45 protein-coding genes and 1 tRNA gene (2 of these 46 only partly in view) are annotated in these 57,671 nt (G+C 71.8%); 25 read left to right on the forward strand and 21 right to left on the reverse strand.

Going from position 1 to position 57,671, the window contains the following annotated elements:
- The 4 genes from JK359_RS08800 to JK359_RS08815 form a co-directional block, all read left to right on the forward strand.
- A protein-coding gene (locus JK359_RS08800; RefSeq protein WP_201833644.1) for an ABC-F family ATP-binding cassette domain-containing protein crosses the window boundary here: on the forward strand, positions 1-137 show its 3' portion. Its footprint begins 1,672 nt before the window's first position; the window shows 137 of its 1,809 coding nt (coding positions 1,673-1,809); its start codon lies off the left edge, out of view; its stop codon occupies positions 135-137.
- A gap of 235 nt (positions 138-372) precedes the next feature.
- Entirely contained in the window at positions 373-2,211 is a 1,839-nt protein-coding gene (locus tag JK359_RS08805; protein ID WP_201833646.1) for an outer membrane protein assembly factor BamB family protein, read from the forward strand.
- 115 nt (positions 2,212-2,326) lie between these two features.
- The gene (locus tag JK359_RS08810) at positions 2,327-4,081 is read left to right on the forward strand and encodes an outer membrane protein assembly factor BamB family protein (protein WP_201833648.1); all 1,755 of its coding nucleotides are present in this window, start codon (positions 2,327-2,329) and stop codon (positions 4,079-4,081) included.
- Between the two features lie 174 nt (positions 4,082-4,255).
- Positions 4,256-4,945, forward strand: a complete 690-nt coding sequence (locus JK359_RS08815; RefSeq protein ID WP_201833650.1) for a helix-turn-helix transcriptional regulator — start codon at positions 4,256-4,258, stop codon at positions 4,943-4,945.
- A 289-nt stretch (positions 4,946-5,234) separates the two neighbouring features.
- On the opposite strand, the gene JK359_RS08820 is transcribed toward JK359_RS08815, so the two are convergent.
- Complete coding sequence (locus tag JK359_RS08820; RefSeq protein WP_201833652.1) at positions 5,235-5,570, reverse strand: hypothetical protein; 336 nt, start codon at positions 5,568-5,570, stop codon at positions 5,235-5,237.
- 21 nt (positions 5,571-5,591) lie between these two features.
- Positions 5,592-7,283, reverse strand: coding sequence for a sodium:solute symporter family protein (locus tag JK359_RS08825; protein WP_201833654.1), 1,692 nt, complete (start codon positions 7,281-7,283; stop codon positions 5,592-5,594).
- Positions 7,284-7,462: 179 nt separating this feature from the next.
- On the opposite strand from JK359_RS08825, the gene JK359_RS08830 reads away from it, so the two are divergent.
- The 3 genes from JK359_RS08830 to galK are packed head-to-tail and all read left to right on the forward strand — an operon-like array spanning position 7,463 to position 10,709.
- Positions 7,463-8,596, forward strand: coding sequence for a galactose-1-phosphate uridylyltransferase (locus JK359_RS08830; RefSeq protein WP_201833656.1), 1,134 nt, complete (start codon positions 7,463-7,465; stop codon positions 8,594-8,596).
- On the forward strand, positions 8,593-9,555 hold the full coding sequence (gene galE / locus JK359_RS08835) for a UDP-glucose 4-epimerase GalE (protein WP_201833657.1): 963 nt from the start codon (positions 8,593-8,595) through the stop codon (positions 9,553-9,555). The genes JK359_RS08830 and galE overlap by 4 nt, the downstream gene beginning before the upstream one ends.
- The gene (gene galK, locus JK359_RS08840) at positions 9,555-10,709 is read left to right on the forward strand and encodes a galactokinase (RefSeq protein ID WP_201833659.1); all 1,155 of its coding nucleotides are present in this window, start codon (positions 9,555-9,557) and stop codon (positions 10,707-10,709) included. The genes galE and galK overlap by 1 nt, the downstream gene beginning before the upstream one ends.
- A 45-nt stretch (positions 10,710-10,754) precedes the next feature.
- Here the strand turns inward: galK and JK359_RS08845 are convergent, their stop codons facing one another.
- Complete coding sequence (locus tag JK359_RS08845; RefSeq protein WP_201833661.1) at positions 10,755-11,198, reverse strand: GNAT family N-acetyltransferase; 444 nt, start codon at positions 11,196-11,198, stop codon at positions 10,755-10,757.
- Between the two features lie 321 nt (positions 11,199-11,519).
- Between JK359_RS08845 and JK359_RS08850 the strand changes: the two genes are divergently transcribed.
- The gene (locus JK359_RS08850; RefSeq protein ID WP_201833663.1) at positions 11,520-12,287 is read left to right on the forward strand and encodes a LuxR C-terminal-related transcriptional regulator; all 768 of its coding nucleotides are present in this window, start codon (positions 11,520-11,522) and stop codon (positions 12,285-12,287) included.
- On the opposite strand, the gene tamR is transcribed toward JK359_RS08850, so the two are convergent.
- Positions 12,246-12,743 (reverse strand): MarR family transcriptional regulator TamR, encoded by a 498-nt coding sequence (gene tamR / locus JK359_RS08855; protein WP_201833665.1) that lies wholly within the window; start codon positions 12,741-12,743, stop codon positions 12,246-12,248. The two genes, JK359_RS08850 and tamR, sit on opposite strands and share 42 nt — an antisense overlap.
- 104 nt (positions 12,744-12,847) lie before the next feature.
- Between tamR and JK359_RS08860 the strand changes: the two genes are divergently transcribed.
- Positions 12,848-13,660 carry a trans-aconitate 2-methyltransferase gene (locus tag JK359_RS08860; protein WP_201833667.1) on the forward strand — a complete coding sequence of 271 codons (813 nt, stop codon included), beginning with the start codon at positions 12,848-12,850 and terminating at the stop codon, positions 13,658-13,660.
- Positions 13,661-13,800: 140 nt separating this feature from the next.
- On the opposite strand, the gene JK359_RS08865 is transcribed toward JK359_RS08860, so the two are convergent.
- Together JK359_RS08865 and JK359_RS08870 are read right to left on the reverse strand one after the other, a co-directional pair.
- Positions 13,801-14,475, reverse strand: coding sequence for a TetR/AcrR family transcriptional regulator (locus JK359_RS08865; protein ID WP_201833669.1), 675 nt, complete (start codon positions 14,473-14,475; stop codon positions 13,801-13,803).
- Positions 14,472-15,479 carry an acyl-CoA desaturase gene (locus tag JK359_RS08870; protein WP_201833671.1) on the reverse strand — a complete coding sequence of 336 codons (1,008 nt, stop codon included), beginning with the start codon at positions 15,477-15,479 and terminating at the stop codon, positions 14,472-14,474. Before JK359_RS08870 ends, JK359_RS08865 begins: the two co-directional genes overlap by 4 nt.
- Positions 15,480-15,779: 300 nt before the next feature.
- On the opposite strand from JK359_RS08870, the gene ppc reads away from it, so the two are divergent.
- A complete protein-coding gene (gene ppc / locus JK359_RS08875) occupies positions 15,780-18,512 on the forward strand; it encodes a phosphoenolpyruvate carboxylase (protein WP_201833673.1) in 2,733 nt (910 codons plus the stop codon).
- Between the two features lie 72 nt (positions 18,513-18,584).
- On the opposite strand, the gene JK359_RS08880 is transcribed toward ppc, so the two are convergent.
- The 7 genes from JK359_RS08880 to JK359_RS08910 all read right to left on the reverse strand — a co-directional run bounded on the left by JK359_RS08880 (position 18,585) and on the right by JK359_RS08910 (position 24,288).
- Positions 18,585-19,091, reverse strand: a complete 507-nt coding sequence (locus JK359_RS08880) for a hypothetical protein (RefSeq protein WP_201833675.1) — start codon at positions 19,089-19,091, stop codon at positions 18,585-18,587.
- A 52-nt stretch (positions 19,092-19,143) separates the two neighbouring features.
- Positions 19,144-19,746 carry an aminoacyl-tRNA hydrolase gene (pth, locus tag JK359_RS08885; RefSeq protein ID WP_201833677.1) on the reverse strand — a complete coding sequence of 201 codons (603 nt, stop codon included), beginning with the start codon at positions 19,744-19,746 and terminating at the stop codon, positions 19,144-19,146.
- A gap of 75 nt (positions 19,747-19,821) precedes the next feature.
- Positions 19,822-20,415, reverse strand: coding sequence for a 50S ribosomal protein L25/general stress protein Ctc (locus JK359_RS08890; protein WP_201833679.1), 594 nt, complete (start codon positions 20,413-20,415; stop codon positions 19,822-19,824).
- A 207-nt stretch (positions 20,416-20,622) separates the two neighbouring features.
- On the reverse strand, positions 20,623-21,603 hold the full coding sequence (locus JK359_RS08895) for a ribose-phosphate diphosphokinase (RefSeq protein ID WP_201820965.1): 981 nt from the start codon (positions 21,601-21,603) through the stop codon (positions 20,623-20,625).
- Between the two features lie 154 nt (positions 21,604-21,757).
- Complete coding sequence (gene glmU, locus JK359_RS08900; protein ID WP_201833681.1) at positions 21,758-23,206, reverse strand: bifunctional UDP-N-acetylglucosamine diphosphorylase/glucosamine-1-phosphate N-acetyltransferase GlmU; 1,449 nt, start codon at positions 23,204-23,206, stop codon at positions 21,758-21,760.
- A 131-nt stretch (positions 23,207-23,337) separates the two neighbouring features.
- Positions 23,338-23,413: transfer RNA gene (locus JK359_RS08905), tRNA-Gln, on the reverse strand.
- A gap of 14 nt (positions 23,414-23,427) precedes the next feature.
- The gene (locus JK359_RS08910; protein ID WP_201833683.1) at positions 23,428-24,288 is read right to left on the reverse strand and encodes a hypothetical protein; all 861 of its coding nucleotides are present in this window, start codon (positions 24,286-24,288) and stop codon (positions 23,428-23,430) included.
- Between the two features lie 166 nt (positions 24,289-24,454).
- Between JK359_RS08910 and JK359_RS08915 the strand changes: the two genes are divergently transcribed.
- The gene (locus JK359_RS08915) at positions 24,455-25,768 is read left to right on the forward strand and encodes a sensor histidine kinase (protein WP_201833685.1); all 1,314 of its coding nucleotides are present in this window, start codon (positions 24,455-24,457) and stop codon (positions 25,766-25,768) included.
- 153 nt (positions 25,769-25,921) lie between these two features.
- Here the strand turns inward: JK359_RS08915 and JK359_RS08920 are convergent, their stop codons facing one another.
- Positions 25,922-26,416 carry an SUKH-3 domain-containing protein gene (locus JK359_RS08920; RefSeq protein ID WP_201833687.1) on the reverse strand — a complete coding sequence of 165 codons (495 nt, stop codon included), beginning with the start codon at positions 26,414-26,416 and terminating at the stop codon, positions 25,922-25,924.
- A 106-nt stretch (positions 26,417-26,522) separates the two neighbouring features.
- On the reverse strand, positions 26,523-27,038 hold the full coding sequence (locus tag JK359_RS08925) for a YwqJ-related putative deaminase (RefSeq protein ID WP_201833689.1): 516 nt from the start codon (positions 27,036-27,038) through the stop codon (positions 26,523-26,525).
- Between the two features lie 262 nt (positions 27,039-27,300).
- Between JK359_RS08925 and JK359_RS08930 the strand changes: the two genes are divergently transcribed.
- The 3 genes from JK359_RS08930 to JK359_RS08940 all read left to right on the forward strand — a co-directional run bounded on the left by JK359_RS08930 (position 27,301) and on the right by JK359_RS08940 (position 32,946).
- Positions 27,301-28,341 (forward strand): SMI1/KNR4 family protein, encoded by a 1,041-nt coding sequence (locus JK359_RS08930; RefSeq protein ID WP_201833691.1) that lies wholly within the window; start codon positions 27,301-27,303, stop codon positions 28,339-28,341.
- A 10-nt stretch (positions 28,342-28,351) separates the two neighbouring features.
- A complete protein-coding gene (locus JK359_RS08935) occupies positions 28,352-31,753 on the forward strand; it encodes an SUKH-4 family immunity protein (protein ID WP_201833693.1) in 3,402 nt (1,133 codons plus the stop codon).
- A 305-nt stretch (positions 31,754-32,058) separates the two neighbouring features.
- Positions 32,059-32,946: a coiled-coil domain-containing protein gene (locus JK359_RS08940; protein ID WP_307788018.1), complete on the forward strand. Its 888-nt coding sequence runs from the start codon at positions 32,059-32,061 to the stop codon at positions 32,944-32,946.
- 28 nt (positions 32,947-32,974) lie between these two features.
- On the opposite strand, the gene JK359_RS08945 is transcribed toward JK359_RS08940, so the two are convergent.
- Together JK359_RS08945 and JK359_RS08950 are read right to left on the reverse strand one after the other, a co-directional pair.
- Complete coding sequence (locus JK359_RS08945) at positions 32,975-34,621, reverse strand: sodium/solute symporter (RefSeq protein WP_201833695.1); 1,647 nt, start codon at positions 34,619-34,621, stop codon at positions 32,975-32,977.
- Positions 34,618-35,103, reverse strand: coding sequence for a DUF485 domain-containing protein (locus tag JK359_RS08950; RefSeq protein WP_201833698.1), 486 nt, complete (start codon positions 35,101-35,103; stop codon positions 34,618-34,620). Before JK359_RS08950 ends, JK359_RS08945 begins: the two co-directional genes overlap by 4 nt.
- Positions 35,104-35,754: 651 nt before the next feature.
- Between JK359_RS08950 and JK359_RS08955 the strand changes: the two genes are divergently transcribed.
- Positions 35,755-37,125, forward strand: coding sequence for an alpha/beta hydrolase family protein (locus JK359_RS08955; RefSeq protein ID WP_201833700.1), 1,371 nt, complete (start codon positions 35,755-35,757; stop codon positions 37,123-37,125).
- A gap of 60 nt (positions 37,126-37,185) precedes the next feature.
- On the opposite strand, the gene JK359_RS08960 is transcribed toward JK359_RS08955, so the two are convergent.
- Positions 37,186-38,682 carry an MFS transporter gene (locus JK359_RS08960; RefSeq protein ID WP_201833702.1) on the reverse strand — a complete coding sequence of 499 codons (1,497 nt, stop codon included), beginning with the start codon at positions 38,680-38,682 and terminating at the stop codon, positions 37,186-37,188.
- Between the two features lie 469 nt (positions 38,683-39,151).
- Between JK359_RS08960 and JK359_RS08965 the strand changes: the two genes are divergently transcribed.
- The 4 genes from JK359_RS08965 (at position 39,152) to JK359_RS08980 (ending at position 47,150) form a co-directional block, all read left to right on the forward strand.
- Positions 39,152-39,940 (forward strand): ABC transporter ATP-binding protein, encoded by a 789-nt coding sequence (locus tag JK359_RS08965; RefSeq protein ID WP_201833704.1) that lies wholly within the window; start codon positions 39,152-39,154, stop codon positions 39,938-39,940.
- Positions 39,937-42,522 carry an ABC transporter permease gene (locus JK359_RS08970; RefSeq protein WP_201833706.1) on the forward strand — a complete coding sequence of 862 codons (2,586 nt, stop codon included), beginning with the start codon at positions 39,937-39,939 and terminating at the stop codon, positions 42,520-42,522. The genes JK359_RS08965 and JK359_RS08970 overlap by 4 nt, the downstream gene beginning before the upstream one ends.
- Positions 42,523-43,070: 548 nt before the next feature.
- Positions 43,071-46,625 carry a transcription-repair coupling factor gene (gene mfd, locus JK359_RS08975; protein ID WP_201833708.1) on the forward strand — a complete coding sequence of 1,185 codons (3,555 nt, stop codon included), beginning with the start codon at positions 43,071-43,073 and terminating at the stop codon, positions 46,623-46,625.
- A 168-nt stretch (positions 46,626-46,793) separates the two neighbouring features.
- Complete coding sequence (locus tag JK359_RS08980) at positions 46,794-47,150, forward strand: MerR family transcriptional regulator (protein WP_201833710.1); 357 nt, start codon at positions 46,794-46,796, stop codon at positions 47,148-47,150.
- Positions 47,151-47,170: 20 nt separating this feature from the next.
- On the opposite strand, the gene JK359_RS08985 is transcribed toward JK359_RS08980, so the two are convergent.
- Positions 47,171-48,058, reverse strand: a complete 888-nt coding sequence (locus JK359_RS08985; RefSeq protein ID WP_236677480.1) for an SDR family oxidoreductase — start codon at positions 48,056-48,058, stop codon at positions 47,171-47,173.
- Between the two features lie 274 nt (positions 48,059-48,332).
- Between JK359_RS08985 and JK359_RS08990 the strand changes: the two genes are divergently transcribed.
- Positions 48,333-49,049, forward strand: coding sequence for an HNH endonuclease family protein (locus tag JK359_RS08990; protein WP_201833712.1), 717 nt, complete (start codon positions 48,333-48,335; stop codon positions 49,047-49,049).
- A gap of 260 nt (positions 49,050-49,309) precedes the next feature.
- Positions 49,310-50,053: a GNAT family N-acetyltransferase gene (locus JK359_RS08995; protein WP_201833714.1), complete on the forward strand. Its 744-nt coding sequence runs from the start codon at positions 49,310-49,312 to the stop codon at positions 50,051-50,053.
- Positions 50,054-50,077: 24 nt separating this feature from the next.
- Here the strand turns inward: JK359_RS08995 and JK359_RS09000 are convergent, their stop codons facing one another.
- Positions 50,078-50,833: a hypothetical protein gene (locus tag JK359_RS09000; RefSeq protein ID WP_201833716.1), complete on the reverse strand. Its 756-nt coding sequence runs from the start codon at positions 50,831-50,833 to the stop codon at positions 50,078-50,080.
- 297 nt (positions 50,834-51,130) lie between these two features.
- On the reverse strand, positions 51,131-51,820 hold the full coding sequence (locus tag JK359_RS09005; RefSeq protein ID WP_201833718.1) for an Rv1352/Rv1906c domain-containing protein: 690 nt from the start codon (positions 51,818-51,820) through the stop codon (positions 51,131-51,133).
- 190 nt (positions 51,821-52,010) lie between these two features.
- Here JK359_RS09005 and JK359_RS09010 point away from each other — a divergent pair, with 190 nt between their 5' ends.
- From JK359_RS09010 to JK359_RS09025, 4 genes are all read left to right on the forward strand, one after another.
- A complete protein-coding gene (locus tag JK359_RS09010; protein WP_201833720.1) occupies positions 52,011-54,383 on the forward strand; it encodes an N-6 DNA methylase in 2,373 nt (790 codons plus the stop codon).
- A gap of 409 nt (positions 54,384-54,792) precedes the next feature.
- Entirely contained in the window at positions 54,793-55,407 is a 615-nt protein-coding gene (locus JK359_RS09015) for a hypothetical protein (RefSeq protein WP_307788019.1), read from the forward strand.
- Between the two features lie 38 nt (positions 55,408-55,445).
- Entirely contained in the window at positions 55,446-56,939 is a 1,494-nt protein-coding gene (locus JK359_RS09020; RefSeq protein WP_269138981.1) for a serine/threonine-protein kinase, read from the forward strand.
- Positions 56,940-57,278: 339 nt separating this feature from the next.
- Positions 57,279-57,671, forward strand: the 5' portion of a protein-coding gene (locus tag JK359_RS09025) for a SurA N-terminal domain-containing protein (RefSeq protein WP_201833726.1). Its footprint extends 258 nt past the window's final position; 393 of the gene's 651 nt are visible here — the first part of the coding sequence; its start codon is at positions 57,279-57,281; its stop codon lies beyond the right edge, outside the window.

Here is a 57,671-nt window from a genome sequence, read left to right on the forward strand (position 1 = left end):
CCAGGCTGCACGCCCAGATCGCCGACAACGCCACCGACTTCTCCAAGGTCGCCGAACTCGACGCGCAGCTGCGTGACTTGTCCGGCGAGCGCGAGGAACTGGAGCTGCGGTGGCTGGAACTGGCGGAGGACGCCTGACCTCCCCCGTAGCTCGCGCAGGGGGCGCGTGCGCCGCGTGAAGGGGGCGTGAAGGCGCATAACAACGGCATCACGGGCCGGTCCTCCCTTGGGAACAGGGGAGGACGCGGCCCCCTGTGCTGTCCGTCCCGGGTGATAGAAAGAGCCGTCTGAGAACTGTCTGAGTACGACCTTGGGTCCGTGAACGAACCTCAGGGCGTGGCTAAAAATCAGTGAACGAGGGGGAAGAGCGCTGATGACTCAGCCGCCCAACCAGCCGCCGCAGGGCGGGTACGGAGCGCCGCAGGACCAGCCGCCGCAGGGTGGTTTCGGCGCGCCTCAGCCGCCCGCGGGTGCGCCGCAGACGCCGCCGGCCCAGGAGGGCTTCGGTGCGCCGCAGACGCCGTCGGCCCCGGGTGGTTTCGGTGCGCCGCAGACCCCGCCCGCGCAGGGTGGTTTCGGTGCGCCCCCGCCGCCCGCCGGCCCTCCGCAGCAGCCCCAGCCGGGTTACGGCTACCCCCAGCAGCCGGGCCCGTACGGCGCCGCCCAGGGCGGCCCCTACGGCTACCCGCAGCAGCCGCAGCAGCCGGGCCCCTACGCCGCCCCCCAGGCCGGTTACGGACACCCGCAGCAGCCGCCGTACCCGACCGCACCCGGCGGGCCCGTCGCGGGCGGCCAGGGCAACCGCAGGAAGACGGCGCTGATCATCGGTGCCGCCGTGGCCGCGCTGCTCGTCATCGGCGGCACCGTGTACGCGGTCACCGCCGGCGACGGCGACGAGGGCCGCAAGAAGCCCGTCGCCCAGCAGAGCGACGACCCCAAGCACTCCGCCACCGGCTCGCCGTCCGCCTCCGCCGCCGGCGCCGACCCGGACAACCTCAACGGGGGCCGTCAGGCCGGTGAGGCCAAGGTGCTCTGGTACAAGCCGGCGCCGGACGCCCCGGCCTCGGGTGCGGACGCGCCCGGCATGTGGATCAGCGGCGACACGGCGGTGAAGGCGGCCTACAAGCAGGTCTTCGCCTTCAACACCGGTGACGGTGAGAACGCGTGGGGCCCGGTCGACTTCCCGCAGAAGATCTGCTCGGTCACCCCGCAGCAGTCGGCCGACGGCAAGGTCGTCGTGGCCTACATGAACGGCGGCAGCGACCGCGCCAAGTGCAACCAGCTGCAGCAGATCGACCTGGCCACCGGCGAGAAGGGCTGGAGCGGCGAGGTCGCCGACGGCGGGTTGTTCGACAGCGCGCTCAGCGTCGAACTGACGGTCAGCGGCAAGACGCTGATGGTGGGCCGCTCCCAGTCGGGCACGGCCTACGACATCGGCACCGGCAAGAAGCTGTACGACAAGAAGAAGTACGGCGCGGCCTGCTTCCCGACGGCGTTCGCCGGCGGCACGAACCGGCTGATCCAGGTCGCCTCCTGCGGAGCGGGCACCGGCACCGAGCACGAGGAGATCCAGGAGCTGGACCCGGCCACCGGCAAGGTCCGCTGGACCCAGCAGGTCAAGAAGGGCTGGGAGGTCTCCCGGACCTACTCCGTCGACCCGCTGGTGGTCTATCTGACCAACCGGGACAAGAAGGCGTGGAACATCTCCACCTTCACCAAGGACGGCAAGTTCCGCTCCGAGGTCAAGGTGAACGAGAAGTTCTCCCCCCGCTGCGGCTGGGCGGTCCTCGAACGCGAGCTGCAGGGCTGCCAGGGTGTCGCGGTCGACGCCGACACGCTCTACCTGCCCACCGACTCCACCATCAGCGCCAACGAGGTCGTCGCGATCAGTCTCGCCACCGGCAAGGAGAAGTGGCGGGTCAAGTCCCCCGGGGACCGGCCGATGGCACCGGTGAAGGTGGAGGGCGGCAAGCTCATCGCGTACGTGCAGCCGTCGTACGACACGGGCGGCCAGGTGGTGTCGGTCCCGGTCGGCGGCTCCTCCCACAAGACGACCGGGCTGCTGCAGAACCCGGCGGGTGCCGCCGACGTCGAGAACACGTTCTACGACGGGATCGTGGACTGGGTGGACGGGCGGTTCTACATCTCGTCGGGCCGGCTCTCCGGTGACGACGACTCGAAGGAGAAGCTGATCATGGCCTTCGGCGACTGAGCCCGGGGCGCCCCACCGGCTTCCTTCCGTCCTTCCCGAGTCCCCGGCGCCGTACGGCCCTTGTGAGTCCCCTGTGCCGTACGGCCCTTCCGAGCGTCCCCGAGGTACCCGCGCCATGACCCAGCCGCCCCCGCCGCCCCCGAACCAGCCGCCCGGCCAGCCGCCGCAGGCCCCGCAGCCCGGCTACGGCTACCCCCAGCCCGCGCCCCCGCAACCGCCGGCCCAGCCCGGCTACGGCTACCCCGGCGGCGCCCAGCAGAACCCGTACGCCCAGCAGCCCCCGGCCTACGGCCAGGCCCCCGGCTACGGCGCCCAGTCGCCGAACCCCTACGCGCAGCCGACGCAGCCCGGCCAGGCCCAGGCCCCGCAGCAGGGCTACGGCTATCCGGGCCAGGGCCAGCCGGTCACCGTGCCGATGCAGCCGCAGCCGGGTACGGGCGGCGGCGGGCGGAACAACACCGTGCTGTTCATCGTCGTCGCGGCGGTCGTCGCCATCGCGCTGATCATCGGCGGCGGCATCTGGTACGCCAAGTCCTCCGGGGACGACGGCAAGCAGCACGACACCGCCTCCAGCGGCGGCAAGGACGGCACCTCCGGGGGCACTTCCGGCGGTGGCGGCAAGGAGAAGGTGCCGGACAACCCGGCCTCCAAGGTGCTCTTCCAGGTGCCGCTGCCCCAGCCGGACGACACGGTCGTCACCTCCGGCTCGTGGCTGACAGACTCGGTGTACGCCAAGAGCGGCGTCGCGGAGATCATCGGCTACGACCCGGCCGACGGCCACAAGCTGTGGACGCTCAAGCTCCCCGGCCCGGTCTGCGCGGCCAGCAGCCACGTCAACGAGGACGGCCGGACCGCGGTCGCCTTCCAGCCGAAGATGCCCGCGAAGGGCTCCTCGGCGGGCTGCAGCCAGGTCGCCGCGATCGACCTCGCCGCGGGGAAGAAACTGTGGACGAAGACGGTCAAGTCCGGTGACTACCCGGTCACCTTCCAGAACGTGACGGTCGCTCAGGACACCGTCGCCGTCGGCAGCTACGAGGGCGGAGCCGCGTTCGACGTCGAGACCGGCAAGGCGCTGTGGCAGCCGAAGCCGGACGACACCTGCTTCGACTCGGGCTACGGCGGCGGCGCCAAGCTGGTCGCGGTGCGCAAGTGCGGCCGGTACGAAGACCAGAAGCTGCAGATCCAGACCATCGACCCGAAGAGCGGGAAGGTGATCTCCGAGTACAAGATGCCCGACGGCATCGAGGACGCAGCGCTCGTCTCCACCGACCCGCTGGTGGTCGCGGCCGACGCCGGCGACACCGCGGGCAGCAGCGGTGTCTCGGACTACTTCTCCATCGACAACAGGACCGGCAAGCTGCTCGCCCGCATCCCCTCGCCCGGCGACACGTACGGGGGCCGCTGCGACAGCTCGCGCATCGACGGCTGCCGGCAGATCGTCGCCGGCAACGGCAGGCTGTACCTGGCGACCGAGGAGCACGACGGCTCGGGCAAGTACAGCCAGACCAACGAGATCGTGGCCTTCGACCTCAAGACCGGCAAGCCCACCGGCCAGCGGGCCGAGGCCGGCAACGGCTACACGCTCTCCCCGCTGCGCATGGACGGCGGCAACCTCATCGCCTACAACGAGCCTCCGTACGACAAGGGCGGCCAGGTCGTCAGCATCGACGGCGGTTCGTTCAAGATGAGCAAGCTGCTGGAGAACCCGGGCGCGCGGAACGTGCGGGAGGCGGAGATGAGCCTGCTGCCGGACTACGCGGAACTGCTCTTCGGCAACGGACGGCTGTTCATGTCGGCCGTGTACGCGCACAAGTCCACGTCGTCGTACGGCAAGGAGTACCTCGTGATGGCGTTCGGCCCGGGTCAGTGACCCGACGCCGGCGTCGCCGCCGGTCTCCCCCGAATGGGTGACTTGCCGAGAAGTGCCCCGGATTTCATCGATCCGGGGCACTTCTCATCAAGAGGGGCAGCGCGACGTCGAACAAGCGTGTAGCTTCCGGGGGCATGTAGGGCGGGGGTGCCGGGGGGTCTGGGGGGTTTCTCTATGGGAGTGCGGCTCATGGTCGTCGACGACCATCGCCTGCTCGCGGAGGCGCTGGCGTCGGCGCTCAAGCTGCGCGGGCACCGGGTGCTCGCCGCGGCGGCACCGGCCGCGGGTGCGGCGGACCTGGTCATCGCGCGGGCGCCCGAGGTGTGCCTGCTGGGTACGGCGGCGCCGGCCGAGCCGGGGGTCTTCGACCCCGTGGTGAAGATCAAACGGGACCGGCCGCAGGTCGCGGTGCTGGTGCTGGGCCCCGTGCCGTCGCCGCGCGGGATCGCCGCGGCCTTCGCGGCGGGGGCGTCGGGATACGTACGGCACGACGAGCGGATCGAGGGTGTCGAGCGCGCCATCATGAAGGCGCGGGCCGGTGAGGCTGCGGTGGCACCGCAGCTGCTGCAGGGCGCCTTCGGTGAGCTGCTCAATCCCGCGGCACAGCCCGACGACGAGGCCCAGCGGCTGCTGGAGATGCTGACCCCGCGGGAGGTGGAGGTGCTGGTGCGGGTGGCCGACGGGGAGGACACGCGGCTGATCGCGGCGGGCATGGGCATCGCGCCGAGCACGGCCCGTACCCATGTGCAGCGCGTGCTCATGAAGCTGGGCGTCGGCTCCCGCCTGGAGGCGGCGGCGCTGGCCGCGCGCACGGGATTGCTGGACCGGGCGGGTTCCCTCCGGGGGGCCGGGGAGGCACCCTGAAGGGTCGCGAACTGCGCGAGCGGGCCCCGCACACCCGCGGCCGGGAGGGGCACGGAGGCGCCCGTCAGGAGGCGTCAGGGGCGCGGGGAACTGCGCGAGCGCGCCCCCACGCGCCCGCAGACACGGGACGGCCGCAGCAGCCCCACGCGCCTGCGGAAGCGGGACGGCCGCGGCAGCCCCACGCGCCTGCGGAAGCGGGACGGCCGCGGCAGCCCCACGCGCCTGCGGAAGCGGGACGGCCGCGGCAGCCCCGCGCACCTGCGGACGCGGGACGGCCATGGCCGTCTCCCTACTCCTTCTCCTCCGGCAGCCCTTCCGGAGGAAGCGGCGGTGGCGTCGGCCGCAGCTTCAGCCAGGCCAGGAAGAAGACGCCCAGGATCAGCATGCCGATCCCGGTCCACAGGTTGATGTTGACGCCCTCGGCCTTGTCGATCGCGGCCTGGGAGTCGGTGATCCCGGTGATCGTGACGATGACGCCGTAGACCACGAACAGGCCGCCGATGATGCGGCGCAGGTCGAAGATGCGGGCCGCGGTCGCGGACTTGGTCTCCAGCTCGGAGACCTCCCGCTGGAGGTCCTGCTCGGTGTAGTGCGGCCGACGGGACTGCTCAGGATGCTCGGTCATGGTTTCCTCGGTCCTCCCGCGTCAGAACGAGAACGGGATGTAGCAGGCGGCGGCCAGGACGACCGCTCCCCAGCCCAGCAGGGCCGGCTTGCGGTACCACGCGTCGTCGCCTTCGGCGGGCGGTTCGGACATGCCGGGGGAGCGGGTCCCGTAGACCAGGCCCTGCAGCTCCTGCGCCGGCTTCGGCGCGGTGAACAGGGACACCGCGACCATCACGACCGCGCCGGCGACGAATCCGGCGATGGCGGAGACGAAGTTGGCGCCCTGGTCGGAGGGGATGGAGATGATGCCCTTCTTGTAGAAGACGAAGTAGTTCACCATCGCCGTCACGGTGCCGGCGAGCAGGCCCCAGAAGCCGGACTTGGCGGACGCGCGCTTCCAGAACATGCCGACGATGAAGACGACGAACATCGGCACGTTGAAGAAGGAGAACAGCGTCTGCAGGTAGCTCATGATGTTCGAGAACGAGGACGCGAGGAACGCCGTGCCGACGGAGGCGCAGACGCCGATCGCGGTGATCAGGCGGCCGAACCGCACGTAGTAGCCGTCCTCGCGGCCGCGCACCACGTACTTCGCCCAGATGTCGTTGGTGAACACGGTGTTGAAGGACGACACGTTCGCGGCCATGCCCGCCATGAAGGCCGCCAGCAGACCGGTGACGGCGATGCCGAGCACGCCGTTGGGCAGCAGCTCCTGCATCAGGTAGGGGATGGCGTCGTTGTACTGGTAGCCGGAGCCGGGGGTGCCGAACTTCGGGACGATCGCGGCCGCGACCAGGCCCGGGATCATCACCAGGAAGACGATGAAGATCTTCGGGTAGGCGGCGATCAGCGGGGTGCGCTGTGCCGCGGAGAGGTTCTTCGCGGACAGGGCGCGCTGCACCTCGGCGAAATTGGTGGTCCAGTAGCCGAAGGAGAGCACGAAGCCGAGGCCGAGGACGATGGTCAGCCAGTTGGCGCCGAGCGGATTGGCCGAGCCGATGCCGGTGCCGCCCCAGGCGGTGGTGAAGTCGGCGCCGTGGGTCGCGGTGAGCTTGTCGGTCAGCCCGCCCCATCCGCCGGCCTTCCTCAGGCCGAGGACGGTGATCGGGATGAGGGCGGCGAGGATCACGAAGAACTGCAGCACCTCGTTGTAGATCGCCGAGGACAGACCGCCGAGGGTGATGTACGCGAGCACGAAGGCGCCGGCGACGACGATGGCGACCCACTGCGGCCAGCCGAGCAGGGCCTCGACGACGATCGCGAGGGCGTAGAGGTTGACGCCGGCGATCAGGATGGCGGCGAGCGCGAACAGGATCGAACTGAGCAGGTGGGCGGCCCGGTCGAAGCGCAGCAGCAGGAACTCGGGGACCGAGCGGACCTTGCTGCCGTAGTAGAAGGGCATCATCACCAGGCCCAGGAAGACCATGGCGGGGATGGCGCCGACCCAGTACCAGTGGACGGTGTAGGCGCCGTACTGGGCGCTGTTCGCGGCCATGCCGAGGATCTCGGTGGCCGCCAGGTTCGCCGAGATGAAGGCGAGGCCGGTGATCCAGGCGGGCAGCGAGCGTCCGGACAGGAAGAAGTCGAGGCTGGTCTTGACGGAGCGGCGGGCGGCGAAGCCGATGCCGAGCACGACGACGAAGTAGATCGCCAGGATCGTGTAGTCCAGCCAGTTGGTGGGGAGCTGTAGCTCCGCCGCCAGATAGGTGGGGGCTTCCGTGGGGGTTTGCATGAGAACTCGCTTCGTTGCGCGAACTGATCCTGAGCGGAACCTACGCCTCTGCCTTCAGTATCTGAACACTTCTGTTGGTGTTCTTTGTTTGATTGTGATCGACCAGGGTGTTGTCGAGTTGTGGTTTGTTATGTTTGGTTGTGTTGAGTGATTGGGTGCGGGACGTAGAGGAGTCCGGCGTGAAGAAGACCTCGACCCGGCTGGCCGACGGTCGTGAGCTGATCTACTACGACCTCCGGGACGACACCGTGCGCGACGCGGTCGACCGCCGCCCGCTGGACCGTACGGTCACCACGTCCGAGATCCGCCACGACCCGTTGCTCGGCGACGCGGTCGCCGTCGCCTCCCACCGCCAGGGCCGCACCTACCACCCGCCGGCCGACGAGTGCCCTCTGTGCCCCACGCGCGGCGACCGGCTCAGCGAGATCCCGGACTCCTCGTACGATGTCGTCGTCTTCGAGAACCGCTTCCCCTCGCTGGCCGGCGACTCCGGGCGCTGCGAGGTCGTCTGCTTCACCTCCGAGCACGACGCCTCCTTCGCGGACCTGACCGTCGAGCAGGCGCGACTCGTGCTGGACGCGTGGACGGACCGTACGTCGGAGCTGTCGCATCTGCCCTCCGTCGAGCAGGTGTTCTGTTTCGAGAACCGTGGTCCGGAGATCGGCGTGACCCTCGGCCACCCGCACGGACAGATCTACGCCTACCCCTTCACCACGCCCCGCACCGCGCTGATGCTCCGCTCGCTCGCCGCCCACAAGGAGGCGACCGGCGGACAGAACCTTTTCGACGCCGTCCTGGAGCGGGAACTCGCCGCAGAGCGGGTCGTCCTTGAGGGTGAACACTGGGCGGCCTTCGTGCCCCACGCGGCGCACTGGCCCTACGAGGTCCACCTGTACCCCAAGCGTCGCGTCCCCGATCTGCTCGCGCTCGACGAGGCTGCGCGCACAGAATTCCCCCAGGTCTATCTGGAACTCTTGAAGCGCTTCGACCGGATCTTCGACGCGACGGACGGAGGGAGAGGGCCTGTGCGGGACGGAAGGCTAGGACCGGTGCGGGACGGAGGGACCCACTCCGTGGGTGAGCCGCCGACGCCGTACATCGCGGGCTGGCACCAGGCCCCGTTCGGCGCACTGGAGGACTTCGACGGGGTCACGCGCGACGACTTCGCGCTCCACCTCGAGCTTTTCACCATCCGCCGCACTTCCGGCAAGCTGAAGTTTCTCGCGGGTTCCGAGTCCGGCATGAACGTGTTCATCAACGACGTGCCGCCGGAGCGCGCGGCCGAGCGACTGCGAGAGGTAGCGAGTTCATGAAGTACCTGGTGACGGGTGGCGCGGGATACGTCGGCAGTGTCGTGGCGCAGCACCTGCTGGAGGCCGGCCACGAGGTCACCGTCCTCGACAACCTCTCCACCGGCTTCCGCGCGGGCGTCCCCGTCGGCGCCGCGTTCGTCGAGGGCGACATCCGCGACGCCGCCAAGTGGCTGGACTCCTCCTACGACGGCGTGCTGCACTTCGCCGCGTCCTCGCAGGTCGGCGAGTCGGTGGTGAAGCCGGAGAAGTACTGGGACAACAACGTCGCCGGCAGCATGGCCCTGCTCGGCGCGATGCGCGAGGCCGGCGTGCGCAAGCTGGTCTTCTCCTCCACGGCGGCCACCTACGGCGAACCGGAGCAGGTCCCGATCCTGGAGACCGCCCCGACCCGGCCGACCAACCCCTACGGCGCCTCCAAGCTGGCCGTCGACCACATGATCACCAGCGAGGCGAACGCCCACGGCCTGGCCGCGGTGTCCCTGCGCTACTTCAACGTCGCCGGTGCCTACGGTGCGTACGGCGAGCGCCACGACCCCGAGTCACACCTGATCCCCCTCGTGCTGCAGGTCGCCCAGGGCCGCCGCGAGGCGATCTCCGTCTTCGGCGACGACTACCCGACGCACGACGGCACCTGCGTGCGCGACTACATCCACGTCGCCGACCTGGCCGAGGCCCACCTGCTGGCCCTGACGGCCGCGCGGCCGGGCGAGCACCTGATCTGCAACCTCGGCAACGGCAACGGCTTCTCCGTCCGCCAGGTCATCGAGACCGCCCGTGAGGTCACCGGCCACCCGATCCCCGAGGTGGTCGCCCCGCGCCGGGGCGGCGACCCCGCGGTCCTGGTCGCCTCCGCGGACACCGCCCGCGAGAAGCTGGGCTGGAACCCGACCCGCGCGGACCTCGCGGGCATCGTCACGGACGCGTGGGAGTTCACGCAGAGCATCGCAAAGGAGCACTAGTGGGGGCACAGCAGGTCGCGGAGCGCTTCGCCGAGCTGTACGGGGCCGCGCCGGAGGGCGTCTGGGCGGCACCCGGCCGGGTCAACCTCATCGGCGAGCACACCGACTACAACGACGGCTTCGTCATGCCGTTCGCCCTGCCGCACCGGACGACGGCGGCCGTCTCCCGCCGCACCGACGGCATCCTGCGGCTGCACTCCGCGGACGTCGACGGGGAACCGGTGGAACTGCGCCTGGACGGCCTCGCCCCGCAGACCGACACCGACTGGACGGCGTACCCGGCGGGCGTGGTCTGGGCCCTGCGCGAGGCGGGCCACGGGGTCACCGGCGCCGACGTCCACCTCTCCGCCACGGTCCCGACGGGCGCGGGCCTGTCCTCCTCGGCCGCCCTGGAGGTCGTGATCGCGCTGGCCCTCAACGACCTGTACGGCCTCGGTCTGCAGCGCTGGCGGCTGGCCCGGCTCTGCCAGCGCGCCGAGAACGTCTACGTCGGCGCCCCGACCGGCATCATGGACCAGACGGCGTCGGCGTGCTGCCAGGAGGGCCACGCCCTCTTCCTGGACACCCGTGACCTCTCCCAGCAGCAGATCCCCTTCGACCTGGCCGCCGAGGGGCTGCGCCTGCTGGTCGTGGACACGCAGGTCAAGCACGCCCACAGCGGCGGCGAGTACGGCAAGCGCCGGGCCGGCTGCGAGAAGGGCGCGGCGCTGCTCGGCGTCGACGCCCTGCGGGACATCCCCTACGACGGCCTGGACGCGGCGCTCGCCGGGCTGGGCGACGAGGAGGAGGTCGTCCGCCTGGTCCGTCACGTGGTGACGGAGGACCACCGGGTCGAACGCGTCGTCGGCCTGCTCCGCGCCGGCGAGACCCGCGCCATCGGGCCCGTCCTCACCGAGGGCCACGCCTCCCTCCGTGACGACTTCCGCATCTCGTGCCCGGAGCTGGACCTGGTCGTCGACACCGCCCTCGCCACCGGCGCCCTGGGCGCCCGCATGACCGGCGGCGGCTTCGGCGGCTCGGCGATCGTCCTGGCGGAGGCGACGGACGTCGACACCCTCACCAAGGCGACCGAGGAGGCCTTCGCCGCGGCGGCCTTCACCCCTCCCCGCATCTTCGAGGCGGTGCCCTCGGCGGGGGCCCGCCGCCTGGCCTGACACCTCTTCACCGGCCGCACCACGGCACCGCACCCCTCCGGTGCGTCAGCGCAGGCGCTTGGTCAGCGTGTACTCCGTGATCCCCGGCGGATAGTCGGGGATCACGCAGACCACCTCGTAGCCGTGCTTCCTGTAGAAGCCGGGGGCCTGGAAGTCCCAGGTCTCCAGGCGGGCCGAGGTGCAGGCGCGGTCGGTGGCGGCGATGCGCTCGGCCTCGGCGAGGAGGCGGGAGCCGAGGCCCGTGCCGCGGTGGACGGTGTCGACCCACAGGTAGGTGACGTGGAGCCAGGCCGTCCAGGTGTGGCCGACCAGGCCGCCGGCGAGATCGCCGGCGGCGTCCAGGGCCCACACGTGCAGAGGGGACTCGCGTTCGTCGGGTGTGCCGCGCAGGGCGGCGAGGATCGGGGACGCCGTCGTGTTGCTGTCCCGCAGCCGCGACCGGAGCAGATCACGTCGACCTTTGTCGACTTCCGCCTCAATACGAAACATGCGCCTCACGATAAACGCGCCAGACGGCCAGTTCTGCAAATCTCCTTCCGCTGCGTGCTCCCATCCGTACTCTGAGGAACAGCACCGGTGGGGGCCGGTGCCGCTCAGGGGGCGAGACAGGCGGGTACGGCGCCCGCGGTGGGGGTAGCAGTTTCCGCAACGGCGGCGGCCGTGCGGTGCGCGTCCTCGTCCGCGGGTGTCGTACCCGGCGCGAGTCGTCGTTCTCCGCACCTTTTCCGGGCTTTTCCAAACCGGCCGAATCCGGAGCTTTCCGGGCCGTGGGTACCCCTGCTCCACGCGGAGCCTGGGGAAGGGGGTTACGTGGTTCGCATCCGAGTCCTGGTCGTGGACGACCACCGTATCTTCGCCGAGTCGCTCGCCGCGGCGCTGGCCGCCGAGCCCGACGTGGACGTCGCCGCCGCCGGCAGCGGCCCGGCGGCGCTGCGCTGTCTGGAGCGGGCGGCCGGTGAGGGCCGCCGCTTCGACGTCGTGCTGGTGGACGCCGACCTCGGCGGCACGCTGCCCGGCGCCCGCCCGGCCGTACCGGTGCAGGAGGGCGACGAGGAGGGCCTGGTCGACGGGATCTCGCTGGTCGCCGGGGTCCGGACCGCTCAGCCCGCCGTACGGCTCGTCGTGCTCGCCGAGAAGGACGATCCGCGCCGCGCGGCCCTCGCGCTGCAGGCCGGGGCCTCCGGCTGGGTCGCCAAGGACTGTTCGCTGTCGCGGCTGCTGACGGTGATCCGGGGTGTGCTGCGCGACGAGACCCATCTGCCGCCCGCCCTGCTCACCGGGGTGCTGAAGGAGCTGACGGCCGCGCGCAAGCACCGCACCGAGAGCGAGCGGCTGGTGGAGTCCCTCACCCCGAGGGAGCGGGAGGTCCTGCGGTGCATGGTCGCGGGGCTCGGCCGCAAGGCCGTCGCCGAGCGGCTCTTCCTCTCCCCGCACACCGTGCGCACCCACATGCAGAACGTCCTCGGCAAGCTGGGCGTGCACTCGACGCTCGCCGCGGTGGCCCTGGCCCGTCGGGCCGGGGTGGGTCCCGTGGACCTAGCCGGGGATGTTGTCGAACGGGGCGGTCAACTGGCGTAGCAGCCCGGCCAGTTCCGCGCGCTGGGTGCGGGACAGCTCGGCGAGGATCGCCCGCTCCTGGTCCAGCAGGCCCGCCAGAGCCTGGTCGGCACGGTCGCGGCCCTCGTCGGTCAGCCGGACCAGCACGCCCCGCCGGTCACTCGGGTCGGGCAGCCGCTCGACCAGCCCCTTCTTCGCGAGCCGGTCGATGCGGTTGGTCATCGTGCCCGAGGTGACCAGGGTCTGCGTGAGCAGCTGGCCGGGGGAGAGCTGGTACGGCGTTCCCGCACGCCGCAGCGCGGTCAGCACGTCGAACTCCCAGGGTTCCAGCTGGTGCTCGGCGAAGGCGAGCCGGCGGGCGCGGTCCAGGTGCCGGGCGAGTCGGCTCACCCGGCTGAGTACTTCCAGCGGCTCCACGTCGAGGTCCGGGCGCTCCCGGCGCCATGCTGCGACCAGCCGATCGACCTCGTCCTCCATGGAGATCAGTGTAGTGGTTGTGTCGACATGAAGTCTCTTGACCTCAAGTGTCTTGCTGTCGAATCTCTTGACATCGAGAGAAGTGGGCGGGGAAAGTGACAGCCATGACGACGCCCGCCTGGGACCCCGCCCAGTACCTCCGGCACGCCGGCCATCGCGCCCGCCCCTTCGCCGACCTCCTCGCCCGCGTCCCCGCCCTGCCCACCGGCCGGCCCCGCATCGCCGACCTCGGCTGCGGCCCCGGCAACGTCACCGCGTCCCTCGCCGAGCGCTGGCCCACCGCACACATCACCGGCTACGACAACTCGCCCGAGATGCTCGACAAGGCCCACGTCGACCACGAAGGACCCACGGGCGGCGGCGGCCGGCTGGACTTCGCCCACGCCGACGCCCGCGTCTGGACGCCCGCGGAGCCGTACGACCTGATCGTCTCCAACGCCACCCTCCAGTGGGTGCCGGGCCACGCCGACCGCTTCGCCGACTGGATCGCCGCGCTCCGGCCCGGCGGCACCTTCGCCTTCCAGGTCCCGGACAACATCGACGCCCCGCTGCACGCCCTGATGCGCGACCTCGCCGCCGGACCACGCTGGAACACCCGCCTCGCCGGCGTCCTGCGCCGCACCGACTCCGTGTCCGAGCCCGGCGCCTACCTGGACCGCCTCGCCCGCCTGGGCTGCGCCCCGGACGTGTGGCGGACGACGTACCTCCACGTCCTGCCCGGGCAGGACCCCGTCCTCGACTGGGTCAAGGGCACCGGACTGCGGCCCGTCCTGACCGCGCTCGCCGACGACCCCGAGGCACGGGACGCGTTCCTCGCCGAGTACCGCGACCTGCTGCGGCAGGCCTACCCGAGCGCGCCGTACGGCACGGTCATGCCGTTCCGGCGGCTGTTCGCGGTGGCCGTGAAAGGGGCGTGAGGACACTCGTCGCGGCCGGCCACGGGGGTGAGGAAGGCCGTCGCGGCCGGCCACGGGGGTGAGGAAGGCCGTCGCGGCCGGCCGCCGGGGTGAGGAAGGCCGTCGCGGCCGGCCACCACCACCGCGAAGCGGCGGCCCGGTCAGCTCTTGCGGTGCCCGATCAGCCGCGGCTTCGGCTCCAGCCCGTCCAGCCCGTGCCACGCCAGGTTCACCAGATGCGCCGCCACCTCCGCCTTCTTCGGACGGCGCACGTCCAGCCACCACTGCCCGGTCAGGGCGACCATGCCGACCAGGGCCTGGGCGTACAGCGGGGCCAGCTTCGGATCGAAACCGCGGGACTTGAACTCGCGGCCCAGGATGTCCTCCACCTGGGTGGCGATGTCCGAGATCAGCGACGCGAACGAACCCGTGGACTGGGGGATGGGGGAATCACGGACCAGGATCCGGAAACCGTCCGTGTACTCCTCGATGTAGTCGAGCAACGCGAAAGCAGCCTGCTCGCACAGCTCGCGGGGATGGCCGGCCGTCAGCGAACCGGTCACCATGTCCAGCAGACGACGCATCTCGCGGTCGACCACCACCGCGTACAGCCCCTCCTTGCCGCCGAAGTGCTCGTACACCACCGGCTTGGACACCCCGGCCTTCGCCGCGATCTCCTCCACCGACGTGCCCTCGAAGCCCTTGGCCGCGAAGAGGGTGCGACCGATCTCCAGCAGCTGCTGGCGACGCTCCGCCCCGGTCATACGGGTCCGGCGGGCCCGCCGCTGCTTGTCGTTGGAGTTGCTGCTGGAATCGGTCGCCACGGCGTCAATCATGCCGCCTCGGCCGTCTCCTTCCGGCGCCGGGAGCCGCCTTCCCCGGTGTCACGGCGTGAATCGATACGCGAGCGTGACGGCCAGCGCACGTCGTACGCCCAGCCGAGCATCTCGAACCAGCGGATGAAACGGGCCGACGAGTCGATCTGGCCACGCATCACACCGTGCCGCGCCGACGTCGGGTCCGCGTGGTGCAGGTTGTGCCAGGACTCGCCGCAGGACAGAACCGCCAGCCACCACACGTTGCCCGAACGGTCCCGCGACTTGAACGGCCGCTTGCCGACCGCATGACAGATCGAGTTGATCGACCACGTCACATGGTGCAGCAGCGCCACCCGGACGAGGGACCCCCAGAAGAACGCGGTGAACGCACCCCACCAGGACATCGTCACCAGACCGCCGATCAGCGGCGGCAGCGCCAGCGACAGAGCCGTCCAGTACACGAACTGGCGGGAGATCGCCCGGATCGCCGGGTCCTTGATCAGATCCGGCGCGTACTTTTCCTGCGGGGTCTGCTCCTCATCGAACATCCAGCCGATGTGTGCCCACCACAGGCCCTTCATCAGCGCCGGGACCGTCTCACCGAACCGCCACGGAGAGTGCGGGTCACCCTCCGCGTCGGAGAACTTGTGGTGCTTGCGGTGATCGGCCACCCAGCGCACCAGGGGACCCTCGACCGCCAGCGACCCCATGATCGCCAACGCGATCCTCAGCGGCCGCTTCGCCTTGAACGAACCATGGGTGAAGTACCGGTGGAAACCGATCGTGATGCCGTGGCACCCCAGGTAGTAGAAGAAGACCAGCAGGCCCACATCGAGCCAGCTCACCCCCCAGCCCCAGGCCAGCGGCACTGCCGCCACCAGAGCCAGGAACGGCACGGTGATGAAGAGCAGCAGGGTGATCTGCTCGATCGACCGCTTCTTCTCACCACCCAGCGTGGCGGAGGGGAAAGGTGTGTCGTCGGCCTTGCGGGCTTCTTCGATCACATCGGAACTTGAGGTCATGCGCGTCCCCTGTGGGGTCGAGGGTCGAGACGATGCCGGGCCGCCGGGACCGAGCGGGACTCGACGGTACTTCCCTACGGTTCCGTAACCTACGGCGTCGTAAGTATGGCAGCGTGACGTGCGGCGGCAAGAGCCCCAGACCCTGCGCGTCCGCATGGCCACCTATCCTTGGTTTCGGTCGGACAGCGCGGTCCGCTGAAGTTTCCTTCCCGGACCCTCCGGCCCGTATGCGGCACACGCCGCCGGCAGCCGGTCGGGTTCCCTCCCAGACGAGCTTCAACACTGCAAGGAGCCGCACCTGTGAGCAGTGCCGACGACCAGACCACCACGACCAGCAGCGAGCTGCGCGCCGACATCCGCCGGCTGGGTGATCTCCTGGGCGAGACCCTGGTACGGCAGGAGGGCCCGGAGCTACTCGACCTGGTCGAGAAGGTCCGCCGCCTCACCCGCGAGGACGGCGAGGCCGCCGCCGAGCTGCTGCGCGGCACCGAACTGGAGACCGCGGCCAAGCTGGTCCGCGCCTTCTCCACCTACTTCCACCTGGCCAACATCACCGAGCAGGTGCACCGCGGCCGTGAGCTGCGCGCCCGGCGCGCCGCCGAGGGCGGCCTCCTCGCCCGCACCGCCGACCGCCTCAAGGACGCCGACCCCGAACACCTCAGGCAGTCCGTCCAGAACCTCAACGTGCGCCCGGTCTTCACCGCACACCCCACCGAGGCCGCGCGCCGGTCCGTCCTGAACAAGCTCCGGCGCATCGCCGCGCTCCTGGACACCCCCGTCCTCGACACCGACCGCCGCCGCCACGACATCCGCCTCGCCGAGAACATCGACCTCGTCTGGCAGACCGACGAGCTGCGCGTCGTCCGGCCCGAGCCCGCCGACGAGGCCCGCAACGCCATCTACTACCTCGACGAACTCCACGCCGACGCCGTCGGCGACGTCCTCGAGGACCTCACCGCCGAACTCGAACGCGTCGGCGTCAAGCTCCCCGACGACACCCGCCCGCTCACCTTCGGCACCTGGATCGGCGGCGACCGCGACGGCAACCCCAACGTCACCCCCCAGGTCACCTGGGACGTCCTCATCCTCCAGCACGAACACGGCATCAACGACGCCCTGGAGACGATCGACGAACTGCGCGGCCTGCTCTCCAACTCCATCCGCTACGCCGGAGCCACCGAAGAGCTGCTGGACTCCCTGCGGACCGACCTCGAACTGCTCCCCGAGATCAGCCCCCGCTACAAGCGCCTCAACGCCGAGGAGCCCTACCGGCTCAAGGCCACCTGCATCCGGCAGAAGCTGGAGAACACCAAGCAGCGCCTCGCCCGGGGCACCGCACACGAGGACGGCCGGGACTACCTCGGCACCGGCGAACTCCTGAGCGACCTGCGGATCATCCAGACCTCCCTGCGCGAGCACCGCGGCGGCCTCTTCGCCGACGGCCGCCTCGCCCGCACCATCCGCACCCTCGCCGCCTTCGGCCTCCAGCTCGCCACCATGGACGTCCGCGAACACGCCGACGCCCACCACCACGCCCTCGGCCAGCTCTTCGACCGGCTCGGCGAGGAATCCTGGCGCTACGCCGACATGCCCCGCGACTACCGGGCCAAGCTCCTCGCCAAGGAACTCCGCTCCAGAAGGCCGCTCGCCCCCACCCCCGCACCCGTCGACGCGGCCGGACAGAAGACCCTCGGCGTCTTCCAGACCGTCAAGAAGGCCCTGGAGGTCTTCGGACCCGAGGTCATCGAGTCCTACATCATCTCCATGTGCCAGGGCGCCGACGACGTCTTCGCCGCCGCCGTCCTCGCCCGCGAAGCCGGCCTCATCGACCTGCACGCCGGCTGGGCCAGGATCGGCATCGTCCCCCTCCTGGAGACCACCGACGAGCTGAAGGCCGCCGACACCATCCTCGAGGACATGCTCTCCGACCCGTCCTACCGGCGCCTCGTCGCGCTCCGGGGCGACGTCCAGGAGGTCATGCTCGGCTACTCCGACTCCTCCAAGTTCGGCGGCATCACCACCAGCCAGTGGGAGATCCACCGCGCCCAGCGACGCCTGCGCGACGTCGCCCACCGCTACGGCGTACGCCTGCGCCTCTTCCACGGCCGCGGCGGCACCGTCGGCCGCGGCGGCGGCCCCTCCCACGACGCCATCCTCGCCCAGCCCTGGGGCACCCTCGAGGGCGAGATCAAGGTCACCGAGCAGGGCGAGGTCATCTCCGACAAGTACCTCATCCCCTCCCTCGCCCGGGAGAACCTGGAACTCACCGTCGCGGCCACCCTCCAGGCCTCCGCCCTGCACACCGCACCCCGCCAGTCCGACGAGGCCCTCGCCCGCTGGGACGCCGCCATGGACGTCGTCTCCGACGCCGCCCACAACGCCTACCGCCGCCTCGTCGAGGACCCCGACCTGCCGGCCTACTTCCTCGCCTCCACGCCGGTCGACCAGCTCGCCGACCTGCACCTGGGCTCGCGGCCCTCCCGCCGCCCCGGCTCAGGCGTCTCGCTCGACGGCCTGCGCGCCATCCCCTGGGTCTTCGGCTGGACCCAGTCCCGGCAGATCGTCCCCGGCTGGTTCGGCGTCGGCTCCGGCCTCAAGGCCCTGCGCGAGACCGGCCTCGACACCGTGCTCGACGAGATGCACCAGCAGTGGCACTTCTTCCGCAACTTCATCTCCAACGTCGAGATGACCCTCGCCAAGACGGACCTGCGGATCGCCCAGCACTACGTCGACACCCTCGTCCCCGACGAACTCAAGCACGTCTTCGACACCATCAGGGCCGAACACGAACTGACCGTCCGCGAGGTCCTCAAGGTCACCGGCGAGAACGAACTCCTCGACGTCCAGCCCGACCTCAAGCAGACCTTCACCATCCGCGACGCCTACCTGGACCCCATCTCCTACCTCCAGGTCGCCCTGCTCAAGCGGCAGCGCGACGCGGCAGCGGCCGGCACCGAGCCCGACCCGCTCCTCTCCCGCGCCCTGCTCCTCACCGTCAACGGCGTGGCGGCGGGCCTGCGCAACACCGGCTGACAGCCACCACACGACAAGGGTGCCCCCGCGGTCCTACGACCACGGGGGCACCCTCGTCCACACCCAGCACGCTCACTGCAAGGCCACGAACACCGCCGTCAGCAACCCCGCCCCCGACAGACCCAGCACCCACGCCACCCGCAGCAGCCGCATCCCGCCCGCCACCACCACCGACGCCAGCAGCAGCGCACCGCCCAGCGGCACCCACGCGTACAGGACCCCCGCCGGACCGGAACGCACCGCGTCCCTCGTGCCCGGCTTCAGCACCACGTCGTACGTCGCCCCCTCACGCACCGCCGGCGACTGCTCGATCTCCACACGCGCCCCCGCCCGCACCCCCTCCGACGCGGGCGTGAACGGGCCACTGCACGTGTCCCCCGCACAGTCCGTCACCCGGACCGTGCCCCGTTCACGTCCCTTCGTCAGCATCACGTGCTGCGCGGTCCCCCAGGAACCCCACACCCCGGCGAACAGAATCAGCGCGGCGAACGCCCCCGTCGCAGCGACCCGCCCGAACCGCAACGCGGTCACGGACGCCTGGCGAGCGGTACTGGCTGTGGCAGGCATGGCCGGGATCATTGGCCATACGCCTACGGCCGGTCAACTCCCCGGAACGCCATGAACGGACAAGTCAGGAGTTGTACGAACCCTGCGCCCGCTCCAGCCCCTCCGTCACCAGACACTCCACCGCATCCGCCGCACGGTCCACGAACCAGTCCAGCTCCTTGCGCTCCGCCGACCCGAAGTCCTTCAGCACGAAGTCCGCCACCTGCATCCGCCCCGGCGGCCGGCCGATCCCGAACCGCACCCGGTGATACGCCGGACCCATCGCCTTCGTCATCGACTTCAGCCCGTTGTGCCCGTTGTCACCGCCGCCCAGCTTCAGCCGCAGCGTCCCGTAATCGATGTCCAGCTCGTCGTGCACCGCCACGATGTTCGCCACCGGAACCTTGTAGAAGTCCTTCAGCGCATTCACCGGACCGCCCGACAGATTCATGTACGACATCGGCTTCGCCAGGATCACCCGGCGGTTCGCCGGCCCCACCGGACCGATCCGCCCCTCCAGAACCTGCGCCTGGGCCTTGCCCGCCCGCTTGAACTTCCCCCCGATCCGCTCCGCGAGCAGGTCCGCCACCATGAAACCGACGTTGTGGCGGTTCATGGCGTACTCCGGCCCGGGATTACCGAGCCCGACGATGAGCCAGGGATCACTGGCGGGAGTGGTCACGTCCATGTCTCCTTGATACGCGCCAGCCGCCGCTCCCGGCGAGGGGAGCGGCGGCTGACCAGTTGACGACGACGGCGAGGATCAGGCCTCGGCCGCCTCCTCACCCTCGGCGGCCTCGCCCGCGGTCTCCTCGGCCTGGGCCTGCAGCACCTGCAGCACCACGGCGTCCTCGTCCACGGCCAGGGTCACACCGCTCGGCAGGGTGATGTCCTTGGCGTGGACGGAGGCACCGGCCTCCAGACCCTCCACGGAGACCGTGACGGCCTCGGGGATGTGCGTGGCCTCGGCCTCGACCGGCAGCGCGGTCAGGACGTGCTCCAGCAGGTTGCCGCCCGGGGCCAGCTCGCCCTCGGCGTGCACCGGAACCTCGACCGTGACCTTCTCGCCACGCTTGACCAGCAGCAGGTCGACGTGCTCCAGGAAGCCCTTCAGCGGGTCACGCTGCACGGCCTTCGGGATCGCCAGCTCGTTGGTCTTGCCGTCGATGTCCAGGGAGATCAGGACGTTCGGCGTACGCAGCGCCAGCAGCAGCTCGTGGCCCGGCAGGGTCAGGTGCAGCGGGTCGGAACCGTGGCCGTACAGGACACCCGGAACCTTGTTCTCGCGGCGGATGCGACGGGCGGCACCCTTGCCGAACTCGGTGCGGGACTCGGCGGCGAGCTTCACCTCGGACATGTTGATCACTCCTCGTAGGAACTGGGAACGGACGTGGTCACCCGGCCACGAACGGCCTGCTACGAAGAGCGCGTCGATAACGGAGCACCAGCCCCCGTGAGAACGGAGACGGCCTCCCTCGCCGAGCAACTGCAGCAGTCTACTCGGCAAGGGAGGCCGCACCCAAAAGGATCTTCAGCTAACGCCCGAGCGTCGCCTGCAGAAACCTCACTGCTCGTCGAAGAGGCTCGTCACCGAACCATCCTCGAACACCTCACGCACCGCACTCGCAATCGTCGGAGCGATCGACAGCACCTTGATCTTGTCCAGATCCCGGCCCAGCTCCGCAGGCGTCGGCAGCGTGTTCGTGAACACGAACTCACTCACCCGCGAGTTCTTCAGCCGATCCGCGGCCGGCCCCGACAACACACCGTGCGTCGCCGTCACGATCACGTCCTCCGCACCATGCGCGAACAGCGCATCCGCAGCCGCACAGATCGTGCCACCCGTGTCGATCATGTCATCGACCAGCACACAGACCCGGCCCTTGACCTCACCCACGACCTCATGCACGGTCACCTGGTTCGCGACGTCCTTGTCACGCCGCTTGTGCACGATCGCCAGCGGCGCACCCAGCCGGTCACACCAACGGTCCGCCACCCGCACACGACCCGCGTCCGGCGACACCACCGTCAGCTTCTCCCGGTCCACCTTCGCACCCACGTAGTCCGCCAGCAGCGGCAGCGCGAACAAGTGGTCCACCGGACCGTCGAAGAAGCCCTGGATCTGGTCCGTGTGCAGATCCACGGTCAGAATCCGATCGGCACCCGCCGTCTTCATCAGATCCGCGATCAGACGCGCCGAAATCGGTTCACGACCCCGGTGCTTCTTGTCCTGCCGCGCGTAACCGTAGAACGGCACGATCACCGTGATGGAACGAGCCGACGCACGCTTCAGCGCGTCGATCATGATCAACTGCTCCATGATCCACTTGTTGATCGGAGCCGTGTGGCTCTGGATCAGGAAGCAGTCCGCACCACGCGCCGACTCCTGGTAACGGACGTAGATCTCACCGTTCGCGAAGTCGAAGGCCTTCGTCGGGACGACCCCGACACCCAGCTGCTGGGCGACCTCCTCGGCAAGCTCGGGGTGGGCGCGGCCGGAGAAGAACATCAACTTCTTCTCGCCGGTCGTCTTGATCCCGGTCACAGCACTGTCTCCTCAGAGGTTGTCTCAGCCAGCCGGCTGCTCGGCGACCTCTCGGCTGGGCATGAGAGGCCGAATCAGCTGGTAAGGGTGCGGGGTGCACACGTGCGGATGTGCACTTATCACGGTACGCCGACTTCGACGCACCCGTTTCCCGTCACTCCTCGCCCGCACCCTGCCGCGACGCCGCCTCAGCCGCCTTCGCCGCCGCACTCCCCGGACGCTTCCGCGCCACCCAACCCTCGATATTCCGCTGCTGACCACGGGCCACAGCCAGCGAACCGGGCGGCACATCCTTCGTGATCACCGAACCCGCCGCGGTGTAGGCACCGTCCCCCACCGTGACAGGAGCCACAAACATGTTGTCCGAACCCGTCCGGCAATGCGACCCGATCGTGGTGTGGTGCTTGTCCTGACCGTCGTAGTTCACGAACACACTCGCCGCACCGATGTTCGAGAACTCACCGATCGTCGCGTCCCCCACGTACGACAGATGCGGCACCTTCGTACCCTCACCGATCGACGCGTTCTTCGTCTCCACGTACGTCCCGATCTTGCCCTTGGCACCCAACCGCGTCCCCGGACGCAGATACGCGTACGGCCCCACACTCGCCCGCGCACCCACCACGGCACCATCGGACACCGTGTTGTCCACCCGCGCCCCCGCACCCACCCGGGTGTCCTTCAGCCGGCTGTTCGGCCCCACCTCGGCACCCTCACCGATGTGCGTCACACCGACGAGCTGCGTACCCGGAAGCACCACCGCGTCCTGCTCGAACGTGACCGTCACATCCACCCACGTCGTCGCCGGATCCACCACCGTGACACCGTCCAGCATGGCCCGCGTCAGCAGCCTGTCGTTCAGGATCCGCCGCGCCTCCGCCAACTGCACCCGGTTGTTGATCCCCGCGATCTCCCGGTGATCACCGGCCACGGAAGCACCGACCCGATGACCGGCCTCCCGCAGGATCCCCAGCACATCGGTCAGGTACTCCTCGCCCTGACTGTTGTCCGTCCGCACCTTCTTCAGCGCGTCCGCCAGCAGCTGCCCGTCGAACGCGAACACCCCGCTGTTGATCTCCCGGATCTCCCGCTGGACCTCGGTCGCGTCCTTGTGCTCCACGATCGCGGTGACGGCACCCGTCGCCTCGTCCCGCACGATCCGGCCGTAACCGGTCGCGTCCGGCACCTCCGCCGTCAGCACGGTCACGGCGTTGCCGTCGGTGCCGTGCGTCTCGGCGAGCCGCTTCAGCGTGTCAGCGGTCAGCAGCGGGGTGTCCCCGCACACGACCACCACGGTCCCGTCCACGGCCCCGCCCAGCTCCTCCAGGCCCATCCGCACGGCGTGCCCGGTGCCGTTCTGCTCCGCCTGCACGGCCGTCCTGGTGGCCGGGTCGATCTCGGCGAGATGGGCGGTGACCTGCTCACGGGCGTGGCCCACGACCACGACCAGGTTCGCGGGGTCCAGCTCACGCGCGGCGGCGAGGACGTGGCCGACGAGGGAGCGGCCGCAGATCTGGTGGAGGACCTTGGGTGTGGCCGACTTCATACGGGTGCCCTCACCCGCTGCGAGAACGACGACTGCTGCCGGGCGGATGGCACTCACGGGGTTGCCCTTCGGCTGTGGGTGGGTGGGGGTGACAGCCGCAGGATACCGGGGTGAGTTCACGACGGTACGAGAGCGGGCCCCGACCGTGGTGTTACCAGTCAGGGCCCGAACTTCGGTCTTGTGCGCCGTGGCTCCCCCGCAAGGATTCGAACCTTGTCCTGCTAGATCCAAAATCTAGTGTGCTGCCGGTTACACCACGGGGGACAGCGCCTCAGACCTTACCCGAGGCGTGCCTCAGCCTGGGCCACGATTCCGTTCCACCAGCCCTCGATGCGGTTGTACAAGTGGGCGCTTCGGGCGACGACGACGACCAGGCAGCCGTGATAGTCGTCCCCGGTGTTCTTGCGGACCGTTTTGGGGTTGTGCTTCTTCAGGGTCGGCTTGGCGAAGACAGACGTGTCGATGCCGGCCACAGCCGCCCAGAAGCGGTGCGCAGCGGCCACGTCCGCCGACTCATGGATGAGCAACCGGAAGTTCAGCCGCTCCCGGTCCACCCCCAGCAGATCGAGCCAGGCGAGGTACGTCCGGATCACCCCGGGATCGCTGTTGACGAAGACTGCGCGCTCACGGCGGTCGTACGGCTTGCTCTTGGAGCCCTCGGCCCAGTAGAGCGCCACCCCGGCGACGAAGAGTTCGCGGTCTGTCAGGTCCGCGAGGTCCTCGCGGGCTGCCAGCTTCCTCTCCTCGCGCTTGTCGTCCTCGGCCGCGCGACGCCGTGCCAGACCCTCTTGCATGAGTGCCACCTGCTCTTCCGGCGTGTAGCGGGGCTTCGGCCTCGGGAGGTCGCGTACCCACAGCGACACCGAGCTGCGCGAGCAGCCCAGTTCCACCTCGATCTGGTCGTACGTCCAGCCCTGAAGGCGTAGCTCCCGTGCCTTCTCCCGTAGGTCGTCCTTGGCGCGCGGGCGCTTTGTCCACTCCGGTGGCGGTTCTCCCTTCACGAGTCGGTTGAGGACGTCGTTGTTGAAGATCTTCAGCTCGTCCCGGATCTGCCGGAGGCTGTAGCCGGCTCGGCGTAGGGCCACCGCTCGGTTCCGGAGTTCCTCGAGGTCGGCGTATTTGCCTGGTGAATGTGTCATAGGCATACCGTCCAGCCGGAATGCTGGGTTCCGGGGTCGAACGGGAAGGGTTCACCAGTTCGAGGGATACCGGTGCGTTTCGAGGCCGTTCGCTTACGCGGTGTGGTGTGTGGAGGTACGCGAAACTCACCGGAAAAGGCGTAGGCGTCGCCCGTACGCTGGAGGCATGACCACGACGGGGGAAGACCATGCCAGGGCTGTGACCGGCCCTTGGTGGTGGGAGAGGTGGCGCAGTGCGGTGCTCGACGGGAGCCTCGCGCTGGCGTCCGCCGTGGAGTGCGCTGCGGAGGGGATTCCGTTCGCCCGGGATGCGGGGATCCCGCTGCCGGTGGGGATCGTCTTCGGGGTGATCGCCGGTTCGGTGCTGCTGGTGCGGCGGAAGTGGCCGGTCGCGGTGGTGCTGGTGGCGATCGCGATCACGCCGGCGCAGATGGGTTTTCTGCTGGGTGTCGTCGGGCTGTACACGCTGGCGGCGTGTGAGCTGCCGCGGCGGGTCATCGGGGCGCTGGCGGGGATGTCGCTGCTGGGGACGGCGGTGGTGACGTTCGTGCGGGTCCGGCAGGACATGGCGCGCGGTGATCTGACGCTCGGTGACTGGTTCGTGCCGTTCGCCGCGGTGACGACCGCGTTGGGGCTGACGGCTCCGCCGGTGTTGCTGGGGTTGTACGTGGGGGCGCGGCGGCGGTTGATGGAGAGCTTGCGGGAGCGGGCGGATTCGCTGGAGCGGGAGCTTCAGTTGCTCGCGGAGCGGGCGGAGGAGCGGGCCGAGTGGGCGCGTGGTGAGGAGCGGACGCGGATCGCCCGGGAGATGCACGACGTGGTGGCGCACCGGGTGAGTCTGATGGTGGTGCATGCGGCGGCGTTGCAGGCGGTGGCGCGGAAGGATCCGGAGAAGGCGGTGAGGAACGCCGTTCTGGTGGGGGACATGGGGCGGCAGGCGCTGACCGAGTTGCGGGAGATGCTCGGGGTGTTGCGGGCGGGTACGGAGGGGGAGCAGCCGGCTGCTGCGGTGCCGTTGGCGGCGGTCGGGGAGGCGGCTGCGGAGGCGGCGTCCCGGGCGGCGGTCGAGGTGGGCGGGGCTGAGGGGCCGTGTCTGTCGGAGCTGGACGAGTTGATCGGGCAGTCGGCTGCCGCGGGGATGGTGGTGGATCTGTCGGTGGAGGGGGAGGTGCGGGCGTATGCGGCGGAGGTGGAGCAGACGGCGTACCGGGTGGTGCAGGAGGCGTTGACGAACGTGCACAAGCATGCGGCGGGTGCGAAGACGTACGTGCGGTTGGCGCATCGGGTGTCGGAGATCGCGATGCAGGTGGAGAACGAGCCGCCGCCGGAGCCTGCGTCGGCGTCGGCGGTGGGCTTGCCGTCGGGTGGGAACGGTCTGGTGGGGATGCGGGAGCGGGTCGTGGCGCTGGGGGGCGTGTTCGTGTCGGGGCCGACGGATGCGGGTGGTTTCCGGGTGTCGGCGGTGATTCCGGCGGTGTAGGGCGGGGCCTCGGGGTGTCGGCGGTGATTCCGGCGGTGTGGGGCGGGGCCTCGGGGTGTGAGCGGGGCCCTGGCGTCTGAGCGGGGCCCTGGCGTCTGAGCGGGGCCTCGCGGTGTCGAGGTCCTCGGGGCTTGGGGGCTGCCCGTGCCGGGGTCAGCCTGCGGTGAGGCGTACCGGGGGGATGCCGGTGATGAGGGCGGAGAGGGCGTGGTCGATGTCGGGGCCGAGGTACCAGTCGCCGGTGTGGTCGACGGTGTAGATGCGGCCTTCGGCGTCGATGGCGAGGACGGCGGCGGTGTCGGTCTCCTCGCCGAGGGGGCACAGCTCGGTGCCGAGGGCGCGGCCGAGGTCGCCGAGGGTGCGGGCCAGGTGGAGGCCGTGCAGGGGGTCGAGGTGCAGGGCGGCGGGTGTGATCTGGCGGCCGGTGCCGGTGGGGGTGACGGTCAGGCCGCCGAATTCGGCCCAGGCTTCGACGGCCGCGGGGAAGACGCTGTGCCGGTGTCCGGCGGGTGAGGTGTGTGCGCGGAGGGCGTCTGCCCAGATCTCGGCCTGTTTTATGTCCCAGCGTCCGGGTTGCCAGCCGGCGGCGCGCAGGGCGGCGTCGACGGGTACGGGGAAGCGCGTGGTCGAGGTGCGGTCGGGGTGCATCTGCCCTTCGTTCGTCGTGTGCGTGCGGGTGCTCGCGTGGTGGTGCGGGTGTCACTGGGGTTGACGGGGGTGGCCGGCCGTCGGTTGCGGCGGCCGGCGGGGCTGGTCAGCCGTCGGTTGCGGTGGGGTCGACGATGCGTACGCCGAAGTGGGCGCTGAGGGCGGTGCAGGTGCGGCAGGGGGCGGCGAAGCTGCCGTGGAGGGGGTCGCCGTCCTCGCGTATGCGGCGGGCGGTGAGTTTGGCGTTCTTGAGTGCTTTGCGTGCTTCGCCGTTGGTCATGGGTTTGCGGGCGGCGCGTTTGCTGCGGGCGGCGTCGGCGGTGGCGAGGTGCCGGGAGATGAGGATGGTCTCGGCGCAGCGGCCGGTGAAGCGGTCGCGTTGGGCGCTGGTGAGGGTGTCGAGGAAGTCCTGGACGAGGGGGTGCAGGGCGGGGGGCTGGTCGCTGCGGGCGGCGGTGCCGGTGAGGGTGGCGCCGCGGACGGAGAGGGCGGCGGCGACGGTGGGCAGGATGCCGTCGCGGCGGTGGCGGAGGGTGGGGGCGGGGGGTGTGTCGGTGCCGCTCCAGTCGATGCGGGGGTCGCCGGCCCGCGCGTCGGTACCTCCGGTCTGCAAGGTGTTCATGATCGTTTTCCCTCCCCGGGCATCCCCCCGAAGGACACAGGGTGCCAAATGCCGTGGCTGGTGCGGAAGCTGGGGCGGGGCGACACGCCCGTGCGGGGGTGTGCGGTGACGGTGGGGTGACGGCTGGTCACGGAGGTGGAGGGGCGGTGGGGGTGGGGACGCGGTGGGCCGGTGACCGGGGTTCGCGTACCGCATAGGCTGTCGGCATCCGCGATCGACACCGCCGTTCAGGCCAGAGACAACGCCGCAGGGGGCTACCGCCATGACGACAGGTCGGCTCGGGCTGGGGGCGCCGCCCAGCCGCCAGGCTGGGGGACAAGCCGCGCCGCCGAACGCGGCCTACGCCGGGCAGGTCGTGCATTTTCCTGATCCGGTCCGGGCGGCGCGTCACCCGAGAGGGGTACGGGTCGATGAGCGGGGCTTTCCGGAATTCTCGCCGTACGCACGGGTGGCGGTGGAGATCGCCGAGCCGCCGGAGGGGTTCGGGGTCGATGAGTTGCGGCTGACGGACTACGTGTCGGCGAACGCGGCGCTGGCGGCTGAGGGGCACGCGTTGTGGGACACGGTTCCCGGCGTGGCGACGCCGCACGGCTGGACGTGGCACCACGTGGCGGGGACGCGGCGGTTGGAGCTGGTTCCGGTCGAGGTGAAGGCGTTGCTGCGGCACCACGGTGGGGTGGCGACGGCGCTGGTGGACCACGGCAAGCGGGGGACGCGGCCGTTGCAGGAGACCCGGCCGGCGCACTTCGGGCTGCCGAAGTCGGGTGTGGCGGTGACGGAGGCGCAGGTGCTGGGGGTCGAGGAGGACCTGGGTTACCGGCTTCCCGGCGCTTATCGCACGTTCCTGAAGGCGGCGGGCGGCTGTGCGCCGGTGGGTACGGCGCTGCTCCCGGAGTTGGGGTTGTTGCTGGACCAGCCGTTCTTCACGGTGCGGGACGAGGCCGCGGTCAATGACCTGGTGTACGTCAACAAGTGTCTTCGTGACCATCTGACGAAGGATTACCTCGGGGTCGCCTTTGTGCAGGGCGGTCTGCTCGCGGTGAAGGTCAAGGGCGACCGGGTCGGTTCGGTGTGGTTCTGCGCGTACGACGATGTGCGTGACGTGGATCCGTCGTGGTCGCCGGCGGAGCGGGTGGAGCGTCTGCTGCTGCCGTGCGGTGACGATTTCGATGTGTTCCTGTCCCGGCTGGCCGGTAGTCCGCCGGAGTTGGAGACGGTGGCGAGTCTGATGGTCGACGGCGGTTTCGCGCGTGTCGTGCCGGTGTCTTCCGGCCCGGCGTCGTCCGGTCCGGCGGGGGAGTGAGCTGCAGGCGATGGTGACGTACGCGCAGGCGCAGGAGCGCGCCGAGGAGTGGATCAACGGTGACGTGCCCGCGTACCAGCACCGTGAGGTGCGGGTGCGGGAGTTCGAGCTGGGTTTCGTGGTGTGGGGTGAGGACCGGGCGGAGGGTCCGCGTTCGGACGCGGGTGGTCAGCGTCTGGTCATCGCCCGGGACAGCGGGGAGGCGACGCTGTGGCCCGCTCTGCCGGTGGGTGAGGTGATCCGCCGGTACGAGGAGGAGTACGGCCGCGCGGACGAGCCGCAGGACGCGGTGCCGGCGCCGGCGGCGCGGGTGGATCTGAATCAGACGTCGTTCCTGCTGACTCCTCCGGAGTGGCTGCAGGAGGCGGCGGACAAGCTCGGGCTGGGCGAGCGGGGGCCGGGTGCGGCGGGGGATTCGGATCCGGGTTCCGGCGCGGGCGCGCTGGGTTCTCCGGGGGCTGGTCCGGGGTCTTCGGGCGCTGGTGCGGGGGCTGTTTCCGGTCCCGCTCCGGGTTCTGGTCCGGGTTCCGCTGCGGGTGTGCCGGGTTCTGGTCCGGGTTCCGCTGCGGGTGTGCCGGGTTCTGGTCCGGGTGCGCCGGGTTCTGTTCCGGGTGAGGGTCCGGCTGCGGCTGCGGCTGAGGCTGCGGCTGCGGTTGCGGCTGCGGCTGAGGCCTCGGCTTCGGCTTCAGTGGGTTCGGGCGGTGGTCCGGGGCCGGGTGCCGCCGCGGTTGCTGACGAAGGTTCCGTTGCGGACGGGGGCCGGGCTGCTGGGGGCGGTACGGCGGCTGACGCGGTGTCCTCCGGTGGTGGCGGTCTGGCGCAGACGCAGGCCGGGGTCCCCGCTCCGGCGGACGTGCCGGCGGGTGCCACGCCCTGGGCCGGTACCGACACGAACGCGGAAGCCGGCGAGGACGACCGTTCCGTGCCGCTGCCCGCGACGGTGTTCGCGCCTCCGCTGAGCGAGTTGCAGGACCAGGCGCCGCGTCCGCCGGCGGCCGCGCCGGACGCGCCGACCGCTTTGATGTCGGGCGGGAGCCAGCTGCCGCCGACGGCGATCGCGCCGGCGCTCGACGGGCCGGGCGCGCCCGGGGCACAGGGCTTCCCGCCGGGCGCGCAGGGCGGCGCACCGGCCACGGGTGGTGTGCCGGGGACCGCACCCGGAGCCGCGTACGCACCGGGTGCGCCGGGCGCAGGGCAGGGCGCTACGCCACCGCCGCCGCAGGGCGCGCCGGTGTACGAGTACCCGCAGGGACCGGGGGTTGCGGGCACGCCTCCGCCGAGTGTGCCTTCCCCTCCCCACTCTCCGGCTCCTCCCATGGCGCCGGGCGTGCCGGGGGCTTCGCAGGGCGGTACGCCGCCGCCTGCGTCGCCGGGTGTCCCGTCGTCGTACGGCTATCCGCAGGGCGCCCCCGGTGCTCCGCAGGACGCCTCCCGGTACGGCTATCCGCAGGCGCCGGCCGGTGCGCCGGACGCGCCGCAGCCGCCGGCCGGGCCGGGAGTACCGGGACGGCGGCTCGCGCCGAACGCCGGTGACATCGCGGACGCGGCGACGAGCAAGGCAGCACCGCCGCCGAAGAAGGCGCGCGGTGGCGCGGGCGCGCCGCCTCCTCCGCCGGGAGCCCCGGGCGCTCCGGGCGCGCGGCCCGGGGGCGCGGCGACGCCGCCCGCGCCGGGTGCGCCTGCGGGCGGGTACGTGCCGACGCAACTGGTGTCCGCGCTCGGGCCGGAGGGGCCCGGCGGCCCGGGCGGCACGGGCGTGCCCGCCGGTCCGGGTGGCGCGGAGGGAACGCGGGCGCCGGGTGCGCCGAACGCTCCGGGCGCCCCCGACACGCCTGCCGCACCTCCGGCTCCGCCTGCCGGTATGCCTCCGGGCAACAACGTGCACCACGCGGCCACGATGCTGGCCGATCCCAGCCAGCTGGGCGGGGGAGCGCCGCAGCCCCCGGGTGCCCCCGGCGCGCCCCAGCCCCCGGGTGTTCCCGGCGCCCCGCAGCCTCCGGGTGCTCCCGGCTACCCGAACCCGCCCGGCGCCCCCGCGGGGCAGGCTGTCCCGGGCATGCCTCCCGCTCCGGGCGCTCCCGGACCCCACGGGGCTCCCGGCGCACCGCAGCCGCCGGGCGCCCCCGGCGCGCCCGGCGTTCCCGGTGCCCGGGGCGGTGCTCGCGGTGCCGTGCACCACGCGGAGACCGTGCTGTCCGCTCCTCCGGTGGGCGGCCCCGGTGCGCCCCCGCCGCCCGCCCCCGGGATGCCCGGCGCTCCTGGCATGCCCGGCGCTCCGGGGGTGCCTGGCGCTCCTGGCATGCCCGGCGCTCCCGGCATGCACGCGGGCGCTCCGGGCGCGATGGCGCCGCCGGGTGCCGTGCCGCCCGGTGCGGTGCCGCCGCCGGGTGGGCCCGTGCCGGGGCAGGCTCCGGCGTACGGGTATCCGCAGCAGGGGCAGCCGACGGTCGGCCCCGGCTACCAGGCGGTGCTGCGCTATCGCGCGCAGGACGGCTCGGAGCAGCAGCTGATCCGGCGTTCGGCACCGGGTACGCCGCACCCGGAGTGGCAGATCTTCCACGAGCTGCGGGCGATGAACGTACCGCCGGACCAGGTGCTGGAGCTGCACACGGAGCTGGAGTCGTGCACGCTGCCGGGTGCCTACTGCGCGCGGATGATCCGCGAGCAGTGGCCGCAGGCGCGGATCACGAGCATCGCGCCGTACGGCACGGACCATGCGAGCCGGCAGCAGGGCATGCAGCAACTGCTGGCGCACCAGGGCGAGTTGCACCAGGTGGCCGACGGTCCCGCGCGGCCGGCGCCGGTGCGGGCGCCGCTGCCGCCGGTGCAGGCCGCGCCGCCGATCCCGCCGGAGGGCATCGCGCAGGAGCTGGCTGCGGCGTTCGGGCCGGGGATCTTCCGGTTCGAGCAGCAGGCGGTGTCCCGGCAGGGTGTGCCGCCGGTGGTGGCGCACACGCTGGTGGTGGCCGGTCTGCCGGTGGATCTGGGCCCGTTCTTCTGGGCGCAGGCGCAGCCGGGCCGTCCGGTGCCGACGCTGGCGGAGCTGGCGGCCGAGCGCGGGGTGCAGCCCGCGGCGGACGCGGGTTCGTACCTCGTCATGGGCACCGACTTCGGCAGGGCGATCTGTGTGCAGTACGGGACGGCGAACATCGTGGCCGTGCCCGTGGAGGCGGGGCCGGGCGGTGCGCCGGTGCCGCCGCAGTTCGTGAACACCGGGCTGCCGGAGTTCGCCCGCTGCCTTGCGCTGCTGGGCCGGATGTGGCGGCTGCGGTTCGGGCTGAACCAGGAGCAGGCGGGCCGCTGGACCGTCGACTTCCAGGCGCAGCTGGCCGCTCTGGACCCGGCGGCGCTCGGTTCGCCGGAGAGCTGGTGGTCGGTGCTGCTGGAACAGATGTGGGACGGCCTGTTGTAGCGCCGTAGCGCCGTAGCGCCGTAGCGCCGTAGCGCCGTAGTCCCGGTTCTTGGCCGTCGTCCGTCTCGGGCGGCCCGCCGGGTGTGAGTACTCGTGCCCTTCACGCGTGTGCGTGGAGGGCGCGAGGCGTTTTCGGGGGCGTCGGCGCCGGGGGTGAGAGGGCGTTGTCGGTGTGGAACGCGTACGGCGAGATTCCGACCGTGACGTCTCTGCGGAGTGTCGCGTTATGCACACTTAAGTCTGATCCATCAAGATATGCGCGAAATCATCCTGTCGTGTATGTCCGGTGGAGAGGAGTTCCCGGGGTGAGCAGCGCATCGACGTCGCCGCACGGCTTCGTGACCGTCCGGGGGCGCGGCTACCGCCCCCACCAGGTCGACGCGTACATGGAGGCACTGTCCGACAGCCGGGACGCCGCCTGGGAGCGGGCGGCTCGGCTGACCGTGCTGGCCAAGGAGATGGACGCGGAGGCCGCGCACGTCCGCGAGGTACTCGCCTCTCTCGCGCCACAGACGTACGAGGCGCTCGGGGAGCGGGCACGGCGCGTGTTCCAGCTCGTGGTGGACGAGGCGGCGGCGCTCGGGGCCCGTACGCGCGGCGCGGCCCGGGAGGAGGTCGCGCAGGCCGAGGCGTACGCCGAGGCGGTACGCCGGGAGGCGCAGGAGGCCGCGGACGCGCTCCGTGCGGAGGCCGACGAATACGCGAGCCAACTGCTCCTCGCCGCGCAGACCGAGGCGGAGGAGATCCGCGTCGGCGCCCGGCTCGACGTGAAGGCGGAGCGCGGCGAGGAACTGGCCTCGCTGCGCGAGCTGCGGCAGCGCGCCACGGGCATGCTCGTCGAGCAGGCCCGTGAGCACGCCGCGCGCTGGGAGCAGGCGGAATGCGAGGAGGCCGAGCGGACGGCCGAGCTGGACGCCCGGCTCGCCGAACGGCTGCGCCGGGCCGAGGCCGAGCTGGCCGAGGCCGAACGCGCCCTCGAGGAGGCCCAGGGGTGCGAGGGGTACTACCAGGAGGAGGCACGCGTACGTGCCGACGACATCATCGCCCACGCGCGTCTGCGCGAGGAGGAGATCGCCCGGGAGACCGAGCAGGTGCTGCGCGAGCACGGCGAGACCTGGGACGACGTCAGCGCGCACATGGACTCCGTGCGCGACAGCCTCATCTCGCTGACCGGCCGGGCGGCACTGGAGTAGCGACCGGGCCGCGCGCACGGACGCCCCGTCAGTTACCCCTGCGCACCGCCCCCGCCAGGATCCAGCCCTCCACCGCCTCGTACTGGCGGCGCTGCCGCTCCGCCTTCCCGTGGCCGGACAGCACCGTGCCCAGCCAGCCGAAGAAGAAGCCGGCCGGGATGGAGACGAGGCCCGTGGTGGTGAACGGGAACCAGTTGAAGTCGGCGTGCGGGAACGCCGAGACGGGTGAGCCGGAGACGAGGTTGGTGCCCGGCATGAGCAGCAGCACGGTCAGTGAGCCACCGAGCAGCGTGCTCATCAGCCCGGTGCGGGTGTAGCGGCGCCAGAAGAGGCCGTAGACCAGGGCCGGGGCGAGGGCGGAGGCGCCCAGGCAGAAGGAGAGCGTCACCAGGGGCTGCAGACTGTGGTGCTGGACCAGGGTGGCCAGCAGGATCGTGGGGACGCCCGTGGCCAGCGCCGAGACGCGGGCCAGGGTCATCTCGCGGCGGGCCGGCATCTCCTGCACCCGGGCGGCGAACACGTCGTGGGCGAGGGAGTTGGCGCACGCGAGGATCATCCCGGCCACCGAGGCGAGCAGGGTCAGGAAGATCGCGGTGATGACCATGGTGAACAGGAGGGTCTCCGCCGTCGACACGTCCGTGCCGAACGCCGCGCGCGTGCCCAGCAGGTACGCCGTGTTGCCCTGCGGGTCGGCCGCGGAGACCGCCGCCCGTCCGGCCAGGGCCGTCGCGCCGAACCCGACCACCGTGACGACCAGCACGAACAGGGCGACGATCGACACCGCCCAGGACATCGAGCGGCGCACCTGGCGGGCGCTGGAGGCGGTGTACATGCGCATGGTGACGTGCGGCAGGCAGGCGCCGCCGAGGACGACGGTCAGCTCCGAGGCGATCATGTCGAGGCGGGCGGTGGCGCCGGTGCCGAACTGCAGCCCGGAGCGCAGGAAGGCCGGCCCGGCATCGCTGCGCCGTGCCGCCGCGGTGAACAGGGCGCCCGGGTCCCAGTCGAAGCGGCGCAGCACGAGGACGGCGACCACGATGCCGGAGCCGACCAGCATCACGATCTTCAGGATCTGGATGAGCGCGGTGCCCTTCATGCCGCCGATCGCCGCGTAGGCGATCATCAGGGCGCCCAGTCCCACGACGCACCCGGTCTTCAGGGACTCGCTGCCGAAGCCGAGGACGAACGCCATCAGCTGCCCGGTCGCGGCCAGTTGGACCAGCATCAGCGGCAGCAGCGCGGTGATCGTCACGGCGCAGGCCGTGATGCGTACGCAGCGGCCCGGCAGTCGGCGGGCGAGCGCGTCGCCCATGGTGAACCGGCCCGCGTTGCGCAGCGGTTCGGCCAGCAGGAACATCAGCAGCATCAGCGACAGCGCGGTGCTCAGGGCGAGGACGACGCCGTCGTAGCCGCACAGGGCGATCACTCCGCCGGTGCCGAGGACGGTGGCGGCGGAGATGTAGTCGCCTGCGATGGCGAGGCCGTTGCGCAGCGGGGACAGGGACCCGTAGCCGGTGTAGAACTCGTCGAGGTCGTCCCGGTCGGGGCCGGTCATCACGCACAGCAGCAGGGTGAGGGTGGCGACTGTGGAGAAGGCGACCAGGAACATGGCCTGGGCGGAGTCGCTGAAGGCGGTGAGACCCGGGACGGCGGGGCTGCCCGCGGCGCCGCTCATCGCACCGCTCCGCGCCGTGCGTCCAGTTCGGCGTGCCTGCGGATGCGGTCGGCGAGCGGATCGACGTACCGGTGCGCGGTGTACTCGTACAGGGCGATCGCGAGCCAGGTGACGGGGAGTTGGAGCAGGGCGAGCAGCAGGCCGGCGGGGATGCCGTCGGCGACCGTGCTCGTCATGACGCCGGGCGCGCAGGCGGACAGGACGAGGAAGACCGTGAAGTAGCCCAGCGCGGTGAGCGTGGCGGTGCGCCGCTGCCAGCGGTAGGCGCTGCGCAGCACCCGCAGGTCGCTGTGGTGGCCGAGGGGTTCGCGGGCGGGGCGGTGGGGCGGCCGGGGTGGTTCGGGGGGCGCGGGCTGCCAGGGGTAGGTGGGGTGCGGGGGGTGGTCCGGCCGTGCGGAACGGGTCTGGGGGGAGGGGGCGTCGGGGTACGGGCGGCGGCTCGGGTGGGAGGGGTACGACGGATGCGGCGGGTCGTAGGACATCCCGGGGCTCCTCGCATGGATCGGGTCCGTGGCGGCGGACCGCAGGGAGGTGTGGGAGCAGAGCCACGCACGCTACTCGCGGAGTCCGGACCGCGCGGCGTTTTCACCGAACTGGCCAGTCGGTATGCGCTTGCCCCACGCATCCGGGCCGACATGGGCGCAGCGCCGCCGACTTGGGGTGTGGCGCGAGCCGACTTGGGCGTGGTGCGGCCGACTTGCGGTGACGCCGGCCGACTTGGGAGTGGCGCGGGCGACTTGGGTCGTGGCGTGGGCGACTTGGGTCGTGGCGTGGGCGACTTGGGTCGTGGCGTGGGCCGGCTTGGGGTGTGGCGCGGGCCGGCTTGGAGTGTGGCGCGGGCCGGCTTGGAGTGTGGCAAGGCTGACTCGGGGCGTAGCGCGGTTGGCTTGGGTGTGGCGCGGGCTGACTTGGGGCGTGGCACGTCCGACGCGGGTTGTGACGTGGGCCGGCATGGGGCGTGGTGTGGCCGGTCCGGGGCGTCTCGCGGGCCGACTCGGGGGCGTACGCCGTAGGTTGTAGGGCGGGGCCGGGCCTCCCCCCGTGGTAGGGGCTTTCCTCCGCCACGCGGCCAACGCGCGGATCCGTCCCCGAGGTGATGTCCGCGCCCATGCGGCTGACCTACTGTCCGCCGCATGAACCTCTCGCGCGTCCTGTCCCGCCAGACCGCCGTCGCGGCTCTCGTGGTCGTCGCTGCCCTGTACCCGCCGCTCCTCGCCCCCGCCGCGTTCGCCGCCCCGCCCCCTGCCTCCGGGTTCGCCGCGCAGGCTCCTGCCTCCGTGTCGGCCGCCCCACCCGCTGCCTCCGTGCCGGCCGACCCATCTGCTGCCTCCGTGCCGGCCGACCCATCTGCTGCCTCCGTGCCGGCCGCCCCATCTCCCGCTTTCGTGTCGGCCGCCCAGGCTCCTGCCTCGGCGTTAGCCGTCCAGGTCCCCGCGAGCGCCCGGGCGGCCGCCCGCGCGGCCGAGGCCCCCGCCGGGCTGCCCCGGCCCACCGGCCCGCACGCCGTCGGCCGTGCCACCCTGCACCTGACCGACAGCGCCCGCCGGGACCCCTGGGTTCCGGCCGCGGGCGCACGGCAGTTGATGGTCTCGGTGTTCTACCCGGCCCGCCCCGGCACCGGCGGTCCGACCGCCTCCTACATGACCCCGGAGGAGGCGCGGCTCCTGCTCCGGGCGAAGGCGCCGGACTCCACCGTCCCGGCCGAGGCGCTCAGCGGCATCGGCACCTGGTCGCGTCCCGGCGCCCGGCCGGCGCACGGCAGGTACCCGCTGGTGGTGCTCTCGCCGGGCTTCACCCTGCCGCGTGCCACGCTCACCGGACTCGCCGAGGACCTCGCGAGCCGTGGGTACGTCGTCGCCGTCGTCGACCACCTGTACGAGACCACGGGGACGACGCTGCCCGGCGGGCGGACCGTGCCGTGCGCGATCTGCGACGAGCCGCCGGCCGGCGGGTACCCGGCCGTCGCGAAGAGCCGGGCCGCCGACCTCTCCTTCGTGCTGGACCGCCTGACGGGGTCTCGGCCGGCCTGGCGCTACGCCCGCATGATCGATCCGGCGCGTATCGGCATGGCGGGGCACTCCATCGGTGGTGCCGCCACCGCCGCCACCATGGCCGCCGACCCGCGGGTGCGGGCCGGCGCGAACATGGACGGCACGTTCTTCGCCCCGGTGTCCGAGGGCGGCCTCGGCGGGCGTCCCTTCCTGCTCCTCGGCCAGGTCTCCGGCCTGCAGGACCAGACCTGGAACGAGGCGTGGGCGCATCTGGACGGCTGGAAGCGCTGGGTGACGGTCGCCGGAGCCGATCACGGCACCTTCACGGACGCGCCGGTGGTGACCGAACTGCTCGGTGTCGCCGAACCGGACGTGCTGTCCGGGGCGCGCTCCGAGGCGATCACGCGCGCGTACCTGGCCGCTTTCTTCGACCGGCACCTCAAGGGGAACCCCCGCCCGCTGCTCGACGGGCCGTCGGCGCGCTACCCCGAGGTCTCCGTCCGCCTGCCCTGACCGGGCCGCTCAGCGGGCGTTCATTCCCGGTACTCCAGGAGTGACCGCCCGCGCGGGCGGTCACTCCTGGAGTACCGGGAACCGGCGGGGCGCCACCATCAGCAGCACCACGAACGCCAGCGCCGCGGCGCCCGCCGCCCCCAGGTACACCGCGTGCACCGCCTCGGCGATGGCGTGCCGGGTCGTCTCGGGGGCCGTGCCGGCGTCCAGCGCGCGCGTGACGGAGTCCAGGTCGCCCGCCCCGCCGAGCCGGCCGGCCAGCACCCCGTTGGCGACGGCGCCGAACAGGGACGCGCCCACGGTCTGCCCGGTCTGCCGGCAGAACAGCACCGACGCGGTCGTGGTGCCCCGCTCCGACCAGCCCACCGTCGACTGCACGCCGACGATCAGCGGCAGCTGGAACAGTCCCAGCGCCCCGCCGAGCAGCAGCATCAGCAGCGTCGGCTGCCACCAGGAGCCGGGGTAGGGCAGGAACGGGAACGCGAACAGGACCAGCGCCGCCGTGCCGATGCCGAGCAGCGCGGTGTCACGGAAGCCGATCCTGCGGTAGACGTGCTGGCTGAGCGCGGCCGTCACCGGCCAGCTCAGCGTCCACACCGACAGCACGAACCCGGCGGCCACCGGCGCGAGGCCGAGCACGGACTGCGCGTACGTGGGCAGGAACACCGCCGGGGCCACCATCAGCAGCCCCAGCGCGCCGAGGGCCAGATTGACCGCCGCGATGGTCCGGCGCCGCCACACCCACCCCGGGATGATCGGCTCCGCGGCCCGCCGTTCCACCGCCACCACCACGCCGGCCAGGCCCAGACCGGTGCCGAACAGGGCCAGTGACGGCGCCGACAGCCAGGGCCAGGCGACCCCGCCCTGCACCAGCGCGGTCAGCAGCACCCCACCGCACGCGAACACCGCGAGCGCACCGGCCCAGTCCACGCGCACGGGACGGGCGTCCTCCCGCTCGGGCTCGTGCAGGTGCCGGACGATCAGCCACAGTGCGGCGGCGCCGATCGGCAGGTTGACCAGGAAGATCCAGCGCCAGTCGGCGTACGCGGCGAGCACCCCGCCGAGCCCGGGACCGGCCACCGCCGACACCGCCCACACCGTGGACAGCTTGGACTGTATCTTCGGGCGTTCCGCCAGCGGGTACAGATCGGCGGCCAGGGTCTGCACCGTGCCCTGCAACGCCCCGCCGCCCAGGCCCTGCACGATCCGGAACGCGATCAGCGCCCCCATGTTCCAGGCCGCCGCGCACAGCAGCGAACCCAGCAGGAACACGGCCGCGCCCACCACCAGCACCGGCTTGCGGCCGAAGGTGTCGGAGAGCTTGCCGTAGACGGGGAGCGTGACGGTGACGGCGAGCAGATAGCCGGAGAACAGCCACGAGAAGACCGAGAACCCGCCGAGGTCGCCGACGATCTGGGGCACGGCCGTGGCGACGACGGTGGAGTCGAGCGCCGCCAGTGCCATCGACAGCATCAGCGCGGCGACCACCGCACCCCGTCGCCGGGTGTCCGGCCGCCGCGCGGCTCCGTCACGTATCGCCGGTGACGTACTCCCCACCGCACACCCCTCCCGTGCTTCCGGCCGGTCGCCGGCCCGTGTCCCCTGCACCGATCTCCGCGACGACAGCTTCCCATGGCAGCGGCGACAACTTCCCACGGCGACGACGACTTGGCCGGGCCGAACGCGGCGCTGGGTGGAGCGGGAGCGGCCGAAGGGTGGAGACGACCCCGAGAACGGTTCCACCCGGCGGTGGAGCCCCCCTAGGGGTACCTCCGTACTACGGCTCGGGGAGGGTTCGTCCCGGCGGAGGACGAGCCCGGCCGGGTGCCGTCCTTAACCTGGCTTTACGCCGCTGGGGGGCGGCGGACCGCAGTGGCGGGGGTGGGGTTTACCCCCGGAAAAGAGGGGGCCACGCACCAGCGCGGGGCACCCCCGCCGACCGTGAGACTCATCGACGTACTCAGAACGGCACCCCGGCACCCGGGGGCACCCGCAGCGACCTGCCAACCGATATAGGAGACATACCGTGACATCGGCTGTGACCATTCCCAGGCACGGGGGCACTGGAGGGAAGACGGCCGTTGCCGCGCGGGCGCGGCAGGTCGTGAAGGCGTACGGCTCCGGCGAGACCCGGGTCGTCGCCCTGGACCACGTCGACGTGGACATCGCCCGCGGCCAGTTCACCGCGATCATGGGCCCCTCCGGGTCCGGCAAGTCCACCCTGATGCACTGCCTCGCCGGCCTCGACACGGTGACGAGCGGTCAGATCCACCTGGACGAGACCGAGATCACCGGCCTGAAGGACAAGAAGCTTACCCAGTTGCGCCGGGACCGGATCGGCTTCATCTTCCAGGCGTTCAACCTGCTGCCGACCCTCAACGCGATCGAGAACATCACGCTGCCCATGGACATCGCCGGCCGCAAGCCCGACCGGGCCTGGCTGGACCGGGTCGTGGAGACCGTCGGGCTCGCCGGGCGGCTCAGGCACCGGCCGACCCAGCTCTCCGGCGGCCAGCAGCAGCGTGTCGCCGTGGCCCGCGCCCTCGCCGCCCGCCCGGAGATCATCTTCGGTGACGAGCCGACCGGAAACCTCGACTCCCGTGCCGGAGCGGAGGTCCTCGGCTTCCTGCGCCGCTCGGTGGACGAACTCGGCCAGACCATCGTCATGGTCACCCACGACCCGGTGGCCGCCTCCTACGCCGACCGCGTGCTCTACCTCGCCGACGGCCGGATCGTCGACGAGATGTACCACCCGACGGCCGATCAGGTCCTGGACCGCATGAAGGACTTCGACGCCCGGGGACGCACGTCATGACCGTCATGAAGACCTCCCTGCGCAACTTCTTCGCGCACAAGGGCCGGATGGCCCTGTCGGCGGTCGCGGTCCTGCTGTCGGTCGCCTTCGTCTGCGGGACCCTCGTGTTCACGGACACGATGAACACCACCTTCGACAAGCTGTTCCAGGCGACCGCCTCGGACGTGACCGTCACCGCCAAGGGCTCCTCCGACACCGGCGAGACCACCTCCCGCACCGGCAAGCCGCCGGTCGTGCCGGCCTCCGTGGTCGGTGAGGTCCGCAGGGCCCGGGGCGTGAAGTCGGCCGAGGGCACGGTCTTCTCCACCTCCGTGACCGTCGTCGACGCCGACAAGGACAAGCTGTCGCCCAGCAGTGGCGCCCCCACCATCGTGGGCAGCTGGAACCGCAACGACGCCCGCACGATGGAGATCACCTCCGGTACGGCGCCCGAGGGCCCGCGGCAGGTGATGGTCGACGCCGACACCGCCGGCAAGCACCATCTGAAGCTCGGCGACGAGATCGGTGTCATCACGGCCGTCGGCACGCACCACGCGCGCGTGTCCGGCATCGCCTCCTTCCGGGTCACCAACCCGGGTGCGGCGATCTTCTACCTGGACACCAGGACCGCCCAGCAGACCCTGGTCGGCAGGACCGGCGTCTACACCAACATCAACGTCACCGCCGCCGGGGGCGTGACGGACGCCCAGCTGAAGAAGAACGTCACGCGGACCCTCGGCCACGGCTACAAGGTGCAGACCGCCAAGGAGGTCGCCGACGCCAACCAGAAGGACGTCCAGAGCTTCCTGAACGTCATGAAGTACGCGATGCTCGGCTTCGCCGGGATCGCCTTCCTCGTCGGCATCTTCCTGATCATCAACACCTTCTCGATGCTGGTCGCCCAGCGCACCCGCGAGATCGGTCTGATGCGGGCCATCGGCTCCTCCCGCAGGCAGGTCAACCGGTCCGTGCTCGTCGAGGCGCTGCTGCTCGGCGTACTCGGCTCCGCGCTCGGCGTCGGCGCGGGCATCGGCATCGCCGTCGGCCTGATGAAACTCATGGGCCAGATGGGCATGAACCTGTCCACCGACGACCTGACCGTCGCCTGGAGCACCCCGGCGATCGGCCTGCTGCTCGGCGTGGTCGTCACCGTGCTCGCCGCCTACCTGCCCGCCCGGCGCGCCGGCAAGATCTCCCCGATGGCCGCCCTGCGCGACGCCGGCGCCCCGGCCGACGCCAAGGCCGGAGCCGTACGGGCCGTCCTCGGCCTCCTCCTCACCGGCGCCGGCGGCTGGGCCCTGTACGTCGCCGCCGCCGCGGACAAGGCCAAGACCGGCTCGGGCTGGCTGGGCCTGGGCGTGGTACTCACCCTGATCGGGTTCGTCGTCATCGGCCCGCTGCTCGCCGCCGGCGTGGTCCGCGTCCTCGGCGTGGTCATGCTGCGGATCTTCGGGCCCGTGGGCCGGATGGCGGAGCGCAACGCGCTGCGCAACCCGCGCCGCACCGGAGCCACCGGCGCGGCCCTGATGATCGGCCTGGCCCTGGTGGCCTGCCTGTCGGTGGTCGGCTCCTCGATGGTGGCCTCCGCCACCGACGAACTGGACAAGACCGTCGGCACGGACTTCATCATCCGCAGCGACCAGCAGAACGGGCTCATCGACAAGCAGGCGGTGCGGGCCGTCAAGGACACACCGGGTCTGCGGCAGGTCACCGAGTACCGGTCGACCGAGGCCCAGCTCACCACCCCGGACGGCAAGCGGCTCAAGAACACCGCGGTCATGGCCGCCGACCCGTCCTACGCGACGGACGTGCGGACCAAGACGGTCGCCGGTGAACTCGAGGACGCCTACCGGACCGACTCGATGTCGGTGCCCGAGAAGTTCGCCGACGCCCACGGCATCCGGCTCGGCTCCACGGTCACCGTCGCCTACGAGGAGGGCCGCACGGCCCGGCTGACGGTCCGGGCCATCACGAGCAGCGACACGCTCATCGACTCCGGCGCGATGTACACGTCGATCAAGACGCTGGCCAAGTACGTCCCCGCCGGCGAGATGCCCCTGGACGAGCTGGTCTTCGCCACCGCCGAGGACGGTCACGAGGCCGCCGCCTACAAGGCGCTCAAGGCCGCGCTGCACGACGACTTCCCGCAGCTGACCGTGCGCGACCAGACCGACTACAAGCAGGAGCTGAAGGACCAGATCGGACAGCTGCTCAACATGATCTACGGCCTGCTCGCCCTCGCGATCATCGTCGCGATCCTCGGTGTGGTGAACACCCTGGCCCTGTCGGTGGTCGAGCGGACCCGGGAGATCGGCCTCATGCGGGCCATCGGCCTCTCCCGCCGCCAGCTGCGCCGCATGATCCGCCTGGAGTCCGTGGTCATCGCCGTCTTCGGTGCGCTCCTCGGCCTCGGCCTGGGCATGGCCTGGGGCGCCACCGCCCAGAAGCTCCTCGCCCTGGAGGGCCTGAAGCTCCTGGAGATCCCCTGGCCGACGATCACCACGGTCTTCGTCGGCTCGGCCTTCGTGGGCCTGTTCGCCGCACTGGTCCCGGCGTTCCGGGCGGGCCGCATGAACGTCCTGAACGCCATCGCGACCGACTAGCCGCCACCCCGCCGAGCCGACAGCCACCGCACACGGGGGTTGCGGAGGAAAACCCGGCACCGCGACGTCCCCGAGGACTCCCGGTGCCGGGTTCCGCGCTGCACGGGCACGTGTGACACGGGCCGGCGACTCGCGCCGCCGCCCCACTTCTCGCCGGCCCGGGGCCTCGCACTGCCGGGCCACGTGCGGGCCGGGCGGCGACTCGTGCCGTGGGGTCACTTCTCGGCGGGGGGCGAGTGTGCGGGCGGTGGAGGTCACTTCTCGGCGGGGGCGAGTGCGTGGGCCGTGGGGTCACTTCTCGGCGGGGGCCGAGCGTGTGTGCTGTGGGGTCACTTCTCGGCCGACCGAGTCGGGTGGTGGGTGGGCGAGGATCCGGGGGTCCAGGGGGCGGAGCCCCCTGGTGGCCGGCTGCAGCACGCGCCGCCGCACGGCGGAGGTTGTCCACAGCCCCCGCACCGCCCGCCGAGGCGTCGTACGCTGGGAACCCCCGGCCGGTTCCCCGCGTCGGGCTCTTCGCGTTGCCCACACCAGGACGGAAAGCCTCCTCCATGAGCCTGCACGGTCTGCTCGACGCCGTAGTCAAGGACCCCGCCCTCGCGGAAGCGATTCCGGCGGCGGCGGACGGCAACCGCATGCACGTCGACCTCGTCGGCCCCCCGGCGGCCCGCCCCTTCGTCGTGGCCGCCCTCGCCCGCGAGGCCGCCCGCCCCGTCCTCGCGGTCACCGCGACGGGCCGCGAGGCCGAGGACCTCGCCGCCGCCCTGCGCTCCCTGCTGCCCGAAGAGGGCGTCGTGGAGTACCCCTCCTGGGAGACCCTCCCGCACGAGCGGCTCAGCCCGCGCAGCGACACCGTCGGCCGTCGCCTCGCCGTCCTGCGCCGCCTCGCCCACCCCCGCCCGGACGACCCCGAGACCGGCCCGGTCTCCGTCGTCGTCGCACCCGTGCGCTCGGTGCTCCAGCCGCAGGTCAAGGGCCTGGGCGACCTGGAGCCGGTGTCCCTGAGGACCGGCCAGACCGCCGACCTGAACGACGTCGTGGAAGCCCTCGCCGCTGCCGCCTACGCGCGCGTGGAGCTGGTCGAGAAGCGCGGCGAGTTCGCCGTGCGCGGCGGCATCCTGGACGTGTTCCCGCCCACCGAGGAACACCCCCTGCGCATCGAGTTCTGGGGCGACGACGTCGAGGAGATCCGCTACTTCAAGGTCGCCGACCAGCGCTCCCTCGAAGTCGCCGAGCACGGACTGTGGGCCCCGCCCTGCCGTGAGCTGCTGCTCACCGACGACGTGCGGGCACGCGCGCGTGCCCTCGCCGAGGCCCACCCCGAGCTGGGCGAACTCCTGAACAAGATCGCCGAGGGCATCGCCGTCGAGGGCATGGAGTCCCTCGCGCCGGTCCTGGTCGACGACATGGAACTGCTGCTCGACGTGCTGCCCAAGGGCGCGATGGCCGTCGTCTGCGACCCGGAGCGGGTCCGCACCCGCGCCGCCGACCTCGTGGCGACCTCACAGGAGTTCCTGCAGGCCTCCTGGGCGGCCACCGCGGGCGGCGGTGAGGCCCCGATCGACGTCGGCGCGGCCTCCCTGTGGTCCATCGCCGACGTGCGCGACCGGGCACGCGAGCTGGACATGATGTGGTGGTCCGTGTCGCCGTTCGCGGCAGACCTCGACCTGACCGACGCACATGCCGCCGACACGGCGGGGGACACCCTCAAGCTCGGCATGCACGCCCCCGAGACCTACCGAGGCGACACCGCGCGGGCCCTCGCCGACACCAAGGGCTGGCTCGCCGACGGCTGGCGCACGGTCTACATCACCGAGGGCCACGGCCCGGCCGCCCGCACGGTGGAGGTGCTCGGCGGCGAGGGCATCGCGGCCCGCCTGGACTCCGACCTCGGCGAGCTGAGCCCCGCCCTGGTGCACGTCTCCTGCGGCTCGATCGAGTACGGCTTCGTGGACCCGGCGCTGAAGCTCGCCGTGCTCACCGAGACCGACCTGTCCGGCCAGCGCACCGCGAGCCGCGACGGCGCCCGCATGCCGGCCCGCCGCCGCAAGACCATCGACCCGCTCACCCTGGAACCGGGCGACTACATCGTCCACGAGCAGCACGGCGTCGGCCGCTACATCGAGATGGTGCAGCGCACCGTCCAGGGCGCCACCCGCGAGTACCTCGTCGTGGAGTACGCGCCCGCCAAGCGCGGCCAGCCCGGCGACCGGCTGTACATCCCGACCGACCAGCTGGAGCAGATCACCAAGTACGTCGGCGGCGAGGCCCCCACCCTGCACCGCCTCGGCGGCGCGGACTGGACGAAGACCAAGGCCCGCGCGAAGAAGGCCGTCAAGGAGATCGCGGCCGACCTGATCAAGCTGTACAGCGCGCGCATGGCCGCGCCGGGCCACGCCTTCGGCGCCGACACGCCCTGGCAGCGCGAGCTGGAGGACGCCTTCCCGTACGCGGAGACCCCGGACCAGCTCACCACCATCGCCGAGGTCAAGGAGGACATGGAGAAGTCGGTCCCCATGGACCGGCTGATCTGCGGCGACGTCGGCTACGGCAAGACCGAGATCGCCGTACGGGCCGCCTTCAAGGCCGTACAGGACGGCAAGCAGGTCGCCGTGCTCGTCCCGACGACCCTGCTGGTGCAGCAGCACTTCGGCACGTTCTCCGAGCGGTACGGGCAGTTCCCGGTCAGTGTGAAGGCGCTCTCCCGCTTCCAGACCGACACCGAGGCCAAGGCCGTCCTCGAGGGCCTGAAGGAAGGCGCGGTGGACGTCGTCATCGGCACCCACCGCCTGTTCTCCTCCGAGACCAAGTTCAAGGACCTCGGCCTGGTCATCGTGGACGAGGAGCAGCGGTTCGGCGTCGAGCACAAGGAGCAGCTGAAGAAGCTCCGCGCCAACGTCGACGTCCTGACCATGTCGGCCACGCCCATCCCGCGCACCCTGGAGATGGCGGTCACCGGCATCCGCGAGATGTCCACGATCACCACGCCCCCGGAGGAGCGCCACCCGGTGCTCACGTTCGTCGGGCCGTACGAGGAGAGGCAGATCGGCGCCGCCATCCGCCGCGAGCTGCTGCGTGAGGGCCAGGTCTTCTACATCCACAACCGGGTCGAGTCCATCGACCGCGCGGCGGCCCGCCTGCGCGAGATCGTCCCCGAGGCGCGCATCGCGACGGCCCACGGCCAGATGTCCGAGTCGGCGCTGGAGCAGGTCGTCGTCGACTTCTGGGAGAAGAGGTTCGACGTGCTGGTGTCGACCACGATCGTGGAGTCCGGCATCGACATCTCCAACGCCAACACGCTGATCGTGGAGCGCGGCGACAACTTCGGCCTGTCCCAGCTGCACCAGCTGCGCGGCCGCGTCGGCCGGGGCCGGGAGCGCGGCTACGCCTACTTCCTCTACCCGCCGGAGAAGCCGCTGACGGAAACCGCGCACGAGCGTCTGGCGACCATCGCCCAGCACACCGAGATGGGCGCGGGCATGTACGTCGCGATGAAGGACCTGGAGATCCGCGGCGCCGGCAACCTGCTCGGCGGCGAGCAGTCCGGGCACATCGCGGGCGTCGGCTTCGACCTGTACGTCCGCATGGTCGGTGAGGCCGTCGCCGATTACCGGCGCCAGCTGGAGACCGGCGAGATCGAGGAGGAGCCGCCGCTCGAGGTCAAGATCGAGCTTCCGGTCGACGCGCACGTCCCGCACGACTACGCGCCCGGCGAGCGGCTGCGCCTCCAGGCGTACCGGGCGATCGCCTCCGCCATCAGCGAGGAGGACATCAAGGCCGTCCGCGAGGAACTCACCGACCGCTACGGCAAGCTGCCCGAACCGGTGGAGAACCTGCTGCTGGTGGCCGGGCTGCGGATGCTCGCGCGGGCGTGCGGCGTCGGCGAGATCGTCCTGCAGGGCACCAACATCCGCTTCGCGCCGGTGGAGTTGCGCGAGTCGCAGGAACTGCGGGTCAAGCGGCTCTACCCGGGCACGGTCATCAAGCCGGCCGTGCACCAGGTGCTGGTCCCGCGCCCGAAGACCGCGAAGGTCGGCGGCAAGCCGCTGGTCGGCCGCGAACTGCTCGCCTGGGTCGGCGAGTTCCTCACCTCGATCCTGAGCTAGCGAACGCTGGGCGGGACGGCAAACACGGGCAGCAGCGGCCATCCGGGCAGGGCGGCAACGCGGGCAGCAGCGGCCACCCGGGCAGGGCGGCAGCGCGGGCAGCGGCGGCCACCCGGGCAGGGCAGCACCATGGGAGCGGCGGCGACACGGGCAGGGGGCGGGGCGGGCGTGCGGATCGGTGAGCTGGCCGAGGTGACCGGAGCGACACCGCGCGCCCTGCGCCACTACGAGCAGCAGGGCCTGATCACCTCCGCGCGCGCCGTCAACGGCTACCGCGAGTACGACGCCCGTCAGGCGGTCCGCGTCCGCAACATCCGAGGGCTCCTGGAGGCGGGGCTGACCCTGGACGACATGCGGGTCTTCCTGCCTTGCCTGGACGGCGACGTGACCGCGGGCCCCGCCTCCGCCAAGGGGCTGGAGGTCGCCCGGGACCGGCTGGCCGTGCTGGACGCCCGCATCGCGGCCCAGACGGCGGTCCGCGACCGGCTGGCGGCGGCCCTGCGCCAGGCGGACGAGACCGCCTGACGCCCTCCGGAAGGGCGTGGTCAGGCGACGACCGCGCCGCCGTCCACCGGCAGTACCACGCCCGTCACGAACGACGCCTGCGGTGAGGCGAGCCCGGTGATGGCCCAGGCGACCTCCTCGGGGCGGCCGATCCGGCCGAGCGGGGTGTGGTCGAGCTGCCACTTGCGCAGGCCGGCGCGCTGCTCGGCGGTGAGCCCGGAGTGGTCGGCGATCGGTGTCTCGATCGCGCCCGGAGCCACGGCGACCACCCGGATGCCCTGCGGTGCCAGTTCCACCGCCCAACTCCGGGTCAGCACCTCCAGGGCCGCCTTGCCCGCCGCGTACAGGGAGTTGCCGGGCCAGGCCCGCTGGCCCACCGAGGTCGTCACGTTCACCACGACGCCCCGGCTCTCCTCCAGCGCGGGCAGCGCGGCCTGGGTGAGCAGCACGGGCGCGAGGAGGTTGGTCTCCAGCAGCGGCCGTACCGACGCGCGCGTGTAGCCGCGCAGGGAGTCGCTGGTGACGACGGCCGCGTTGTTGACGAGCACGTCGAGCCGGCCGTACCGCTCCAGTGCGGCCCGTACGACACTCCCGGGCCCGCCCTCGGCGGTGAGGTCCGCGGGCAGGGGCGTGATCCCGGGGTGCCCCTCGGCGGTCTCGGCCAGGGGTGCGGCCCGCCGGCCCACGGCGACGACACGGGCGCCCTCGGCGGCGAACGCCCGCGCGGTGGCCCGTCCGATACCGGTGCCGGCGCCGGTCACGAGGACGGTACGGGGACCGGGACGCCGGGAGGAGCCGGTCCGGGAGGAGCCGGTCCGGGAGGAGACGGTCCGGGAGGAGCCGGTCCGGGAGGAGCCGGCCTGGGGGTGGCCGGACCGGGGGCGGTCGGTCTGGGAGGGGGCGGCGGGGGAGGGGCTGTTCTCGTTCATGCCGGGATCGTCGGACCCTGCCGCCAATGACAAGGTCAAGTCCGGTGCTCCTCGCACCACCGGTGGGTTGGAGGTTGGGGGGAGCGGCGTGCGGGGCGGCTTCCTGTCTTCCGCGCTCCCCTCGCACGGCCTGAAATACCCCTCACTGCGCCCGCCTTGCCCCGTAAACAACCCTTTACGCTCTATCTGCCGGGTGGCGCAGGGAAGTTACGGTGGGAGTGGCACACTCCGCTCGCACGTGAGGGGCGGACCGGGCGAGCAAGGGGGACGTACCGTGACGCGTCTGAGGGGCGGAGCGGTCACCGCCGTGGCCGTGCTGGTCACCGTGACCGGATGCACGGCCGATCAGACCAGGGGGGCCTCCGGCCCGCAGGAGACCGGACACGGCGGCGCGGCCCTGGCCGCCGCCGGTTCACTGACCGTCAAGGGACGTGCACCGAAGACCGGTTACTCGCGGGACCGCTTCGGCACAGCCTGGGCGGACACCGACTCCAACTCCTGCGACACCCGCGACGACATACTCAAGCGCGACCTGGAGGACGTGAAGTTCACCGGCGGCACCTGCAAGGTCTCGTACGGTCTGCTGGAGTCCGACCCCTACTCCGGAAAGAGGATCACCTACCGGCGCGGCCGCAGCCAGGTCGACATCGACCACGTCGTCGCCCTCTCCGACGCCTGGCAGAAGGGCGCCAAGTACTGGGGCCCCAGCAAGCGCATAGCCCTGGCCAACGACCCCCTCAACCTCATCGCCGTCGACGCGAGCACCAACCGCGGCAAGGGGGACGGCGACGCGGCCACCTGGCTCCCGCCCGCCAAGGCCTACCGCTGCACCTATGTCGCCGCCCAGGTCGCGGTCAAGAAGAAGTACGGCCTGTGGGTCACCGCGGCCGAGCAGGCCGCCATGAAGAAGGTCCTCACCGGCTGCCCGAAGCAGAAGCTTCCCACCGGCGGCAACCCCACCAAGGCACCGGAGCGCTTCCGCGCCCACTGACCGCCCCCGCGCCGCCTACCGGCCGCCCCTGGGTCCGCAAGCCCCGCCTGCCTACTGGCCGCCCCCGGGTCCGCAAACCGCGTCTGCCTACTGGCCGTACTGGCCGCCCCCGGGTCCGCAAGCCCCGCCTGCCCTCTGCCCTTTGTTCGTGCCGCCCGCGCCTGCCCTCGGCCCTGGCTCTCCGCGCCGGCCACCTGCGGCTCGCCCGGCGGCCGGTAATTCGTTACGCCGCCGGAGACCCGCCGCCTACCGTGGACGCCATGGAAGTCAAGGTGAGCAGCATCGCGCAGCGGCCCGACCGGCTGCCCGCGGTGCAGGAGATGGCCGACACCTGGCCCGAGTTCGTGACCCAGGACCCGGTGGGCGCCGCCCATTACGGCCGCATCCCCACCGAACTGCCCGAGTACGCACTGTTCGCCGAGGACGAGCACGGCCGGGTCGTCGCCCACGCCTACAGCGTGCCGTTCGCCCTGCACGTCGAGGGCCGGCGCACCCTGCCCGCACGGGGCTGGGACCAGATCCTGCTCTGGGCCTTCGCCGACCTGCGCCACGGCACCCGGCCGGACACCGTGAGCGCCATCTCGGTCACCATCGCCCCGCACGCCCAGGGCCACGGCCTGTCCGCCGTGCTGCTCTCGGCGATGCGGGACAACGCCCGCGCCCGCGGCTTCCGCGAGGTCGTCGCCCCGGTCCGCCCGAACGCCAAGCACCGGGAACCGCACACCCCGATCACCGAGTACGCCCACCGGGTCCGGCCCGACGGGCTGCCGGCGGACCCGTGGCTGCGCGTGCACGCCCGGGCCGGCGCCACCATCGACTCCGTCGCGCCGGCCTCCATGACCGTCGGCGCCTCACTGGACGACTGGCGCCGCTGGACCGGGATGCCCTTCGACACCGAGGGCGATGTCGCGGTGCCCGGCGCGCTGGTCCCGGTCCGCTGCGAACCGGAGCGCGGGTACGCCGTCTACGTCGAACCCAACGTATGGATGCGGCACCCGCTGTGACCCCGCGCCGGGCCCGGCCCGGCATCAGCCGCCGAGCGAGTCCAGGTCGAGGATCTGCCCCGCGGGCTTCTTCGCGGGGACCGGCCGGCCGTAGTCGCTGAACGCCAGGTTCTCCGGGTCCTTGCCGGTGGACGGCTTCTCGATGCGCAGCAGGTACGGCTTGCCCTCGGTGGCCACGTACGCCTTGTAGTGCTCCTTGCCGTCCTTCTCGTTCAGGGTGATCGCCGGCGTGCCGTCGACCTGCGTGGTCTTGCCGCGGCTGGTGCCCGCCGTGTCGCCACCCATGTCGCCGAGCAGCGAGTCCAGGTCGCAGAAGTTCGCGAGATCCTTGGCGTCCTCACCCTTGGCGGACATCTTGGTCCACTTGCCGGCCAGCATCGCCACGACCGCGTCGGCGTCCGCCTTGGACTCGCCCTTGCTCTGGGCGCGCAGGAACTCCTCGTCGTACTTCATGTAGACGACGTCGCCGGTCTTGATCAGGTCGGCCTTGCCCTGGCCGTCCATGCTCATCGTGCCGGCGCACTCGCCCTTGCGGTTCAGCGCCATGTCCAGCTCGATGATGCCCTTGCTGTCTTCGTCGGAGATCCGGCCCTTCAGGCGCACGGAGTCGGCACCCGTGGTGGCCTTCATCGCCCGTTCGGCGATCTGGTCGCCGCTCAGCCCGGCGAACGGGCCCTTCGGCTTGCTGTCCGCCTTGTCGTCCCCGGGGAGGCAGCCGGTGGCGAGTCCCGCGGTGGCCGCGGCGGCGAGGCAGAGGGCGACAAGTGAGGTGCGTCGCATGACAGTTCCTTGCTGAGTGAGGTGTGGTGAGCGGGGAGACGGGAGGTCTCCACGGGGTGGTGGTGCGCCGGGGGGGTGCACCGGGAGTGGGGGGTGGAGCTGAAGCGATGAATCGGTGGAGCGGATGGAGCGGATGGAGCGGGTGGAACCGGTGAAGCGGGTTGAGCGGACAGACGGTGGAGCGGACAGACGGTGAAGCGGGTGGAACCGGTGAAGCGGGTGGAGCGGGTGGAGCGGGGTGCGCCGGCGCGCGGCCGGCGCGGGGCCGGGGCCTCGCGCCGGGGACGACCGGGCGGATCAGGCTTTCTTCCAGTCGCCGCAGCCGGTCGTCTTGAAGTATGCGTCCGATGAACTGATGGTCACGACGGCGGTACCGCTTACGTTGTTGTTCGCGATGATCGAGTTCAGCCCGTGCTCGGCGTCCTTCGTACGCTCCCAGTAGCAGTTGTCGTCGGCGTTCCCGGTCGACTTGTAGGTGCCCGGCGCGATCTCCGAGCCCACCTTGAACATGCCGCCGTCGCCGGCCATCGAGGAGGCGGGCGTGCCCTTCGCCTTCGGGTCCACGGCCTCCCAGTCCTTGCATCCGCTGGACTTGAACACCTTGTCGGTGGGCTTGACGGTCACGTAACTCGTGCCGGTGACGTTGTCGTTGGCCAGCAGGGAGTCCATCTCGCCGGAAGCGTCCTTGGCGCGCTCCCAGTAGCACATGTCGTCGGTGTTGCCGCTCGTGCGGTACGTTCCCGGCTTCACGTCGGACCCGACCTGGTACTCGCCGTCGCCCGCGACGGCGGCCTTCTTCGTCTCGGCCGCCCGCGTGCCCCCCGAGTCCTTCTTGCCGCCGGACCTGCGGTCGGCCGACGCCGAGGAGCCCTTGCCGGAGCTTCTCGAGCCGCTGTCGTTGCCGTCGTTGCCGGCGTTGGCGGAGACGGCTCCGATGACGACGATCCCCACGACGGCACCGAGCGCGACCTTGGTTTTCATGCCCATGACAGAAAGCCCTCCCCGAATGCGGCGGCCTCCCCCTCCGGTGGCCGCTCGTTCGCTGGGTCAATAAGACCAGAGCCTGTGAACCGAGTCAACACGGTTCACAGAATCGTTCCTGTACACGGCGTGAAGTCCTAGCTCTTGTGTACGCCGGTATGCTCGGTGCACACACGGGACGAGGGGAGCGGGGCCGGTGCAGGACAACGCGACAGAGGTGACCGCGGCCGGTATCGCGCGGCTCGCCGGAGTGGGCCGGGCTGCCGTCAGTAACTGGCGCCGCCGGCACGCCGACTTCCCCAAGCCGGTGGGCGGCACCGAGACCAGCCCCTCCTTCGCGCTCGCAGAGGTCGAGGCCTGGCTGCGCAAGCAGGGAAAGCTCGCCGAAGTGCCGTTGCGCGAACGCGTCTGGCAGCAGCTCGCCGGCCATCCCGACGGCCCCCTGACGGCCCTGGTGCACACCGGCTGCGTGCTGCTACTGATCCACGAGCGCCCCACCGTCTGGCTCGACGCGAGCGCCGGCTCCGACGCCCGGCTGGCCGCGATGCTGCCGGAGGCGCTGGAGCAGGTACTGGCACCGCGCTTCGGCGGTGTGAACATTGCGGTCAGCGCTGAGGTTGTGAACACCCCTCTTGCGCAGCGGAGTGTGAACGCGCCACCGACATCGGCCGCTGTGAACGGCCCATCCTCGCCAGCTGTTGTGAACGGCCCGTCCTCATCGGCTGCTGTGAACGCCCCATCCTCGCCGGAGACTGTGAACGTCCCACCCTCGTCGGCTGCTGTGAACTCCTCGCCAGATGTTCACACCGCGTCCGCCGCGCACACCGCGCACACCGCGCACACCGCGCACACCGCGTCCGCCGCGCACACCGCGTCCGCCGCGCACACCGCGCCGGCCTCCCACACCTCCCGCACCGCCCACGCCACGCACACCGCCGCAACCCCCGTCCTCCGCACTCCCACTGGCCCCCAGCTCCTCCCGTCCGTCCCCCTCCTGCGTGGTGCCGCCGAGCTGGCCGCCGAGGCAGGGGCGCGGCAGACCTTCGAGTTCCTGCTCGGCCGGCACCTGGACGCCAACCCGCGCCAGTACACGCTCACCCCGGCCGAACTCGCCGTACTCATGGCCGACCTCGCCGGCCCCGCCCGCACGGTCCTGGACCCGGCCTGTGGCACCGGCGCCCTGCTGCGCGCCGTGGACACCCGCCCCGACCAGGAGCTGTACGCACAGGACAGCGCCCCGGACCTGGCCGCGCTCAGCGCGTTGCGGCTCGCCCTGCACAGCCGGGCCACCGTGCGCGGTGCCGCGGGTGACACCCTGCGCGCCGACGCCCACCCGGGACTGCGGGCGGACGCGGTCCTGTGCCACCCGCCGTTCAACGAGCGCAACTGGGGCCACGACGAACTCGCCTACGACGCCCGCTGGGAGTACGGCTTCCCGGCACGCACCGAGTCGGAGCTGGCCTGGGTGCAGCACGCGCTGGCCCGGCTGACCGACGGCGGCACCGCCGTACTGCTCATGCCGCCGGCGGCCGCCTCCCGTCGTTCCGGGCGCCGGATCCGCGCCGATCTGCTGCGCCGGGGCGCGCTCAGGGCGGTGGTCGCGCTGCCGGTCGGCGCCGCACCGCCGTACAACATCCCGCTGCACCTGTGGGTGCTGCGCCGGCCGGACCGTACGCCGGCGGCACCGGAGGTGCTGCTCGTGGACACGGGAAGGTTCGCCACCGAGGGGCGCGGCGGGCCGGACTGGGCGGCCGTACGGGAGGCCGTACTGGACGCCTGGCGTGCCTTCGGGCGGGCCGGGCGGCTGGACGAGCGGCCGGGGCTCGCCCGTTCCGTGCCGGTCATCGAACTCCTCGACGACGACGTGGACCTGGCTCCCGCCCGCCACCTGCCGCCGCCGGCGGCGGCAGACGGTGCGGAGCAGCTGACGGCGGTGCGCGAGCACCTCGGCGCGACCCTGCGCCTGACCGCCGATCTGGCCCCGCCGCCCGCCGGCCCGGCGGCGCCCGCACGCTGGCCGCTCACCACCGTCGGCGAACTCGCGCGCGGGGGCGCGCTGGTGATGCGCACCGGCGGAAACGGCGGCCACGCGCGTGTGCCCGTGCTCACCGACCACGACGTGCTCGCCGGAACGGCACCCTCGGGCACGCTCCCGGAGAGCGACGAGGAAGCCGTGCTGACCGAGCCGGGTGACGTCGTCGTGCCGGTGCTCGGCGGGGGCTCGGTGGCACGGGTGATCGACGAGGCGACCGCGGGCGCGGCCCTGGGGCGCAACCTCGTGCTGCTGCGCCCCGACCGCACGGCGCTCGACCCCTGGTTCCTCGCCGGCTTCCTGCGCGGTACCGCCAACAACCGGCAGGCCAGCAGCTACGCCTCCACCGCGACCCGGCTGGACGTGCGCCGGCTGCAGTTGCCCCGGCTGCCGCTGGACGACCAGCGGCGCTACGGCGCACGCTTCCGCGCACTCGACGAGTTCGAGCGGGCGCTGCGCCACGCGAGCTGGCTCGGCGAGCAGCTCGTGCGCGGGATGTACGACGGTCTCACCGACGGCACGGTGGCCCCCGACTGATCCGCACCCCGCCCGCACCCCGCCCGCACCCAGCGCCCACCCCGCCCCGCGCCGCCCGGCACCGCAGCCCGCTGTCCTGGCGGCCCGCTGTCCCGCCGACCTCCTGACCGCCGACTTCCTGACCGTCGACTTCCTGACCGTCGACTTCCTGACCGTCGACTTCCTGAGCCGCCGTCCCGCCGATCAGCCGTCCCCCGATCAACCGGCCCGCGGACCCGTGCGCTGATGTGCGCCGGTCACCGGACAACGGTTCGGTACAACCCGGACCGGTTGTCCCTGCCGGGCCATATGCTCGAAGCGACAATCGCACGACCGGCGTTGTTTGCCCCCGCGGAGGACGCCGGTCGCGCAGGCACGCCCACTTCAGGCAACAGGAGCAGCCATGCAAGGCCACGGCTACGGTCAGCCGGTGAAGCAGCCGCCGCACACCGGGTGGCTGGTTTTCCTGCGTGTGCTGTTCGTGGTGCTCGCGATCTTCACCATCGGCCTCCTGACCTCGGCGATGATGCTGCGGCTGGCGGCCGTCACCCGGCGCTCGCTGGACTGGGGGCTGTTCGTGGCGGTGCTGGCCGCCGACATCCTCAGCATCACCCTGCTGGCGGTCGAGGGCGGCGACGAGGTGCACACCCCCGGCGGCTACACGGGCATGGTGCTGCTGCTCGTCACGCTCGTGGCGGCGATCGCGTACTACCTCACGGCGGACATACGTCACTTCATGCTGCGGCAGCAGGCGTACGAGGCGCAGCAGCAGGCGTACGCGGTGCACCGGCACGCGACGGCGTACGGCTACCCGGCGCCCGCGACCCCGTACACCGCGACGACCGTGCCGACCCTGCCGACGCCGGCCGGCCCTGTCGGCCCGCACACCCCGCCCCCGATGCCGCACACGCCCGTGCCCCAGCCCCCGCTGACCGCCCCGCCGCCCCAGCGCCCGGCGCCCGCCCGGATCGACCAGGTGCGGGCCGAGCTGGACGAGCTGAGCGACTACCTGCGCAAGCAGGACGGCCATGAGGGCGGACGGTGACCGTGGCGGCAGGACGTGTCGTCGCCGACCGTTACGAACTGTCCACGCTCATCGGGCAGGGCGGCATGGGCCAGGTCTGGACGGCGTACGACCAGCGGCTGGACCGGCGCGTGGCGGTGAAGCTGCTGCGCCCGGACAAGGTGGCGGGCCAGGAGGCGGACGAACTGCGCCGCCGGTTCGTGCGCGAGTGCCGGGTGACCGCGCAGGTGGACCACCCGGGCCTGGTCACGGTGCACGACGCGGGCAGCGAGGGCGAGGAACTGTTCCTCGTCATGCAGTACGTCGACGGCGCCGACCTCTCCGACCACCTGGCCGAGCACGACCCGTACCCGTGGCAGTGGACGGTGGCGGTGGCCGCGCAGCTGTGCGCCGTGCTGAGCGCCGTGCACGCCGTGCCGATCGTGCACCGCGACCTGAAGCCGCGCAACGTGATGGTGAAGCAGGACGGCACGGTCACCGTCCTCGACCTGGGCGTGGCCTCGGTCATGGACACCGACACCACCCGCCTCACCCACACCGGCTCGCCGATAGGCTCGCCCGCCTACATGGCGCCCGAGCAGGCGATGGGCGGCGCGGTCGGCCCGTACACGGACCTGTACGCGCTGGGCGTGCTGATGCACGAACTGCTCAGCGGCGAGGTGCCGTTCGCCGGCTCCACGGCCCTCGGGGTGCTGCACCGGCACCTGTACGAGCCCCCGCTGCCGGTGCGCCGGATCCGCCCCGAGGTCCCGGAGGCGCTGGAGACCCTGGTGCTGCGGCTGCTCGCCAAGGACCCGCAGCACCGGCCGGCGTCCGCGCAGGAGGTGTACGAGGAACTGGCGCTGCTGCTGCCCGCGCGCGGGACGCCCAGCGGGGCGCCGCTGGATCCCACACGGCCCTTCCTGCGTCCGCACGCCCCCTGGCCGGACCGCGCGCGGACCCCCGCGCCTCAGCCGGCGCCCGTCGCGCCGGCGCCGCCGGTGGCCGGGAAGCCGGACGTGGCCGCCGCGGTGGACGAGGTCAAACGGCTGCTGGGCGAGGGCCGGATCACGCAGGCCGTCGACATCCTCGGCGCGATCCTGCCGGCCGCCGCCGAACAGCACGGCGAGCACTCCCCGGTCGTCCGCACGCTGCGCAAGCAGTACGCGGCCACCCTCATGGACGACGGCCAGTACCGGCGTGCCCTGCCCGAACTGCGCCGGCTCGCCGACGAACGCGCCACCGAGGCCGGCCAGGCCGACCCACAGTCCCTGCGCTACCGCTACGAGGCCGCGCAGTGCCTGGAACAGCTGGGCGAACCGGCCGCGGCGCTCGCCGAGTACCGCGCGCTGCTGCCGTACTACGAGAACCAGTACGTCTCGGGGGACCCGCAGCTCGCCCACGAGGTGCGCCGGCGCATCGGCCATCTGCTGCTCGCCCTCGGCGACCGGCCGGCCGCCCACGACATGCTCGCGCGGCTGGTCATGGACGTGGAGCGGCTGCACGGCCCCGGCCATCCGCTGGCCGTGGAGGTCCGGCGGACCCTGCAGTGGCTGGGACAGGTGCGCGGCTAGATCCCGCCGCTGAGCGGTGGGCTGATCCCGCCGCTCAGTCCTGGGCTGATCGCGCCGCTCAGTCCTGGGCTGATCGCGCCGCTCAGTCCTGGGCTGATCGCGCCGCTCAGTCCTGGGCTGATCGCGCCGCTCAGTCGTGGGCTGATCGCACCGTTCGGTCGTGGGCTGATCGCGCTGTTCGGCCGTGGGCTGGTCCCGGTGGCCCCCGCCGGGGTGGCGACGGTGCCCGAAGGACGCGCGAATCGTTGGTCGAATGGGTTGGCCACAGCCTGCCCACTGCCTACCATCGATCACCGCAAGACCTTGTGCACCGTCGCACAATCTCCCTTGGAGGTCTCCTTGCACCGCCGCCGTCGCACCGCGCTCGTCCTCACCGCCGCGATCGCCGCCGCGGCACCCCTGCTGACCGCCTGCGGAAACGATGCGCACCCGGGCGCCGCGGCCGTCGTCGGCGGGCAGCGGATCACCGTCACCCAGCTGGAGGACAGGGTCAACGAGGTCCGCCGGGCGCAGCGGGCCGCGGTGCCGGACGAGACCCAGTACCAGCAGGTGGTCTCCTCCACCAGCAGCCTCACCCGCGACACCCTGCACAACATGGTCCTGGACCGGGTGCTGCACCGCGCCGCACGGGACCAGGGCATTTCGGTCACCCGCAACGAGATCCAGCAGATGCGCGAGGGCCTGGAGCAGCAGGCCGGCGGCAGCAAGGGCCTGCAGACGGCCTGGCTGCAG

It is taken from the genome of Streptomyces actinomycinicus (genome assembly GCF_016741775.1).
Lineage (GTDB): Bacteria > Actinomycetota > Actinomycetes > Streptomycetales > Streptomycetaceae > Streptomyces > Streptomyces actinomycinicus.

Excerpts from the sequence above, each read along its gene's own strand:
- JK359_RS08805 (WP_201833646.1), top strand. The coding sequence starts at position 373 with ATGACTCAGCCGCCCAACCAGCCGCCGCAGGGCGGGTACGGAGCGCCG.
- JK359_RS08810 (WP_201833648.1), top strand. The coding sequence starts at position 2,327 with ATGACCCAGCCGCCCCCGCCGCCCCCGAACCAGCCGCCCGGCCAGCCG.
- JK359_RS08815 (WP_201833650.1), top strand. The coding sequence starts at position 4,256 with ATGGGAGTGCGGCTCATGGTCGTCGACGACCATCGCCTGCTCGCGGAG.
- JK359_RS08820 (WP_201833652.1), bottom strand. The coding sequence starts at position 5,570 with ATGACCGAGCATCCTGAGCAGTCCCGTCGGCCGCACTACACCGAGCAG.
- JK359_RS08825 (WP_201833654.1), bottom strand. The coding sequence starts at position 7,283 with ATGCAAACCCCCACGGAAGCCCCCACCTATCTGGCGGCGGAGCTACAG.
- galE (WP_201833657.1), top strand. The coding sequence starts at position 8,593 with ATGAAGTACCTGGTGACGGGTGGCGCGGGATACGTCGGCAGTGTCGTG.
- JK359_RS08845 (WP_201833661.1), bottom strand. The coding sequence starts at position 11,198 with ATGTTTCGTATTGAGGCGGAAGTCGACAAAGGTCGACGTGATCTGCTC.
- tamR (WP_201833665.1), bottom strand. The coding sequence starts at position 12,743 with ATGGAGGACGAGGTCGATCGGCTGGTCGCAGCATGGCGCCGGGAGCGC.
- JK359_RS08860 (WP_201833667.1), top strand. The coding sequence starts at position 12,848 with ATGACGACGCCCGCCTGGGACCCCGCCCAGTACCTCCGGCACGCCGGC.
- JK359_RS08865 (WP_201833669.1), bottom strand. The coding sequence starts at position 14,475 with ATGATTGACGCCGTGGCGACCGATTCCAGCAGCAACTCCAACGACAAG.
- JK359_RS08870 (WP_201833671.1), bottom strand. The coding sequence starts at position 15,479 with ATGACCTCAAGTTCCGATGTGATCGAAGAAGCCCGCAAGGCCGACGAC.
- JK359_RS08880 (WP_201833675.1), bottom strand. The coding sequence starts at position 19,091 with ATGATCCCGGCCATGCCTGCCACAGCCAGTACCGCTCGCCAGGCGTCC.
- pth (WP_201833677.1), bottom strand. The coding sequence starts at position 19,746 with ATGGACGTGACCACTCCCGCCAGTGATCCCTGGCTCATCGTCGGGCTC.
- JK359_RS08890 (WP_201833679.1), bottom strand. The coding sequence starts at position 20,415 with ATGTCCGAGGTGAAGCTCGCCGCCGAGTCCCGCACCGAGTTCGGCAAG.
- JK359_RS08910 (WP_201833683.1), bottom strand. The coding sequence starts at position 24,288 with ATGACACATTCACCAGGCAAATACGCCGACCTCGAGGAACTCCGGAAC.
- JK359_RS08915 (WP_201833685.1), top strand. The coding sequence starts at position 24,455 with ATGACCACGACGGGGGAAGACCATGCCAGGGCTGTGACCGGCCCTTGG.
- JK359_RS08920 (WP_201833687.1), bottom strand. The coding sequence starts at position 26,416 with ATGCACCCCGACCGCACCTCGACCACGCGCTTCCCCGTACCCGTCGAC.
- JK359_RS08925 (WP_201833689.1), bottom strand. The coding sequence starts at position 27,038 with ATGAACACCTTGCAGACCGGAGGTACCGACGCGCGGGCCGGCGACCCC.
- JK359_RS08930 (WP_201833691.1), top strand. The coding sequence starts at position 27,301 with ATGACGACAGGTCGGCTCGGGCTGGGGGCGCCGCCCAGCCGCCAGGCT.
- JK359_RS08935 (WP_201833693.1), top strand. The coding sequence starts at position 28,352 with ATGGTGACGTACGCGCAGGCGCAGGAGCGCGCCGAGGAGTGGATCAAC.
- JK359_RS08945 (WP_201833695.1), bottom strand. The coding sequence starts at position 34,621 with ATGAGCGGCGCCGCGGGCAGCCCCGCCGTCCCGGGTCTCACCGCCTTC.
- JK359_RS08950 (WP_201833698.1), bottom strand. The coding sequence starts at position 35,103 with ATGTCCTACGACCCGCCGCATCCGTCGTACCCCTCCCACCCGAGCCGC.
- JK359_RS08955 (WP_201833700.1), top strand. The coding sequence starts at position 35,755 with ATGAACCTCTCGCGCGTCCTGTCCCGCCAGACCGCCGTCGCGGCTCTC.
- JK359_RS08970 (WP_201833706.1), top strand. The coding sequence starts at position 39,937 with ATGACCGTCATGAAGACCTCCCTGCGCAACTTCTTCGCGCACAAGGGC.
- mfd (WP_201833708.1), top strand. The coding sequence starts at position 43,071 with ATGAGCCTGCACGGTCTGCTCGACGCCGTAGTCAAGGACCCCGCCCTC.
- JK359_RS08985 (WP_236677480.1), bottom strand. The coding sequence starts at position 48,058 with ATGAACGAGAACAGCCCCTCCCCCGCCGCCCCCTCCCAGACCGACCGC.
- JK359_RS08995 (WP_201833714.1), top strand. The coding sequence starts at position 49,310 with ATGGAAGTCAAGGTGAGCAGCATCGCGCAGCGGCCCGACCGGCTGCCC.
- JK359_RS09000 (WP_201833716.1), bottom strand. The coding sequence starts at position 50,833 with ATGCGACGCACCTCACTTGTCGCCCTCTGCCTCGCCGCCGCGGCCACC.
- JK359_RS09005 (WP_201833718.1), bottom strand. The coding sequence starts at position 51,820 with ATGGGCATGAAAACCAAGGTCGCGCTCGGTGCCGTCGTGGGGATCGTC.